The following is a 56711-nucleotide window of genomic DNA, read 5'->3' as shown; positions in this document are numbered from 1 at the left end:
CGGCAGCAAAAACTGGCCAAACCCTCAAATCTGACCCGGGAAATCGCCGAAGCGGCCATCGCACTGTTTGAAAAAAATTATGATTTTAGCTCGGATATCCGCTCCATGGGGGTGCGGGTCACCGATCTGGTGCCGGACTCAACCCCGATTCAGCTCGATCTGTTCGGCAATGAAGAAGTTCGGGTTCGGCAGGCCCGGCTTGATGAGACGGTCGATGACTTGCGCAAGCGTTTTGGTAATCTGGCCCTGCGGCGAGCCGTCACCATCGGCGATTCGATGAGCGGTCTGGACCCCAAAAAAGATCACATCATCCATCCGATTGGTTATTTTTAAAGGAGGTGTTAGAGAATGGCGATAAAAAAATTTGTCCAGGTGATTGCAAAATTTGAAGAAGATGGCAGAATTATTCCCCTCCAGGTGTTATGGGAGGACGGTCGGGTTTTTGACATTGACCGGGTTCTGGATATGCGCCCGGGGGTTTCCTTGAAGGTCGGCGGACAGGGGATTCGTTATACCTGTCGGATCCAGAATAAGGAAGTCTGTCTCTATTATGAAGAACCCAAATGGTTTGTCGAAGGCAAGGAAAGATAGGGAATAAAGCCGGATGCGAAAAATAGATAAAGAAAAAAGAATCCTCATCGTGATGATAAAAATCTATTGCCGAAAAAAACATCGATCACAAGATCTGTGTGAGGAGTGCCGGGCCCTGTTAAACTATGCCTTGAACCGTCTGGATCATTGCCGTTATGGTGCAAACAAGGGTTTTTGCAATCACTGTCCAAGCCCCTGCTATAATCAGGCGAATCAGGCGAAGATTCGAAAAGTGATGGGTTTTAGCGGACCACGGCTGATTTTTTATCATCCTGTCATGGTCATCAGACATCTGCTGTCGTAGTGCGACAGCAGGTGTTTTTTTTGTCAATTTTGCGATTCAGCCATCGCCCAGAAATCCTGCAAAGCTTTTTCCAGCTCGGCCGCATTTCGGATCCGGCGATGGGGAAACCACTCCCGGGGAAACAGCTGGCGATAGCTGGGGCTGCTGAAGCGTTCATCAATCAGGACGATTACGCCGCGGTCGGTTTCGGTCCGGATCACCCGTCCGGCGGCTTGGAGGACCTTGTTCATGCCGGGGTAGAGGTAGGAATATTCATAGCCGGCGTGGTTTTTCTCATTAAAATAATCGCGGATGATGTCGCGCTCAAAACAGATCTGGGGCAGACCCACTCCGACAATAATGGCGCCGATCAGGCCCTCGTGCTTTAAGTCCACGCCTTCGGAAAAGATCCCGCCCAGCACCGCAAAGCCCAGCATCCCGGCCGGGGCAGCACCGGGTGCCAGTCGGAACTGAGCCAGGAACAGCTCCCGGTCCTCCTCATTCATTTCCGGAGCCTGCCGGATGGTGGCGACCTCCGGGTAGCTGGCGCTAAAAATCTCAAACACTGCGTTCATATATTTATAAGAGGGAAAATAGACCAGATAGTTGCCCGGTTGTTGCGCCAATACTGTTTTGATCCGGTCGGCAATGACGGGGTAGGTTTTTTCGCGGTTCCGGAAGGTGGTGGAGATGGTATCGGCGATCAGCAGTTCCCGGTTTTTGACATCAAAGGGCGAGGGCAGGCTGATCTTATAGCTGTCGGGGTCGCCGCCCAGAATTTCCGCAAAATAGTCCAGCGGCGACAGCGTGGCGGAAAAAAAGATCGCCGCCCGCCCCCGTTTGATGGCTTCGTTCAGCAGGTGGGAGGGGTCCAGACAAAAGAGCTTTATTTTGGTATCACCGTTGCCGTTTTCCACATAGGTCAGAAAGCGGTCGTCGTAAAACTCGGCGGTACGCATAAAGGTCAGGGCGTTGAAATACAGTTCTAGCAACTGTTCGTGGGAGTCGTTGCCCTCGTTTTTGACCAGCCATGCTTCAGCCAGATTAATAAACGTAAGCAGTAGCGGTAAAAAATCTTTGGGCGCCTCCGACTGGCGATAATGCTGGCTGGTCTCAGCCAGTTTCCGTAGCCCGATCATATGGGTATTGAGTTTCCCCAACGCCTTGGCGATGCCGGGATCGCTATCCTTAAACAGGCGCTTCAGCTCCAGGAATGGTTTTTTATAAAGCTCCGCCGAAAACATCGAGCGGGCCCGGTCCACCAGATTGTGGGCCTCGTCAATCAGAAAGGTGTAGTCGCCGCCGTTATCGGTAAAAAAGCGCTTGAGATAAACCCGGGGATCAAAGACATAGTTGTAATCACAGATCACGCAGTCACACCAGAGCGTTAAATCCAGGGAAAATTCAAAGGGGCAGACCTGATGCTTGTGGGCATAGTCTTCAATGAGTGGCCGGGTCAGGCGGTTTTCCTGCTCCAGCAGATCAAGAATAGCGCCGTTGACCCGATCGAAATGACCCCGGGCGTACTCGCAGTGATCGGGATCGCAGATGGTTTCGGCCTGAAAACAGATTTTATCCTTGGCGGTGAGGGTGACGCTTTTAAAAGCCAGCCCCTGCTCCGCCATTTTGGCAAAGGCTTCCTCGGCTACCTCCCGGACAATGGTTTTGGCGGTCAGATAAAAAATTTTGGCCGTATGCCCTTCAGCCATTGATTTGATAGCGGGAAATAGGGTCGACATCGTTTTCCCGATTCCGGTAGGAGCCTGAACAAACAGTTTTTGCTGTTCGGCAATGGTTTTATAAACCGCCACCGCCAGTTCCCGTTGGCCCCGGCGATAGCTTGCAAAGGGAAAATCCAGAGCCCTGATGGCAGTATTTCGCTTCGCCACCCAGTCGCTGGTCAGACGGGCCCAGATCAGGTACTGATCGATCAGCTCGTAAAAGAAAGTGGTCAGTTCGGCTTGGTTAAAGACTTTTAGAAACTGCTTGATCTCATCGCTGTCCAACTGAAAATAGGTCAACTGAACGCTGATTTCCGGCAGCTCATTCTGGACGGCGTAAATAAAAGCGTAGCATTTGGCCTGGGCCCAATGGGTTTCGCTGTAATCGGCGTCGATGGATTCCAGGAGCCGGTTAGTAGACTTGATCTCGTCGACAATAATCCCGGTCGCGCTGGCGATGATGCCGTCGGCCCGGCCTTCGATCCGGAAGTTGAAACCTTCATAGGCGAAGCTGTATTTTAGCGATACCTCGGGGGTATAGCCCTTGTCCCGATTGTCCTTCTGAACCTTCTGGTGGGCTCGGGTTCCTTCCAGAGCGCTGGCGTTGCTGATGAATTGGGAGTCGATATTTCCGGAACGGAGCATAAACTCGACCAGATTTCGAACGGATAGTTTTATTTCGGGTTGATTGATCATCGTTTCACCTGTAATTTTTTTTGATAGCGCTTTGATAGTTTCAATTTTATGCTAAAAGGCGGAGAAAGTATAGCAGATTTGCCGCCAGTTTATGATCGGGATGAATCGGTGACTATTGCCGCAGCAATAGGCTGGGCAAATGATCAGAATCAGAGTAGCTCAGCCGATATTGAATTAGAAACAGGCATGCTTTTTTATAAAAATAGCTTAAAGAATGCTTAATTATTAACTTGTTTAGATTCTAAATGTTAAGAAATTTGGGCCTTAAGCACCAGAAAAATTAAATTTTGATCGTAATTTAGGGTCGTTTTAAGGCTGCTTTTTTATTTAAATGCATTTAATCTATTGCCTGTCCAGGGGTTTTATATAGAAAAATTGATTCGTCAATCGTGATTAGAGTCCAGCTGTCAATGTGATGGATAAAAGCGAATATTAAACATCAAGATCATTAAACAGGTGCATTTATTTTTGGGAATAGATAAAAAAATTAAAAAGATCGGCGACCGATATCAGAAGCAGGATAAAAAGCACTCTGTCTTTTAATTGAATTCGTCTACAAAGATATTAAGGTTACCCGAATAATAATCATCAAAATCACGCGATTCATTTTTAAAATGATTTGTTAAATAACGAACAATATATTTCTTGCTTAGTAACTTGTTTGAGAAATAACAAACAAGTAAATGCAATATATTGCCACAGAAAGAAAAAATATTGACATAAATAACGGAAGATGTTAACCTTATGAAAATTATAAAACAAACGTGCACAAATTAGGTTTTAACAAAAAAATGCGTGGCAATGATTAAAGGAGGTCAAGAAAATGGAATTTGGACTAAGAGAATGGAAATTAAGTGATGCGGAAAGCATTGTGCCCCTGGCCAATAATGAGAAGATAGCCGGAAATCTGAGAAACACATTTCCCTATCCCTATACTCTGGACGACGCTCATCTTTTTATTACTAAGAGTATTCACCAAAACAAAAGAAAGCATTTGAACAAAGCGATCACAATCGACGATTCACCAGTCGGAGCAATCAGCCTGCTGATGCAGGAAGATGTTAGTTGCAAAAGCGGAGAACTGGGATTTTGGTTAGGCGAACCCTATTGGGGAAAGGGGATCATGACTCAGGCGATTAAGCAAATCTGCGAAAATGCTTTTAAGGAGTCAGATATGGTGAGAATTTATGCCCGCCCCTTTGCTGAAAATCAGAAGGCCAGAAGAACCATCGAGAAAGCCGGATTTGAGTTGGAAGGTATTTTCCAGAAGAGTATTTATAAAAATGGTAAACTCCAGGATTCCTGCATGTATGCGTTGACAAAATAAAATCATCGCAGCGTACCGTGGCTTGAGGAATTCAGTTGGTTAAACAGATATAAACAGCCGTCGGTGTCATCGAAAGACAAGATAAGTCAAACAAAAAGAACCTCTCAGGAGGTTCTTTTTGTTTGGGAATAAATTAGGTGTCAGGAAAAGCGGGAAAAGAGGTTTAATATATGTTTTTCGGGGAATATTAGATACAGGCAGTAGCTTTTCTTCAGATCAGGGGAGATAGCCATAAGTATGTCCACTCAATTTTTGATTATTGCGCAAAAATTGAGTGGACATATTTTGTAAAAAAATGAAAAAGATAATAATCAGTAATTGATGGATGACGGAACAGCAGGATTAATAACTGGGGGGATAACAAAAAAAACATAAATTATCAAATAAAAATAAAAAGTAAACGAGTACAGAACCATTGCAAATAGATTAAATGTTAAAATTTACTAAAAAAACCATTGACAGTCTTAATGAATACAAGTACAATGATGTTGAAAAAGCAATAGTAATTACAATTTTATTTACGGTTTACGAAAAGCACAAGGAGTCAGAGAATCTTTAGGGCCTCCCTGGGGGTGTTTTAATAATGAAGAAAGGCATTATCGAAAGGATTGCACGCTAAACTGAAAGCACAGTGCAAAATAAATCCCGGGAGTAGGAACGACTGGATAAATTAAACAAGCGTTAATTGTCGGAATATGGGGACTGACTGTTCAGGTATGAACTGCGGACAGTCATTTAAGAAGGAATTGTCATTGTTATCTTGTTATTGTTATTAAGTATTAAACTAAGAAGGAGTAAGAATTATGAACAAGCCATTAAAAAAGTCTGCCATTAATCTTTACGGATTGCCATCATTTGGATTTCAGACTATGGTCAATATCGAAGTTATGTTTTTCGCAGCTTTCCTTACTGATTTTGCCAAAATACCACTGGCATTAGTTAGCACCATCTTGCTGGCAACCAGTATTGCTGATATTTTGGCAGTACCCACCGCCGGGGTCATTTTAGAAAAAAGCAACATGAAATGGGGTAAATACCGTTCATGGCTGCTGGTTGGTCCACCCGTTGCGGCACTCTTTTATATTCTCCAGTTTTCGCAACTTGGCGGAGCTGCAGAGATCAGTGCCGTTATCATTTTTATCGGTTTTGTTGTCAGTCATCTGGTCTGGAATACTTTTTATGCCGCCCATATTTCGATGAACAACGCCCTGACCACGGTCCGGGAAGAACGAATCTCCATGGCCAGTAACCGGGGGATGTTCAATGCTGCTGGGGCGCTGGTATTTTCTTACTTTGGCGTAAAAGCCATTGCCGCCATTGGTGCCGGCGTTGGTAGCCCGGTTTTAGGTTATACTATTATGGCCGCCATCACCGGTGGTATTATGATCACTTGTAATATCATTTATTTTATCCTCACTAAAGACTATGCTCAAAACGGCTGCGAAGCGCAGGCCGGCAAACCAGCCGAAAAGATGTCAGTTGGTGAAATGTTCAAACAGATTATTGTCAATCCGCCACTGATTGGCTTGATGCTGGTGGAACTGGGGCGATATTTAGGGCGCTTCATTATTTTCGGAATGGCGTTTTATTACTTTAAATATGTCATCAATGATTTACCCGGACTGGCACTGTTCATGACTGGATTAACAATTTCCAGCTTCTTTGCCGCCATGATTGCGGCACCAATTGCCAAACGATTGGGTGAAAAAACAACCTACATGTTGGCTCTCAGTCTGTTAGTTGTCGGCTTACTGCTGGTATGGTTCATGCCACTTGAAGCTACTGCTTTCAAAATTATTATGTTCGTTGCTTACATTGGTTATGGTTTGCCAGATTCTCTGGGTGTTGCCATGTACTCTGCAACGGTTGATTATGGTGAGTGGAAAACCGGCAAAAATGCCCGTGGGTTCATTATGTCACTGATCAGTTTTCCAATTAAAATTTCCGTCTTTGTCCGTTCGGTTATCATTGCCGCGGTTCTTGGTTCAGTTGGTTACGTCGCCGATATGGCCGTAACTCCAGAATTAGTTCAGGCGATTAAAAACGGGATCGCTTTATATCCTGCGATCATCATGGTTATCGGACTCGTGTTAATGTTTGGATTGTATACCTTAACACCAAAAAGAATGGCTGAAATGAGTAAAGAAGTCGCTGAACGACGACAGGCACCATTGGAATAAATCTTATTTTGAACCGGAGCGTTGCACACACACCGCTCCGGTATGAAATGCTGAATTCATAAAGATAATAAGGAGAAAATTATGTCAAAAATTGAAGAAGTCAAAGCAAAGGTCGAAGCTGGAAAGTCAAAACTGGTCCCCGGACTGGTCCAGGAGGCCCTGGATGAAGGTAGTGCCCCAGGCGAAATTCTTCAGGCAATGGTCGATTCCATGGGCGTGGTGGGGGAAAAATTCTCATCCGGCGAAATTTTTGTCCCAGAAATGCTGATCGCCGCCAAAGCCATGTCTAAGGGCGTGGAAGTTTTAAAACCACTGATGGCTGGCGACGGCTCTGCCTCACTGGGTACCTGTGTTATCGGTACGGTGGCCGGCGATCTTCATGACATCGGTAAAAATCTGGTTTCGATGATGATCGAAAGTGCCGGTTTTGATATGGTTGACCTCGGTGTGGATGTTCCGGCCGATACCTTTGTTCAGGCCGTTAAAGATAACACCAATGTCAAACTGGTGGCCTGTTCTGGTCTGCTGACCACGACCATGCCAGCCTTAAAAGAAGCCGTTCAAACCATTAAAGCAGCTTATCCGGATATGAAAGTTATTGTTGGCGGCGCTCCGGTAACACCAGAATACGCAGCTGAAGTTGGTGCTGACGGATACGCCCCGGATGCCGGAAGTGCGGCCGTTAAAGCTAAAGAACTGGCAACAGCGTAAAAGGAGAGAAAAATGTTAACAAAAAGACAGAATTTAGTGGAAGTGATGAAGGGTGGTAATCCGGATCGCTTTGTCAAACAATATGAAGCGTTTGCGTTAATGATGAAAACTCCGATTACCCGTTTAAAACCACCAGTGGGTGGGTCGATCGTTAATGAATGGGGAGTTACTCTGAGCTGGCCGGAAGGGCAGTTAGGTTCATTCCCGGTTCATGACAAGGAGCACATTGTCATCAAGGATATTACCAAATGGCGGGATTATGTTAAAGCTCCCAATCTTGATTATCCTGATGAAGCCTGGGCGACGGCCGTTGCTGATGCCAATGCGGTTGATCGGAATGATCAGTACGTTACGGTGTTTGTGGCACCGGGATTGTTCGAACACGTTCATTATCTGATGAGCATGGAAGAGGCGTTAATGGCCTATTATGAAGAACCAGAAGCGATGCATGAACTGATTGACTACCTGGTCGATTTTGAACTGCGTCTGGCCAAAGAGTTTATCAAGCATCTTCATCCCGACGCGGTTTTTCATCATGATGACTGGGGCAGCCAGATTAACTCCTTTATTTCACCAGCTATGTTTGAAGAATTCTTTGAACCGGCCTATAAGAAAATTTATGGCTATTATAAGGAAAACGGTGTCGAACTGATCATCCATCACAGTGACAGTTATGCCGCTAATCTGGTGCCATCGATGATCGAAATGGGCATTGATATCTGGCAGGGAGTTATGAACACCAATAACATTCCGGAACTGATCAAGCAATACGGCGAAAAAATTACCTTTATGGGTGGTATTCACAGCGGCCTGGTGGATTTCCCAACCTGGACCCCGGAAATCGTGGCTGAGTATGTTGAAAAAACCTGTCAGGAAAATGGCAAACTGCATTTTATCCCATCACAGACCTCGGGTTTACCAATTGACTCATTCCCGGGTGTTTATGAAACCATCAATAAAGAAATCGACAAGATGTCAGAGAAATTGTTCTAAATTAAATAATCACCAGTGACGTATCTTCCCAAAGGAAGGAGTCACAGATTCGTCCCCAGAAACAGCGGGAATTATTAATGGATTTTCTGAAAAAAGTTCCAATAAATAATCGCCGCTTTTGGGGACGATTTCTTCAATTTGGAAAGGAATCAAAAATGGCCGATAAGTTAAAGAAAAGTGTTATTTATCTCTATGGTTTGCCTTCGTTTGGCTTTCAGATTTTTATTTATGTCGAATTGATGTTTTTTTCGGCATTCCTGACCGATGCCGTCAAGATGCCGGTGGCGCTGGCGGGGTCAGTTCTGATGATCACCAGTATCTTCGATCTGATCTGGGTGCCGGTGGCCGGGATCATCCTACAAAAAAGCAATCTCAAGTGGGGTAAATTCCGGTCGTGGCTGCTGATTGGCCCGCCGGTGGCCGCCGTGCTCTATGTGGTCCAATTCCTCAAAATCGGCGATCCGATGACCAATGCTATCACCGCCTGTGCTGGCTTTATCGTTGGCCATCTGGTTTTTGATGTTTATTATTCCGCCCATATCGCCATGAACAGCGCCCTGACAGACCGGGTCGACGAACGGGTTAAAATGTCCGCCAACCGCGGGATCTTCAACGCCCTTGGCTCATTGACCTTCTCCTATGTCGGGGTCAGAGCGATCCAGGAGATCAGCAAAGCCCTGAATGATCCGGCGTTGGGTTACACCACAGTAGTTATTATGGTTGCTCTGTTTATGGTCCTGTGTTACTGGATATTCTTCTTTTTAACAAAAGAATATGCGTTCCGGGGAACCGTACCGGTAACCCAGAAAAAAGAAAGTATGTCGATTCCGGAAATTCTCCAGGAGTTATTCCATAACCCACCACTGATCGGATTGCTGTTAATCGATCTGGGCCGCTATGTCGGCAAGTTTGTTGTGCTGGGTCTGGCCTTCTACTATTTTAAATATGTTCTCAATGATCTCCCGGGAATGGCTATTTTCATGACCGGTCTGACCGTCGTCATGCTGGTTTCGGCCACCCTGGCGACCACCGTCTCAAAAATATTCGGACCGCGGAAGGCTTATGTCGGGGCCTTATGCATCTTCATCGCCGGCTTGCTGATTACCTGGCTGGTGCCGATGAGTGCCACCGCTTTCAAAATCGTCATGCTGATATCCTTTATTGGCTACGGCTTGCCAGATGCGCTGGTGGTCGCAATGTATGCCACCTGTGTTGATTACGGGGAATGGCGCACCGGGAAAAATGTCCGTGGTTTTATTATGGCCCTGCTGACTACCCCGATTAAAGTTGGGAACTTCATTAAAAGCGTCATTATTACCACCGCTTTGGCTTCGGCCAGTTACGTGGCCGACATGACCCCGACCCCGGAACTGATCCAAGCCATTAAAAACGGGTTTTGTTTATACCCGGCATTAGTGATGATCTTTGGTCTGGTGGTCTTTGTGATCCTGTCACGAAAACTCAAAGACATGGAGAATGATCTGGCGGCCCAAAAAGCATCGGCAGAAAACTAGAAAAAGCGCTTTAATTTTTACAAAAAAATAAAAAAAGTTTTTGTTTTTTAAATTATAACGAGGTGCTTTTATAAATTGCCGGAGTAAAATAGACAGTTCTAAAAAATACATTAGCGTTTTGCAATATTCTTGTTATAAAAATGACAAAAACAGAATGATAAAAAAATCGATTTTACGAATAGGTTTTAAGGAGCTCTGAACAGTGAAGCTGTTCAGGGCTTTTTTTTATACGTTTACAGAAAATAAGTGTTAAGATTTGTAAAAAAAGAAAAAGTGTAAAAAATGGCCAAAATATACGAGCATAACTAGGATGAACGTTAAAAATATAACAAAATATTTCTAGTATCAAACTTTGTTTGAGAAATAACAAACAAGTAAAGATAATAAATTGTCTCAACATAGAAAAATATTGACATCGAGAATAAAAGATGTTAAGCTATGAAAAATCTGTATATACATGTGCACAGGATGTTCGTGAAAAATTAACCGTAGCGTGTTGGCTCAGATTTAAAAAGGTAACTCAGAGAATAACGAAATTATTTTGAAAAGGAGAAAGACAAGATGAAAACAGATGTACAGATCGCACAGGAAGCTAAATTGCAACCGATTGCACAGGTGGCCGAAAAATTGGGGATTACCGGAGATGAGCTGGAACTTTATGGCAATCATAAAGCCAAGGTGTCCCTATCAGTATTAAAAGACAACCAGGACAAACCAGACGGCAAGCTGATTCTGGTAACCGCCATTAACCCAACCCCGGCCGGTGAAGGAAAAACCACCACCAACGTGGGTCTTTCCATGGCCCTGAATTATATCGGCAAAAAAACCATTACCACCTTGAGAGAACCCTCACTGGGACCATGCTTTGGCGTCAAGGGTGGCGCTGCCGGCGGCGGTTACGCTCAGGTCGTTCCGATGGATGATATCAATCTTCACTTTACCGGTGACTTCCATGCCATTACCTCGGCTCATAGTTTGCTGGCGGCCCTGCTGGATAATCACCTCCACCAGGGAAATCTGTTAAACATTGATTTGGATCGGATTGTCTGGCGCCGGGTTGTTGACATGAATGACCGGGCCCTGCGGATGATCACCGTCGGTCAGGGTAGCCGGGCCAATGGAGTGGAACGGGAAACTGGTTATGACATCACCGTGGCATCAGAAATTATGGCGATTCTCTGTCTGGCCTCCAGTCTTACTGATCTCAAAGAGCGACTGGGCCGGATGATCGTGGCTTATAACACCGAGGGCAAGGCAGTGACTGCCGCTGATCTTGAAGCCACCGGTGCCATGGCTCTGCTACTTAAAGATGCTATCAAACCGAATCTGGTTCAGACCCTGGAAAATACCCCGGCTTTTATTCATGGCGGTCCGTTTGCCAATATCGCCCATGGTTGTAACTCCGTACTGGCCACCAGAACGGCTTTGAAACTGGCCGATTATGTGGTTACCGAAGCTGGTTTTGGTGCCGATCTGGGCGCGGAAAAATTCTTTGATATCAAATGCCGTTATGCCGAGCTTAAACCCAATGCCGTGGTTATTGTGGCTACTGTCCGGGCTTTAAAAATGAACGGCGGGGTGGTTAAAACCGAATTATCAACCGAAAACGTGGCGGCCGTGGAATCAGGCAGCGCCAACCTGATCCAGCATCTGGAAAATCTGCAAAAATTCAAGGTACCCGTAGTCGTCGCCCTGAATAAATTCCCGACAGATACCGAAGCAGAATTTGCTGCTGTTAAAAAGGCCTGCGAAAATAAAAATGTTAAGGTGATCCTTTCAGACGTCTTTTCCCAGGGGGGCAAAGGCGGCGAAGAACTTGCCCGCGAAGTGGTCAAACTATGTGATATGGGTGAATCTCAATATCAACCGCTATACCCGCTGGAACTGCCAATTGAAAAGAAAATCGAAACTATTGCCACCGAAATTTACCGGGCGGATGGCGTCGAATATGAACCGGAAGCAAAAAAACAACTGGACGAGATTGTTGCCCTGGGATTTGATCACCTGCCGGTCTGTATGGCAAAAACCCAATACTCCTTCTCCGATGATCAGACTCTGTTGGGAGCCCCTCAGGATTTCAATATCCATGTCAAAGAAGTACGACTATCGGCCGGAGCTGGATTTGTGGTCGTAATCACCGGTGCCATTATGACCATGCCGGGTCTACCCAAAGTGCCGGCTGCCAATGGAATGGATATTACCGAAGACGGCGAAATCATCGGTTTGTCCTGATCACTCTAAAATAACGATTAAAAACGCAGACTGCTTTATTGTGGGTCTGCGTTTTTTTGTGAAAGGGTCGCGAAAAAATGATTTTAGGTGCGAAATTTGTTTGCTAATCGACTCCAGTGGCGTATAATATAAAGCAGTATTATGTAAAAATCGATTGCAGATAAAGCGTTTGAAGCAACTACGAAATAGTGCCAATTTGACCGCTGATGGCTAAGGCATAAAATCGATAATAAAACCATATTAACCTGGAGGTTGAAAATGAAAAAAAGATTGACAGCGTTTCTGATCGTCTTTGCCATGGTACTGTCTTTGACAGCTTGCTCAGATGATAGTGGCGCAACCAGTACCCACAAAAACAGTGGCCTGGATACATCCCTGGCGCGGAGTACTGACATGAAGGTAAGTTCCAGCGGTGATCTGGAAATTCAGCGGCTGAGCCGAACCGAAACAAAAAAAATGGGCGCATCCGGCACCTGGACCATTTTTGTTTACATGTGCGGTTCGGATCTGGAGAGTGAAAGCGGCCTGGCCACCATGGACTTACAGGAAATGATTGATTCGACCCAATCCGACAAGATTAAATTTGTGGTTCAGACTGGTGGTGCCAATGCCTGGGATAATGATCTGGTCGATGATTCATTGACCCAGCGCTTTGTGATTGAAAATCAGAATATGGAACAGATTGAAGAAGCAGATGTTACCAATATGGGCAGTGCTGAGACGCTGGCCGAGTTTCTGGATTGGGGGGTGTCTGCCTATCCCGCCGAAAAAATGGGACTGGTTTTCTGGAATCACGGTGGCGGTAGTATTACCGGCGTCTGCTTTGACGAGCAAAACGAAAGTGATAGTCTGTCCTTGCTGGAAGTTGAAAATGCCCTGACTTCGGTTTATCCTAAGATGACCGATGCCTTTGAATTTATCGGCTTTGACGCCTGTCTGATGGGTACCGTGGAAACCGGAAATATGCTGGCGCCCCACGCCCGCTATATGGTCGCATCCGAAGAGCTGGAACCTGGCTACGGTTGGGATTACACCGCCATGGGTAACTTTATCGGCAGCAATCCGGGTGCCAGCGGGGCTGAACTGGGCAAGGTCGTGGTGGATTCTTTCTACGACGCCTGTGTGGCCATTGACAGTCAGAACGAAGCAACCCTGTCCTGCATCGACCTGTCTAAAATCGATGAACTGGTTTATGCTTTTAATGATGTAGCCCGGGAAATGTACAGTGCCACCACTAAAACTGAGGTCCTGTCCAATATGGTCAAGGGGATCACATCGGCGGAAAACTATGGTGGTAACAGCAAATCCGAAGGTTATACCAATATGGTCGACCTGGGCTCGGTGCTGAAAAACATGACCGGTAACATAGCCGGTACCGATCAAGCTTTGGCAGCCCTGGCGGACTGCGTCGTCTATATGAAAAACGGCAGCGATAAGGCCGATTCCCACGGCTTGGCGATCTATTACCCCTTAGCCATTCAGGGCTCCGAAGAATTGTCAATTTTCAAAGATATCTGTGTCAGTCCTTACTACATGTCCTTTGTCGATAAAATGGCCTACGGCAGCGATACCAACGGCGATTTTGGAAGCTACAGCGATACCGACTGGTTTGGCGAAAACTCGCTATACTGGAGTGGCAGCTATGATGAAGCAGGCGGATCTGCTTACTGGTCGGAACTGGATCAGGAACCCACCGAAGTATATAATTTCAGTGAAGATGAGAGTTCAGTTTCATTTTCATCAGCGCCAGCCATCAATGCCAATGGGATGTACGGCTTTACGATTTCCGCCGATACGCTGGACTATGTCGATGCCGTTTACTGCGACGTGTTTTTGGATGCCGGGGACGGCGAAACTCTGATTGAATTGGGGCTGGACGATAATATTACCGCTGACTGGAATACCGGAAAGTTCGAAGATAACTTCAGCGGTTATTGGGTGTCCCTGCCTGATGGCCAGCCTCTGGCCACCTATATTGTCGAACAGGGTGAAAACTACAATATCTACACCTCACCGGTGATGCTGAATGGGGTGGAAACCAATTTGCGGATAAAAATTGATTTCGCCAGTGACGGCAATTACGTCATCACCATTATCGGCGCCTGGGATGGTATCGATGAGGTCACCGGTCAATCGGCCAAAGAGATTATCAAGCTAAAAAAGGGCGATCTGATCACCCCGATGTATTACTCCTATAGCATGAAAACCGATGAAGAAGGTATTTACGAAGGTGACGCCTACACCTTTAATAATGACCCGGTGATCTACGAAGAACCGCTGGCGGTGGGAGACTACTACTATTCTTTCCAGATTGATGATATATTTGGCAGCTCCCTTTATACCGATTTCGAAATATTCTCGGTAGATGCCAATGGCGATATTTACTTTAATCAATGATCAGAAAATGATAGTGAATTAGACGAATCAATACCAACAGCCTGAAATCAGAAAAAGGTCTCAGGCTGTTTTTTTTGCAGTGGATTTTATGGATTAATTGCCAACAGATAAAAATCTTTTGTAGGAGTAACAGAAAAGACTTGAAATAAATAACAAAATGAGGTACCTTAGTGTCAACAAGAGAATAATTAATGATAATAAGGGCAGTGTATTATTCGTATTCGAAACATGGGCTGTCTAAAGAGAATGGAGAGCGAGAAATGAAGATTGGTATTATTGTATTTTCTAAAACCAACAATACGTTTTCAGTCGCCGACAGGCTGAGGATGGCCCTGGCAGAAAAGGGTCTGGATGTTGAAATTCAGCGGATTATTCCTGAAAGTGATGATCCCGGGGTTAAGCCTCCGATTGTATTTACCAATCAGCCGGAAGTATCCCCCTATGATGTGATAATTTTTGCCAGTCCGGTTTGGGCCTTCTCATTGGCGGTGGTAATGAAAGAATATCTTGAACAAGTTTCATCCCTTCAGGGTAAACGGGTCTTCAGTTTTGTTACCAAACAGCTGGCATCCAAATTTACCGGCGGAACCAAGGCGAACCGACAGATCAAGTCAGCGGTTGCGTTAAAAGGCGGTACGGTCGAAAAATCCTTCATTGTCAGCTGGAAGAATAAAAAAAGAGATGAAGAGATCGCCAGCTTAGTTGCCGAAATCCTCAAAGCCGTTTAAGAATAGTTCGGATTGGGTTAGCGATCAGAAAAAAAGTAACTTGTTTTAAAAAAGCTCCTGAAGAAAAATCTTCAGGAGCTTTTTTGGGAGTGTCGAGAAGGGCCGATATTCAGAAAACCAGATGGTTCGGAAGCGATGGGACAGACTTAATTTTCAGAACTGAACCGGGCGTATTGCTGAATAATTTTTTCGGCAGTTTTAACCCCGTCTACTGCCGAAGACATAATTCCCCCGGCGTAACCGGCACCTTCACCCATTGGATAGAGTCCGGAAATATTGGCGACATGATCGTTATTGCGGTTAATCCGAATGGGTGAGGAGCTCCGGGTTTCAACGCCGGTCATAATACTGTCAGCCATGGCAAAGCCCTTGATCTTCTGATCAAAATGGAGCAGCGCTTCTTTCATGGTGGCGACCACATAATCTGGCAGGCAGTCTTTTAGCTCGGTCAGGTTAAGACCCGGGGTATAGGTTGGTTTGACGCTGCCCCAGTTAGTACTCGGCCGATCCGCCAGAAAATCGCCTACCAGCTGGGCCGGGGCGTGGTAGTTTCGGCCGCCCAGGGCAAAGGCCCGGGCTTCCCATTGTCGTTGAAAGGCCACACCGGCCAGGGGATGATCGTCACCGAAATCTTCAGGCTGAACTCCAACTAGCAGCGCGGCATTGGCATTTTCGCCATCCCGGCGGTGTTCACTCATACCATTGGTGACGACCCCGTTGGCTTCAGAAGCAGCGGCCACCACATAGCCCCCGGGGCACATACAGAAGGTGTAGGCTGAGCGGCCGTTGGGGGAATGATAGGAAAGCTTATAATCGGCAGCCCCCAGTCCCGTAGTGCCGGCAGCTGATCCGTATTGGGCGCTGTCGATCAGGCTCTGGTGATGTTCGATCCGGACGCCAATGGAAAAGGCTTTTGGAGTCATGGTGACGCCCCGATCATAAAGAGTCGCAAAGGTATCCCGGGCGCTGTGACCGATGCCCAGTAAAGCTACCCGGCAGTCAAGTTTTTCATAGTCATTAATGATCAATCCGGTTAGCTGATTATTTTGAATCAAAAAATCAGTGACTCGGGCCCGGAACCGCACCTCACCGCCATTGTTAATAATTTCTTGGCGTAGCGTCTGTACCGTTTCCCGGAGTAGATCGGTGCCGATATGGGGTTTGCTGAGATAAAGGATTTCCTCAGGGGCTCCAGCTTCAATAAAAGCTTCCAGAATACTCCGGCAGCGGGGATCATTGATCAGGGTGGTCAGCTTACCGTCTGAAAAGGTTCCGGCGCCACCTTCACCGAATTGTACATTGCTCTCCGGATCCAACTCGCCCGTTTGCCAGAAGGTGTCAATTTTAGCGGACCGGATCGTCACCTCATCACCCCGCTCCAGAATAATCGGGGCATAACCATTTCGAGCCAGGATCAGGCCGGCAAAAAGACCGGCGGGTCCCATACCGATAATCACCGGCCTGAGATCGAGGGTGGCGCTTCCTGGTGTCACTGCGTGATAGGATAAATCGGGACTGGGAGTAAGGCCGGATTTGCAGCCTTTTTTGAGAATCGCCGCCTCATTTTTAAGGCTGGCATCCACCGTATAGATATAGACGATGGCATTTTTCTTGCGGGCATCAATGGACTTTTTAAATATGGTAAAGGCAAGCAGATCCTTGGGATTAACTTTAAGCTTTGACAGAATGACGTTCTTCAAGGCCTCTTTTTCAGCAGCACTGCTTTTAGCCTTCTGGATTTCAAGTTTGAGATTGGGAATTCGAATCATCAGATCCTCCTGTGGTGTTATTTGACAGAAATTATTATAACATGGTTTTGTCAAAAGTATAAAAAATTTGGTGCAGCAGTTATAAATCATTTAATCAATGGGAGATCGGTCCCGTCCGGTGAGCAGTGTTCTGTAAAAGATTTGTAAAACGTCATAAAAAAACCTTAAAAAGTCACATAAAAGTTGACAATTAAATTGAAAAGGGTATAATTTTTAAAAAGGAGTAAGTGATCACTCCGGTAGGAGGAACGACGTGCAAAAATCATTGATTAAAAGGCATGAAAGCATCATCGTCTCAACCATTCAAACTATGAATGCCGTGGGGCTTCAAAATTTATCCACCAAAATGATTGCTAATCAGGAAGGTGTTTCCGAAGGAACCCTGTTTCGGCATTTTAAAACTAAAACCGATATTATGCTGGCAGTGGTAGATCATTTTTCGCAGTATGATGATGCCATCATTGAAACCTGTCGAAAAAAGAAATTGTCGCCGTTGGAGGCGATTCGTTATTTTTATAATGCCTACGCCGAATATTATCAGAACTACCCCGAAATAACCGTGGTGGTTCAGGCTTATGACAGCTTGATGTGCGATCCGGAACTGTCGGAAAAAGTCAGTTCAATCATTTATAAACGATCCGATTTTATTATCAAAACCATAAAGGAAGCCATCGATCTGAGAATCGTCCGCCCAAATCTGGATCCGGAGGTGCTGGAAAATATTCTCACCGGCGGTAGCAAGGAAATCTGCCTGAAGTGGCGAATGGCGAGATACAGTTTTTCGATCAAAGAAAAAAGCGCCGAGATGGTTGAAATGTTGCTAAGCGGTTTTATGGAAAATTGAGATAAGGAGGAACGCGATTGGCAGAGCAATTTATAAATGATCCAATGCAGGAAGTTTTTATTTTTGAAACGTCCCAGCAATTGGAACAAATGGAACAGTCAGTGATTAAGACTGAAGCCCTGGGCAGTTATCCCAGTGAAACCATCAATGAAATATTCAGAATTATGCATACTATCAAAAGTTCGGCGGCGATGATGCTGATCAATAATATGTCGGTGGTGGCTCATACCACCGAAGATATGTTTTACTTTATTCGGGAAGAAAAACCGCAGTTTATTGATGTGTCAACCCTTTCAGACCTGGTCTTTGAAGGCATTGACTTTATGAAACTGGAACTGGAAAAAATAAAAAATGGAATGGAAGCTGATGGTAACCCGGAAATACTGATTGACAGGATCAAAGATCATCTGAAAATCCTCAAAGAGAATAATAAGCTGACTGACTCTCAGGCGGTTAATAATGAGCCGTTAACTGAAAAGTACTATATCAGCTCCAGCAAAACGGCAAAAATCAGTGAACCAAAAACCTATCAGGTCATTCTTCAATTTGAAGAAAACTGCGGGATGGAAAATATCCGGGCTTTCACCGTGGTTCATAATCTGAAGGAAATCACAGAAACCTTCAAAAGTACTCCCGAGGATGTTATTAACGACCTGGATTGTGTGGAGATCATCAAGCGGGATGGTTTTATCCTGGAGATAAAAACTTCGGAATCCCCGGAAAAACTGGAAGCCTTTTTCCGCACCATGGCCTTTATTGATCGGATCGAAATAACTGAAACAGAGGATCTTCTGGAAATCCGGGAAGAACTGAGTATCCTCGTATCCGATGAAGCGATCATGGTTCCCCAGCTTAAAAATCCGGCCATCGAAATGGCTTCAGCCAAAGAAACCCCGGTAGCCAATGGCAACCACAGTCAGAGCATGATTTCGGTCAGTGTGGAAAAGCTGGATAAACTGATGAATCTGGTCGGTGAGATGGTTATTTCAGAAGCGATGGTCACCCAGAACCCAGATCTCAAGGGACTGGTGCTGGATAATTTCAGTAAATCCGCCCGGCAGCTGAAAAAAATCACCAATGAACTCCAGGATATGGTCATGTCGATTCGGATGGTTCCTCTGGGACCGACTTTTTTTAAGATGAACCGGATTGTCCGGGATATCAGTAAAAAACTGGGCAAAGAAATTAATTTGAAAATTCTTGGTGAAGAAACCGAGGTCGATAAGAATATCATTGAGCAGATCGGTGATCCGCTGATGCATATTGTCAGGAACTCGGCCGATCATGGGATTGAAGCGGCTGAGACGCGGATTCTTCAGGGTAAACCTCGGGCTGGCACCATAACCCTGGAAGCCAAAAACGCCGGTGGTGAAGTGTTAATCATCATTCGGGATGATGGCAAGGGTTTGAGTCGGACTGGAATCCTGGAGAAAGCCCGGGAAAATGGAGTAGTTGGCGATGAAGCGGCCAATATGACTGACACCGAGGTGTTCAACCTGATTTTTTTGCCCGGCTTTTCGACCAAGGAAGCAGTGACAGAGTTTTCCGGCCGGGGCGTTGGTATGGATGTGGTCGCCAAAAACATTGAAGCAGTGGGTGGCAATATTCTGGTTGAAAGTGTCGAAGGTCGGGGCACCACAATTACCCTGAAAATTCCCCTGACCCTGGCAATCATTGAAGGGATGAATATCCGGGTCGGGGAAAGCTGTTATACGCTGCCGATTATGTCCATCAAAGAATCGTTTATTCCCAAGTCGCAGGAGGTCTTCCGGGATACTGATGAAAATGAGATGATCATGATCAGGGGCCAGTGCTACCCGATCATGCGCCTCAAAGAGCATTACAAAGTTAAAACCGGAGCAACCCAGATTGAGGATGGTATTTTAATTATGCTGGAAGGAGAAACCAAAACCACCTGTCTTTTTGCCGATGAATTATTGGGCGAACAGCAGGTTGTGGTTAAAACCCTGCCGAAATATATTCAGCGGATGAAAAAAATTGATGGGCTGGCCGGTTGCACCCTGCTGGGTGATGGCAACATCAGCCTGATTCTGGATGTCAACGGGCTGATCGCTCAGAAACGATTTAGAAACTAAGGAAAGGGGGCGAAACGATGGTGGATGAGTTTGATGAATTTGATGAATTGGAGTTCGAAGAGGATGATGAAAGCGAAGAAGGAAAGTATTTAACCTTTAATCTGGATAATGAAGCCTATGGACTGGAAATCACTTATGTCACTGAAATAATCGGGATACAGAAAATAACTGAAGTGCCGGAGCTGCCGGTATATGTCAAAGGAATTATGAGCCTCCGGGGACAGATCATTCCGGTGGTGGATGTGCGGCTCAGGTTTGGGAAACCCGGTCGCGACTACGACGAGCGAACCTGTGTGATCGTCGTCGAAATATCAGATATCACTGTCGGACTGATCGTCGATGGAGTGGCCGAGGTCGTGGCCATTCCCGAGGAAGAAATTGTTCCTCATCCGGATCTTGATGAAACCGACAGCCGGCAATTTGTCAGCGGGATCGGGAAAGTCGGAACAGCGGTTAAGTTAATTCTGGACTGCCAGAAACTGCTTGAAGACGATGAAATGGAAAAGAACAGTCAGGAAGCCTGATTTGTATACGCGTAAGAAAATAAAAACTTTGATGGAGGAAACACAAAATGGAATTTTTTAAAAACCTGAAAATAAAACAAAAGCTGGTCACCTGTTTTATCTTGCTGGCAGTGGTCACCGGAGTTGTCGGGGTGTTTGGTATCTATACGATGAATACCATTAACACCCAGTCGGAAAACATGTATTACAATAACCTGGTTCCCTCCCAAAAATTGGCCAGTATTCAATCAGCAATGGAAGATATTCGGGCCAACCAGTTGTTGGCCGTTTATGAACGCAATCCAGGCACCCTGCAAACCCGGCTCGATGCCATTAATGCGGCAGTAGAAAGTGATAATGCGTTATTAAAAGAGTATGAAGCAACAATTCAGGATGACGAAAACAAAGCGATGTATACAACCCTGACCGAAAACCTGGTGACTTACCGAGAATTGCGTAATGCCAATCTGGAACTGGTCAAAGTGCAAAAATATGATGAGGCGCTGGCGGGTCTCACTGCTGTTACTCAGGCGCGAACAACGGTTGATAACGATCTGCAAGCATTAATAGACTACAATACAAAACTTTCGGAAGAGATCTTAGCCCAGAATACTGCCAACTTCAAAACCCAGAGCACGGTGATGATCATTTTCATTGTCGTCGGAATTGCCCTGGCGGTGGGACTGGGATTGACGGTTGCTAATATGATCAGCAAACCCTTGCGACGAATGGTCGATTCAGCTGAGGAAATTGCCAATGGCAATCTCGATGTAACGATTAAAATTGACAGTCGCGATGAAGTTGGTGAGCTGGGTCTGGCCTTTGTCAAAATGACCGATCATATCAATGAAATCATGACCAATATTGATTCGGCAGCTGAACAGGTGGCCGCTGGCTCCAAGCAGATTGCTGATTCCAGTATGGGTCTGTCTCAGGGTGCCACCGAACAGGCCAGCTCAATTGAACAACTGACCGCCTCCATCGAGGAAATTTCATCTCAGACCCGGCTCAATGCCGATAACGCCAGCGAGGCCAATGAACTGGCGGAACTCACCAGAACCAATGCTGTTCAGGGTAATAACGAAATGAAACGGATGCTGGAATCGATGGAAGAAATCAATGAATCATCAGCCAATATTTCTAAAATCATCAAGGTCATCGATGAGATTGCTTTCCAGACCAACATTCTGGCCTTGAACGCAGCTGTGGAAGCGGCTCGGGCCCGACAGCACGGTAAAGGATTTGCGGTGGTCGCTGAAGAAGTCAGAAACCTGGCGGCCCGATCAGCTGATGCGGCGAAAGAAACCACCCGGATGATCGAAGGATCGATAAAAAAAGTTGACGACGGCACCAAAATTGCGACCACCACCGCTACCGCCCTCAATAAGATTGTTGATGATGTGGCTAAGGTCTCAGAAATTGTCGGAAATATTGCTTCAGCTTCCAACGAACAGGCCATTGGCATTTCCCAGATCAATCAGGGTATTATGCAAGTCTCTGAAGTTGTTCAAATGAATTCTGCTACCTCCGAAGAAAGTGCTGCCGCCAGTGAAGAACTGTCCAGTCAGGCGGAACTGTTACGAGAACAGGCAGCCCGGTTTAGTCTCAAAAAAAGCCGTTACACCTACCGGGGAGGCGAAGAATCAGCACCAGAAAACCGCGGTGCCCAGAGAGAAACAGCCAATAATCCGGTGTCAAAGCCGACCCGAATTGCTTTGACTGATAACGAATTTGGAAAATATTAAAGAATAGTTTAAAAATGGGTATACATAAAACAGTGTCCTGCGTGACAAAACATGACTGAAGATTTACGGGCTCTATATCACCGGATAATGGACCGGATATTAGTACCCATTGGCGGAACACGAATGGGCACTAGAGATTTCTCAAGCGGGTAGAAAGGATGAGAAAAAATGCAAAAGAAAAATCAGATCAGCGTTCTCATCGTCGATGACAGCAAGTCTTTTCGGGAAATGATGGCCCGAAAATTGTCCGCTGACCCGCAGATCCAGGTCATTGCCACCGCTGGGGATGCTTTTGAAGCCCGGGACAAAATTCTCAAATACGATCTGGACCTGATTGTCTGTGATCAGGAAATGCCTAAAATGAATGGTGTTGAATTTATTGAACGGCTATTGCCGCAATATTCATTGCCGGTGGTGATGATCGGCGAAACCCAAGCCGGTGCAGCAGCCAGAAAGGCCGGGGCTCTCGATTTTGTAAAAAAACCCCATCTCCGGTCAGTAAAAGCGGTTGAGGATTTTTTAGTTGAGCTGACTCTAAAGATCCGGCTGGCCGTCAAAACCGGGGTTATCCTGTCAGAAAAAAATTCAGGCATCCAGAAGACTGAACACAAGCACGTCCTGCAATCATCAGTCAGTAGGCAGCCAACAACCGACCGACTCATTGCCATTGGTGCGTCAACAGGCGGAACTGAAGCAATTTATCAGATCCTTAAAAATTTGCATCCGGATTGCCCTGGAATCCTGATTGTTCAGCATATTCCGCCGGTGTTTTCAAAAATGTTTGCTGAACGGCTGGATACCCAGACTCCCTTACGTTGTAAAGAAGCCCAATCCGGCGATTATCTGGAGCCGGGCAGGGTATATATTGCCCCCGGCGATCAGCATATGCGGGTAAAACGGATCGGCCACAAGTATCGGGTTGAAGTGTTTGTCGGCGAAAAGGTCAATGGCCATTGTCCTTCGGTGGATATGCTTTTTGATTCAGTGGCTCGGGAAGCCGGCCCGCAGGCGATTGGGGTGCTATTGACAGGAATGGGCAATGACGGGGCCAAAGGCCTTCTGGATATCCGGCGCCACGGCGGTCACACAATTGGCCAGGATGAGGCATCCTCGGTGGTCTATGGGATGAACAAGGTTGCCTATAACATCGGGGCCGTGGCAGTTCAATCCGCTCTGGAAAACATTCATCATTGCATACTTTCAGCACTAAAGGAATAGGTGAAGCTATGACAAAAATCATCGGAATCGGCGAAATGGCCATTTCCAATAATCGTAACGATACTATTAAGACATTTGCCTTAGGCTCATGTCTGGGGATCACGGCCTATTCACCAATCCGAAAAGTTGGGGGTATCATTCATATTGCGCTGCCTCGACCAGCCCGGATGGAAGATGCTGTCGACCGCCATTGCTATTATGCCACTACAGGGTTGCCTTATTTTATTCATCAGTTTTCCAGCGAATTTGGATGTTTGAAAAAAGAACTGGTGATCCGTATTTTTGGTGGGGCTGAATCGATGCGGCAGAACGATACCTTTAACGTCGGTCGGCACAACCTGGAAATCACAAAAAAGATTCTAACAGATATGAATTTAGGCATTCACTATGCTGAAACTGGCGAAAAAGTCAGCCGTACCATTGAGCTGGAAGTAGCCAGCGGCGATATTAACATCTGGCATCAGAATATGATCATCTGACTGCCAATCGATCAGAGCACTTAAAACTACCGGATAAAATGAAAAAAGGGAGGATGAAATGTCAAAGGAGGAGCGATTGGATACGGAAGATAATTTCATTCAGGAGTTTAATGCCATATCAGTAGGTGTGGTAGTGTTGGATGAAGAGGCCAAAGTCACCAAAGTCAATGATCCATTGCTGAATTATTTCAACCGAAAAAGAGCAGATTTTATTGGCAGGCAGTTTGGTGATGCGGTTCAGTGTAAAAGTAGCCGGTTAAACAAACTGGGTTGCGGTTTTGACCCGAGCTGTGAGTTCTGTGAGCTGCGAAACGCTTTTTCAAAGGTCCTGGAATCAGAAGCAGAACCAATTAAAATAGAATTTAAAAAAAGTATTTTTGTTGATGATGAAGAAAGTGATTATTGGTTCAGGGTCAGTATTGCGCCCCTGCTTCGGGAGCATCAAAGAAATGCCGTGGTAACCTTTGTGGATATTACGGAGCGAAAAAACAGAGAGCTCTCCCTGGAACAGTCCCGGGATTATTATTACCGGATGTTCGAAAACTTTCCGACCCTGATCTGGAAGACCGATCTGGAAGGAAACGTTGTTTATTTTAACCGCAGCTGGTCCTTGTTCACTGGCAAACAGAATGAAGATTATTTGGGGATAAAATGGCTGGATCTGATCCATCCTGAAGACCGGAAGTTCTATATGCAAATGAAAAATAAAGCTTTTCACAGCAAAAGATCCTTCAGTATTCAGTATCGAATTCGCCATGCCAGTGGCAATTATCGCTGGATTGAAGGGATCTACAGCCCATCCTTTGAGGTAGACGGAAGTTACGGCGGTTATATCGGTATTGGGATTGATATTACTGATCGCAAAAGTCTGGAAGAAGGATTGATCCGTTATAAAATGCTGGCTGAAAAGGTCCGGGACACGATTGTTTTTGTGGAGATCAGCGGTAAAATAATCGATGCCAATAATGCGGCCGTCCAGCTCTATGGATACAAACGCGGGGAGTTACTGGAGCTTTCAATTTTTGATTTGATCGAGGGTGGAAAATCCGTGGCGATTGAAGAAATGAAACATGGTGATAAGGATGGGGTCTTTTTTGAGACCATCCATAAGCGCAAAGACGGAACCCCGTTTCCTGTTGAGGTTAGTGCGAAAACCACAAAAATCAATGAAAAACGGGTAATTATCTGCATTGTCCGGGATATTTCCGAACGGAAAAATTCTGAAAATGCCCTCATCGACAGTGAAGAAAAGTTTCGTCAGGTCTTTCATAATTCGTCAGATGCTATTTTTGTTCAGGAAACCAATGAGGACGGATGTCATGGGCGATTGATTGAAGTAAATCAAACCGCCGGAGATATGTTTAACTACTCGTATGAGGAATTTTTTGGATTTACGGATCCGGTTTTTAAATTGATTGATTCACCTGAGGTAGGACAGAATTATTGTCATGAGTTGCTGGAAAAAAATCAAGTTGCAATTAAGACCATGGCCAAACGGAAGGATGGATCGACACTGCCCGTTGAAGTTTTATGCAGCCATTGTTATTTGAATGAAAAAAAAGTGGCCATTACCATTGTCCGCGATATCAGTGAGCGGTTGGCCGTGGAACAGGCCTTAAAATTGGCCAAAGAAGAAGCGGAAACAGCTAATCAGGCCAAAAGTGAATTTTTGGCCAATATGAGTCATGAGATCAGAACCCCGCTAAATGGGATTGTGGGGATGGTCAATTTAATGCGTTTATCCAACTTAAATCAGGAACAGCAGGAGAACATCAAAATCATCAAAACCTGCGTCAATGCGCTGCTCAATGTGATCAATGATATCCTTGATTTCTCGAAAATGGAAGCCGGAAAACTGGAAATCAGAAAGAAAAATTGTGATATCAAAGCACTGGTGGAACACACGATTAAAGCCCAGTCCCCAGTGGCGGCTGGCAAGGGAATTGAACTCAACTATGCTTTTTCAGCTGCAGTGCCCCAATATGTCATGGGCGATTTCCATCGGATCCAGCAGATCCTCAACAACCTGATCAGCAACGCGATCAAATTTACCGATATCGGTGAGGTCTGGATCAAGGTTAAAAGCCTGGCCGTAACCGACAAACGGGTTGAGTTGCTCTTTGTTGTTGAAGATACTGGCATTGGCATTGCCGAAGAAAATCGGCAGCGGATTTTTGAAAGCTTTAGTCAGGTAGATGGTTCCTTTACCCGGCGATTTGGCGGCACTGGTTTGGGACTTGCCATTACCAGACAATTGGTGGAACTGATGGGCGGAAAAATATGGGTTGAAAGCATCGAAGGCGTTGGTAGCCGTTTCTATTTCCAGCTCGCCTTTGAGCCGGGGTCGGCCGAAGACGACCAACTGGAAAAACATCCAGACTATTTTAAAATCAATCAGCAGTATAAAGTTTTGTTAACTGAGGATGATAAGGTCAATCAATTGGTTATTTCCCGAATGCTCAACGAATGCGGTTATGGTGTCGATATTGCCGGTAATGGCTATGAGGCTGTGGAAATGGTCCGACAAAATAACTACGATATTATTCTGATGGATATTCAAATGCCGGAAATGGATGGGATTGAAGCGACTAAACGAATCCGCGCAATCAATCAGGATACGCCGGTTCTGGCAATTACAGCCTATGCTCTCCATGGGGACCGGGAAAAATTTATGTCACAGGGAATGGATGGCTACATCTCCAAGCCCATTAAAGTGGAAAAACTGGTCGCTGAGATTGAAAAATGCATCAGTCGTAAAGAAGAGGCAAGAACGTCCGGTGATTTTGAAATGCACATTGACGTCAATGGGGAAATCATTATTAAGGAAAAAAACACATCCGATGGTTTGATCGGAAAGATTTATGATCAGGAAAAGGAAGAACAACTGGCTGAATTGATCAATGCGTTAAACGATCAAGTAGCAGCAGGAAAGCTGGAAGATTTCGAAAAATTGGCGAATCGGATCAAGAAACTTGCGATTGCTCTGGATATTGAAGACTTAAAGGTTGTTGCCTTTAAAATCGAGTTGGACATCAGACGGGGTAATTTTGAAGTAGCGGCCGAAAAGGTTGATCAACTGAATCATATTTACTCGGTGTACAAAAAAACAGTATAATTACAACAAATAAAATGGCCAGAAAAATAGTACAGCAAACGAAAGGTTGGAATGATAATGAAAATATTAATTGTGGAAGATGACATGGTAAGCCGACGTTTTTTAGGGAAATTTTTAGCCCAATATGGAGAGTGTGATATTGTGGTGGATGGAATGGAGGCCCTGGATGCCTACCTCATTGCCATTAAAGAAGAAGACCCCTACGATCTGATCTGCCTGGATATTATGATGCCCAAAGTGGATGGGGTCAAAGTACTCAAAGCGATCCGGGATTTTGAAGTACAACGGGGAATCCTGGCCGAAAATAAGGTGAAAATTATTATCATCACCGCTCTGGCCGATACCGAGTTTGTCAATACTGCCTTTGATCTGGGTTGTGAAGCCTATGCCGCTAAACCGGTGGATACCGATAAACTGGTTGAAGTCATGAATAAATTGGGCGTGATCAAAGTCGATCAGTAAAACTAAAATGGGGTAGAAAAATGGGAGTTTTAGAAGATCACATTAATAATTATACACGGTTTGAACAGCCTGCTGGTCAAACAATGCATCACGATAGTAAACGGGGAAAAACGGGATATTCGCTGTCTCATTATCTGTGTGATCTTAACGAAAGCATGACCGAACAGCTCAACCGCAAGATGTTGGTGGAACTGAAAAACAACCTGAGCAACGTGTTGTTTCAGGAACAGTACACCTATACTCATGTAACCCAGTTTCTGGCCCATATGTATGAAAGCATCGAAGGCAATCCGATCATTCTTAGAGCTCTGGATCAGATCAAAAAAATGGATGAGTACACCTTTACTCATAGTGTCAACACCGCCTTTTATGCGATGTTTATCGCCATGTGGATGGGTTTGGCAGAACAGGACATCATCAATGCCACCCAGGCCGGTTTTTTGCATGATATCGGGAAGATCTATATTCCCGAGGCAATCTTAAATAAGCCCGGGCCCTTAACCGAGCAGGAATATGAAATTATTCAGTTACATCCCCTTTACGGCTATTCGCTACTCAATGAATTCAGTGCCTTCAATCTGGAGGTTAAACGAGCGGTCCTGTTTCATCACGAGCGGATTGACGCCAAAGGTTATCCGCTGTGCGCCACCGATGATTACGTGGGCCTTTTACCAAAAATCATTGCAGTCGCTGATGTCTATGATGCCATGACCACCAATCGGATTTATAAAAAAGGGAAAACTGCTCTGGAAGCCATTGACTATCTCAATCATCAAGGGCGGAGCCAGCTGGATAATCGGGTATTGCTTCATTTTCTGAATAATATCCCGGTTTATGATTTTAAGGCGTCATAAGAACTGGGGCGAAAAATATAAAATTCTATCGGCAGCTATATCTGGGACATTATCCAGAGAAGGCTGCTTTTTTATTGCACTGTATCTTCGCGACTCACCAGGGTGAAGGATTTTTATAAATAGCTTGACAAGAAGGAATAGCAGGTATAATATAATCATATGCTTACATAAGTATATGATTAACGAACAGGTTCTACCTGTAAATGTGAAAGGAGTATCAGATGAAACCACTCATCAATATATTTAAAATCCTGTCAGATGAGACAAGGCTTCGAATTATTGTTCTGCTTGCCCAGACTGAGTTGTGTGTTTGTGAACTCAGTTATATTTTAGATGTTTCTCAGCCCAACATTTCAAAAAACCTGACAAAGTTAAAGGAACTAAATCTTGTTACTTCGCAACGGAGAGAGAAATTTATTTTTTATAAGATAAAGACTGATAATGAGATTTTGAACCATATAGTAAAAGATATAATAGATAATATTGCGGTTTATCCGCAGCTTATTATTGATCAAAACAAAAATATTGATAATCAAAAACTATTGGATCAATGCTGTAACCATCATGCGATCCAATTGTAAATTTAAAAAAGTTAGGAGATGATCTTATGTTTATATTTGAATGGTTAAATAATCAGTTGTTAAAAATGGAGTGGCTCAGCTATTTAGTCGCTCAACTGGTGCAAAATGTATTTGGTCTGAGCACCCAGGATCGACTGGGAGGGAGTATTCATTTTTTCATTTACGATGTCATTAAAATATTTATCCTTTTATCAGTTTTGATTTTTATGATTTCCTATATTCAAAGCTTTTTCCCACCGGAACGAACTCGTAAAATTCTAGGTGGTTTTAACGGTATTACCGCCAATATATTAGGGGCGTTGCTGGGGACCATCACACCATTTTGTTCTTGTTCATCGATCCCGCTTTTTATCGGCTTTACCAGTGCCGGATTACCTATCGGCGTAACCTTTTCATTTTTGATTTCATCGCCCCTGGTGGATCTGGCTTCAGTAATTTTACTAGCCAGCATTTTTAACTGGCAAATTGCCATTGCCTATGTTATTGTCGGTCTGATCCTGGCGGTCCTCGGCGGGACGATCATCGGTAAAGCTAAGCTTGAAGATTACGTGGAGCCCTTTGTTTATAGTAACAAAATCGTTGAAATGGATCAGGAAACCTTGACCACACGCGATCGCATGGGTTTTGCAAAAGACCAGGTTCTAGAAATTGTCAGAAAAGTGTGGCTATATGTCTTAATTGGTGTAGGAATTGGAGCCGTGATTCATAATTGGATACCGGAAGATATTATCTCAGCGGTGCTGGGAGAAGATAAGTGGTACTCGGTGCTGATTGCAACGTTAGTCGGGATTCCGATGTATGCTGATATCTTTGGGACGCTCCCTATCGCTGAAGCGTTGGTTTCAAAAGGCGCTGGCCTTGGCACCGTCTTGGCCTTTATGATGGCAGTTACGGCATTGTCGCTACCATCGATAATTATGCTTAAAAAAGTGGTTAAAACCAAATTGCTGGTTATTTTTGTGGGAATCGTTACGGCCGGAATTTTGATTATCGGTTATAGTTTTAATGCTTTTAGTTATCTATTCTTGTAAGAAATTTTGACATAAATGAAAGATCGGGGACAAAAATGGAAAATAAAAACAAAATGATAGTCATCCTTGGTTTAATGGCCTTTTTAGCCAATGGTGATAATTATGCGGCGGCCCCGCTGATTATTAATATTGCGGCGGATCTCAATTTAACGGTTAGTGTTGCAGCGATGTCGGTAACGGCATACATGCTAGCTTTTGGAGTCTTCACTTTGATATTTGGGCCGCTTTCAGATCGGTTTGGAAAGGTAAAGATTATCAATATTGCGGCAATCGGAACGGCCATCTTCAGTGTCTTGGGCGCCTTTGCCTTTAATCTGCCATCACTGATTTTCTTTCGGGCCACGAATGGTGCCTTTGGAGCCGGAATTTTCCCGGTAACCCTGGCACTGGTAGGACAAAGTTTTGATGATCAGAACCGTCAAAAAGCGATTGCTAAAGTAATGGGGTTGATGTTTCTGGGTGGCGCAACGGCTACCATTATTGGCGGGGCATTGGCCTATTTTGGTTCCTGGCGTTTCGTTTATCTGGTTTACGGGATTACAGAATTCATTATCGCCATGATTATGCTAAAAACCTTAGAACGAGATCAACCGGTGGTTGAGCGTCTTAATATTTTTGAGGCTTACAAGGAACCACTGTCGAATTTTAGTTTCATGAAGTTGGTTATGACAATTTTCTTTGTCGGATTTAGTGTCTTTGGCAGTTTTACCTATACTGGAAAACTGATTCAAACTGCTACGGGGTATAATCTACTCGTGGTTGGTCTAATTCTCTCGCTGTTTGGGGTCGGTACCGTCGTTGGTGGACGGATTGCCCCGGCATTGCGAAAAAAATTGAAAAGCGGGTTTCTTGTTTCGGCAGGTATCATTGGTGGTGCTTCACTGTTAAGTATGGCTGTGATCACAAATGCGTGGCTCTTGTCGCTAGCATTATTTGGTTTTGGAATGGCCTTTATTTTTCTTCAATCCACTCTGATCACAACAGTTCAGGAGAAGCTACCGAAACGACGGGGAACAGCGATGTCACTAGCATCATTTAACATGTTTGTTGGTGGTGCGGTTGGTACCAGTATCAATGCAATGGTGATAGAAACAGGTAGTGTAACAACAATTTATATAAGTTCTGCTGTTATTCTGTTTTTAGTTAGCATTGTTGCAGCCTTATTTATTTCACAATTTGAAGTGTGGAAGCGTCAGCAGTCGTTAGAAGAAAACTAGAAAATTCGAATTGAACCCATGTCGATAAGATATAAGGTAACGCAAAATCAATGTTAGTGAAGAAAGATATAATAGAAGATATACTATTGTCTGAGGTTTGTTTGATAAGTGAAGAAATTGAGCATTTGCTTAAGGTAAAAAATATCTAATCATGTTGCTCATCGATATTCCCGGAATTATTATTGCTTTATCCTATCAGCGGTAATGAAAGAGGATGAAATTAAAGAAATTTATGAAAATGCCGAACATTTTGACGATTAGCAAAAAGGGGGAAAGTGATATTGAATGTGAATAAAAATAAATGGTTAAAAATAATAATACCGGTGGTCATTGTGTGTCTGATTGGTGGGTTATGGTTATTAAAGAATGCTCAAGTTTCAGAAACTAGGCAAGAGTCACAGGTTGGTAGCAGTAATCCGGATTTTGCACTCCATGTAGCCGAGAAGTTGGATCTTGAACAACTCAAATCATATGGATTGCCGATTGTGATCGATTTTGGGGCAGATTCCTGTATCCCCTGCAAACAGATGGCACCGATTCTGGAAGCTATGAATGAAGAATATCAGGGCAAAGTGATTATCAAGTTTGTTGATATCCGGAAATATCAGGAACTTGCCGAGGGTTATCCGATCAGTCTCATTCCAACGCAGATTTTTATTGGTGCTGATGGTAAGCCTTTCAATCCTGAAAATCCCACTGCCTTTTCTTTGAATCAGTATGTCACCAAGGATACCAGCGAACTGGTCTTTACCACCCATGAAGGGGGTCTGACTAAAGAAGATCTTCTAAAAATTTTCGAGGCCATGGGGGTTCAGTAATGGAAGCTGTCATTAACCAGGGGTTAACGGCACTTTCAGAACTGATCGCCGGCAATATCTGGCTGGCCCCGTTGTTTGCTTTAATTGCCGGAGTCCTCACGGCGTTTACCCCTTGTTCGTTATCCAGTGTGCCGCTGGTGATTGGTTATGTCGGGGGAACTGCCCAGAGAGAAACAAAAAAAGCTTTTAAACTCTCACTGGTTTTTTCGCTGGGGATGGCAGTCACCTTTACGGCTTTGGGGGTTTTGGCGTCGCTGCTGGGTCAATTAATGCAGGGTACCGGAACCTGGTGGTATATTCTACTCGGTATTCTGATGGTATTGATGGCACTGCAAACATGGGAAGTTTTTAATTTCATTCCGGCCACTAACGCCTTAAGCAAAAGCACCAAACGGGGTTATATCGGGGCATTTCTGGCTGGTATCTTGGGCGGTCTTTTTTCATCACCCTGCGCAACACCGGTGCTGATTGTATTACTGGCGATGGTTGCCAACCAGGGTAATCTGATCTGGGGCATCCTGCTTTTGCTGCTTTATTCGCTTGGTCACAGTATCCTGGTTTTAGCCGCGGGAACATCCATCGGTTTTGTCCAAAAGCTCTCGGCCAGCGGTCAATATGGAAAGGTCAGCATCGTTTTAAAAATTATTATGGGTACGGCAATACTGCTACTGGCATTTTATATGTTTTATCTGGGCTTTTAGTATAAGTCTCTTTTGATTGCGTAGTACCTAGTTATAATCCCGGCAGATCGGGTAGTTAAAAAGTAATGTATTTACAGATTTACAAAGGAGGAATCATTATGTTCAGTCGAATTGTGATCGCATCAGAAATGTCGTCATCTGCTTTTAATATGCTGCATTGTCTGGAAAGAATGAAAGGCTTGGGAGTCAAAGAGTGTCTGCTGGTACAATGCCTGAGTCCCCATGACCTGGATGCAAAGATCTCATCGTTTTACACGGCTGTTGCTCAAGAAAATCTCAATGAGCAGAAAGCACTACTGGAAAAAATGGGGTATACAGTCAACATCCGGGTGGCGACCGGTTATATTAAAAACGAAATCAATCGTATTGCTGTCGAAGAAGATTATTCGATGATGGTCGTCGGGGCCCCGGAACACTCGATGGTCGGTGAAGTTTTCTTTGGCGGTACCGCCCATGAAGTGATTCTCCATGCGCAGAAACCGGTGCTTTTGATTCGTATTGTCAACGAACCGGAAGCGCGTTTAAAACTGATCGAATCCTGTAATCTGATTGAACACGTTCTGTTTCCCACTGATTTTTCCGAAAACGCCAAAAAAGCCTTTGAAGTCGTCAAAAAAATGGTAGTAGACGGGGTTAAAAAGGTTACCCTGATCCATGTCATTGACAAGGCGGTGGTGGATCCCTATCTCAAAGAAAGTTTGGAGGATTTTATCCGTTTGGATAATACCAGACTTCAGACGATGAAAGCGGAACTGCAAACAATGGGAAATGTGGAAGTGGATGTGCAGCTGCCTATCGGTTTACCCTCAGGAGAGATCATAAATACCGTCAAGGATGAAAATATTTCAATGGTTGTGATGGGCTCACAAGGGCGGGGCTTTTTAAATGAAGTTTTTTTAGGGAGTGTCAGCCACCAGGTGGCCAGACATTCATCAGCATCGATACTGTTAATTCCTGCTAATCGGGAATAGTATAAAATAGTTTGAAGGAGAAATGATATGATTGTAAAAGTGTTAGGACCAGGTTGTAAAAATTGTAAAAAGTTGGAAGCGAACACAAAAGAAGCTTTGCAGGAGCTGGGGATTGAAGCCACGATTGAAAAAGTCGAAAGTATGGAAGAAATTATGGCTTATGGGATTATGTCAACGCCGGCATTAGTGGTTGATGAAAAGGTCAAGTTTTCAGGCAAGATCCCTTCAGTTAAAGAGTTAAAAAAATATCTGCAGTAGACTAAGAACAATATTAGTAAAGAACAAAAGACCGGTTCAAACGGACTTTATTATCCAGCTGGTCTTTTATTTTCAAATTAAAGGGGCAGGAATACTGTAGCCAGGTTAATTATCGTAAAATATTATATCTATTTGCCGGAATTTAGCTCTTGTAATCAAAAATCTAATATGTAAGAATATAATAAAAAAATTATGGAGAAAAGCAGATGAAGGATCATAAACTGAAGTTGATTGATTTACAAAAGGTTAAAAATGGTCAATTTATTAAGAACTACCAATTAACCTACCAAAATAGAAATGGTAATCATAAAAAATATGAAATGATCAGTTACAATGATATTGACCATCCCCATGAATTAGGGCAATCTGAAAACGGCGTTGCAATCATCGCTTTTAACAAAGGAAAACTATTATTGTTGCGTGAATTTCGTATGGCTGTTAATGACTATATTTTTAATCTGGTCGCTGGTAGCATGGATACCAACGAAACGGTTGAAGCCTGTGTTAAGCGTGAAATATTTGAAGAAACAGGGCTAACAGTTGACCGATTTGTTACCATTCTGCCACCAACCTTTGCAGCAGCTTCCATGACAGACCTTAAGATAACCTTTGTTGTAGTTGAAGTTTCCGGTGATCTCGATCATAAAAATGTCAATGAACATGAGGTCATTGAAGGTGGATTTTATACTCCGAACGAAGTCAGAGATCTCTTGTATTCTTCCAAATTTAATGCTAATTGTCAATTGATTGCTTATTTTTACAGTTTGTTAATTGATTTATCAGCGCTGGCGGGAAAAACGATTTAAAAAGATATTAATCAGAAATAAAAAATCCAAGACAAAAGCCGGGAAATTCGACATTTCCCGGCTTTTATCAGTGAAGATCAAGGTCGTTATTTTTGATGGTATCGGCCAGAATTTTTACCTTGGCTTCGATTTGATCGATGATGGCCATAAATTCTTCATCACTTTTGCCGCTGGGATCTTCCAGTCCCCAGTCTTCAACATATTGGCTGGGCAAGTAGGGGCAGACCACGTTGCAGCCCATTTTGATGACAATGTCAATGGGTGGAAGATCCGTTAGTAGCTTTGAGTGCTGAGTAGCTTCCATATCGATGTCGTACCGTTCTTTGATCAAACGGACAGCGTCCTGATTGATTTGTGGTTTGGTCTCGGTTCCGGCGGAATAACTTTCAAAGACATCACTGGCAAATTTTTTGCCAAGGGCTTCAGCCATCTGGCTACGGCAGGAATTGTGGACACAGATAAAGGCAACTTTGGGTTTATTCATTATTTTCTCCTGTTTTAGTAATCAAGTTTTTTATAATCTATAAAGAATCTTTGTAGGTGTTAATCAGATCAATGACGTTTTCACGGATTTTATAGCGTAGATGACGGGCCTGTTCAAGCATTTCTGCTTCGGTACCGGTAAAATCAGCCGGATCTTCAAAGGTCCAGTCAAGTACATTCATAGCCAGCGGAAAAACTGGACAGCGCTGACCATTTTCCAGATCACAAACCTTAACGATAATGGAATACAGGCGCCCCTCTTTAAAATAGTCAAACACCGAATTGGTCTTGTTTTGACTAAGATCATAGCCGACTTCAGCCATCACCTTGACAATCAGGGGATTGATGGTGCCCGGTTCCAGGCCGGCACTTTCGGCGATGAAGTAGTCTTTCCCCAAATCATTTAAAAAAGCTTCAGCCATCTGGCTTCGGGCGGAATTATGAACACAAACAAAAAGAACTTTAATCATATTTCTGACTCCTCGTAAAATAAAGATTTGGCTATAAGCATAACATAATCAAAAAATGCGAACGAGACAAGTTGTGTTAAATTTTTAAATTTGATTAGAAACAATTTCATACAAAAAAATCACCCGGCAGACTTGTGCTATGCCTGCCGGGCGTTCTGATGAATTCTTTAGTTTAATCATTAATATCATGAGCAAAATAATTCGCTCATCCAATTATTCAGTTACGGGCTAATATTTTATCAAGGGCTTTCTGGACATGTTCGATTTCTTCATCAATATCTTCCAGATTGGTATATTTTTCATTGTGCTTAATATCATAATCTGGGGTCATCACAATTTCATCGTAAAGTTCGTAGCCCATGTCTTCATAAGCCATGGAGGCACAGGTCGAGGGGCAGCCATTCAGCGAAATATATTTTTCACTATCACCGGCCGCTTCAACTTCCTGGAGAATGTTCATGTTGACATGGGGAAGGATGGTGATATTCTCCTCATTAATGATTCCAAAATACTGGGCAACAGTTTTGGTCATCATACTGACATTGCAATGCCCGGGACAGGGATAAATTTTAAGTTTCATAATGGTTACCTTCTTTCATTTGGTTTATTAAAAATCCAGTGTTTCGAAATATTCTGCCACGGTTTGATCCATGGTATTTAGCAGTCTTGAGATACCTTTTAGCTTCACACGATAATGCATTTCAACACCGATTTTTTTACTTTCCAATATTCCCGCTTCGCGGAGAATTTTTAAATGCTGGGATAAGTTTGCCTGGCTGAAATCAAAAGAAAGGTTAAGATCGCACACACAAAGTGACTCGATCAGTAGTGATTTTACTATTTGTAAACGAATGGGATGGCCCAGCGCTTTGAATATTTTAACAGATACATCTTCAGAATTCATGAACGACCTCTTTTCTTTTGATAGTGTATTTAAGACGATCAGAATCGGTTTATTCAATAACATTATAAGCAATTGCTTATAAAAAAGCAATCTTTATCTTTTGCGCTTGACACCCATAAATGAGAGGCGTATAATGATTATATCCATAAGGAAATAATTATATTACATAAGAGGTGGAAGATATGAGTCAAGAATTACCAGGTTTTATTATGTGTGTCTGTACCGGAAAATGTCCTGGATTTCAGGCCATGGATATTTGGGATTTTATCAATCAGGTTCGGGTTGAGTTACCGGTTGAATACGCCTTTATTCATCCGCAGCTATGTGAGGAAGATGGGGATCGTTTTTTAGCCGATTTTTTAAAGTCCCATCGAAAAGTGATCATTGGTGCCTGTGCGCCTAATATGCAGCGTAAGATGTTTAAGGATGCCTTTAAAGAAGCGGGACTTAATATTGAAGAAGATGCTGTGATGCTGGACATCCGTGATATGACCAACGAAAAAGCCTTTGAAGTGGTAGAAAAGAAACTGGAAGAAATGGGATACGAGGTATAGTCATGAGCGAATCAACTTTTATGGGTGTCGAACGGGATCGGATTGATTGGTCGCCCCGAATTGATTTTACAAAATGTAACGATTGTATGGACTGTGTGGAATTTTGCCCCCATCAGGTATTTGAAGTGGATGAAAATGCCAAACCAAAACTAAAAGTTAAAAACCCCAATAACTGCGTTGTTTTTTGCCGCGCCTGTAGTAAAACATGTGGACCAGATGCGATTACCTTTCCCGATAAACCAGAAACCACCAAGATGATTAAAGCCATCCGTAAGGCAGAAAAAGAGGCCGCAACTGATGAATGAGTCTATTTGTGTATTACCTTGTAATGGTTTGGATAAATGCGCCGGTGACCTGTCGCGACGGGTGGCCCTGGAGCTGACGCAGTCGGAAGAAGTTGAGCTTATCTGTCCGGTTTTATTAAATCAGAACAAAACCCGCTACGAAAAAGCTCTGGCGGCCGGCGATTTAACCGTAATTGATGGTTGCAATACCCGCTGTGCCAGTAAATTGGCCGGGGATTTGGATCTTGCCATCAAAGAAAAAGTCAATGTCAGCGATGTTGCCAAGGCTCTGGATATCAAGTTGGGGGTCGAAATTCGGGATGATCAGGACACCCAGGCTGTCGTTCGGGAAGTACTGGAAAAAATCAACAGTTCCGCCGCAGAACAGACCGAATCTGAATTTATTGAACCGGATTCAATTGAATATAATACCTTTTCTCATGGCAAATTTATTTTCAAGGTGCCACAAAGCAATTACTTTTTCAATGAAAATGACTGTTGGGTGACGATATCTGGGAATATGGCTCGGGTAGGGGTCAGCGATTATGTGCAACAGAATCTGTCTGATATTCTCTATGTGGATCCGCCGGAAATCGGCGATAAATTCGAACAGTTTGACGATTTAGGCAGCATCGAATCCAGCAAAGCAGTTTTTGAAATTATTTCTCCGGTCTCTGGTACCGTGGTTGCTGTTAATGTCAGTTTAAATGATGCCCCGGAACAGGTCAACGAAAGCCCCTATGAAAAGGGCTGGCTGGTGGAAGTGCACCTAAGTGATTTTGAAGAAGATCAGGATCTGCTCCATGATTGCCCGGCTTATTTTGAATTTTTACAACGAAAGGTAGCAGAAATCGATGTCTAAAATAAAAGTAATTCCCTGTAGTGGGATTGGAAAAGTATTTGGGCTATTGGCCCGGGAGTCCGTCTTAATGGTAACTGAGGAGAAATGTCCCAGTGATACTGAAACACTCTGCCTGGCCCATGTGGTTACTGGCGATGACGAAGTGGTGGCAAAAATAAAAGGTGAAACCTGTATTACTATGGATGGCTGTGCCAAATACTGTGCCCGGAAGAGTGTCGAAGAAACCGGTGGGATCGTCGTAAAAAGTCACAAGGTCCCAGATTTCATGAAAGCCCATCGTGGTGAAGAACACGGAACCGGAACCGCTCTCACTGACGATGGCTGGAAATATGCGGAAGAACTGGCCGAAATTTTGGCCGAAGACGTCAAAGAAATAAAGGCAGGGGTGAATTGATATGATAACAAATAAAATTGGTGTTATTTCATGTAGTGGTGAAGAATGTCTGGGTGGGACAATTTCCCGGTTGGCGGTGCGTAAAATGATGGAAGAACTGAAACCCGGGATGGTATCCACCTTATGTCTGCCCTTATTTATTGCCGGTGACGGCGGCGAACGGGAATTTGCCGAAAAATATCCGACTATTGCGGTAGATGGGTGCTCAAAATGCTGTGCTAAACGGGCCATTGAAAAATACAGCAATAAAGTAGCTGGTAGTGTGGATGTAGCAGAAATCATTGGTGAAGTTAAGGCTCTTGAAAAACCCTTGTCAACACGTAATGTCACCGATGAACATATGGAGTATGTCAACAAAACGGCAGCTAAAACCTGTGAAATCTTTGATGACATTCTAATAAAGTCAATTTAGAATTTTACAAAGAAAAAAGCCAGATCAACGATAGCGAAGATCTGGCTTTTGCGTTGCAGAGGATTTTTTTAAGATCAGATAATCAGTCGGTTTCATAACCAAGTAGCTGTAAATGTGCTTCCAGGCTCAGATAATTGGGAGCATATTCTTTCTCTTTCATCAGGGTACACTGGCTCAGGCGACTGGTTCCTAATATCAATTTGGAAGCAAAGCCCATGCAGGAACCCTGACCACAGACCTTGCAGCCAATTTTCTTAGGCAACAATTTATAAAGCTGTATCGCGCTGGGGCGTTCCCGGGTTTCTTCGTTGGGCACAATGGAATCTTTGTTATCCCAGGTCTCATTGATCAGATCATAGATATGATCAATCATTTCATAACACTCCGCTTCATTGGTTAACTGTGTGCAGGTCAGATTTCGTTCATGAATATTAATGATATGACTACCGACCTTATAGGTGAAAGTATGTGCTGATGGAATATAAAGACCGGTTTTAATCACGGTATTGAGATAGGGCATCACCTCAGGAACCGGATTACTGAGTTTTGCCTTAAATTTAATCCGACCACCACCGGTGGTACAGGGTTTGATGTAAATAAGACTGATTGTTGAGAGGTACATTAGTTATTCTCCTTTAGATAAGATTTTAGTCCATTAACAAGGGCATCAATATGAGCCTTTTCATTAAAATAGCCGATGCCAATGCGACAGGTTCCCCGGGTAACCGTACCAATCAGCCGATGGGCACTGGGGGCACAATGTAAACCGGAACGGATCATGACGTGGCACTCCTGATCCAGATAAAAGGCGATTTCTTCCGGGACGTGACCTTCGAGGTTAAATGGAATCACGCCAACGCTTTTGGAAGAATCCCGAGGGCCGTAAATTTCAACCCCTGGAACAGTGCTTAATGCGTTTAGCGCGTAATCCATCAGGGTATCCTCTTTATCGCGGATTGTTTTCAGGCCTTCGGCTTCGAGAAACTGAAGAGCCGCACCCAGACCAATAATACCGCTGACATTCATGGTACCGGCTTCCAGATGGTTAGGATAATAGTCTGGTTGGTATTCATAGGCTGAGTCACCGCCGGTGCCACCGGAGATAAGGGGATGGATTTCAGTATCGCAATTCACGATCAGGCCGCCGGTACCCATCGGACCTAACAGGCTTTTATGTCCGGTAAAAGCCAACAGATCAATGTTCTGTGCCTGGACATCAATGGGAATAACCCCGGCAGTCTGAGCGGCATCAACCAGAAAAAGAATGTTCTTTTCGCGGGCTAAGGCGCCGATCTCGCCAATCGGTTGGAGAGTTCCCAGTACGTTGGAGGCATGAGTAAAAACAATGATTTTTGTATACGGAGTGATAACCGCTTCCACATCTCGGACATCTGTTTCGCCTTGCTCGGTAGCTGGTACCACTGAAATAGTAATTCCCTGATCCCGCTCCAGGGTTTTTAAGCATCGCCAGACGGCGTTATGTTCAAGAGCACTGGTCACCACGTGATCGCCAGGCTTTAAGATCCCCTGAAGCGCCAGATTTATAGATTCAGTAACTGATGAAGTGAACACCACTGTTTTGGGATCATTATGGTTAAAGAGTTTTGCGAGACTTTTCCTGGTCTGATAAACTAAACCATCAGCCAAAATGGCTTTTTCATAGGAGCCACGACCAGAAGTTCCGCCATTGTTGACAATATAATCAAAAATCGCTTCCGGTACTGCCAGCGGTTTGGGAAAGGTGGTTGCGGCATTATCTAAATAAATATCCATAATACACTCCTTCTATAATCAAATAATAATATGCTTAGTTATACCTTTTATCATAGACGCTAAAAGTAAATACGTCAATAAAATTAACAGGTAGAATTTGGGTTGATTTAGAATAGAATCACCGCAGTTTGAGTTAAATTAAGGTAAAAAATAACAGTTGACATATTCATATGAAAGCTATATCATATGAATATTGAGTTATGTGAAACGTTTTTTCGGAAAAATGAATTAACAGGGGGAAGCAAATGAAAAACAAGCCAATAATTGGGGTGTTGCCTCAATACAATGCAATCGAAAAGAGGATTTATATTGCCCCACCCTATATGAATGGGATTATTGAAGGTGGCGGTTTACCAGTGTTGCTACCTTTTGTAAAAACCAAAAAAGATATCAAGTCATTAGTAAAAGAGTTCGATGGTTTTCTTTTTACCGGGGGGCAGGACATTAATCCCAGTTTATATGGTCAGCCTTTGTGTAATTGTTCTGATGAAATTTCGCCCCAGCGCGATGAGCTGGAGTTAAATATCTTTAAAGCGATTATCAAAGAAAACAAGCCGGTTTTAGGAATTTGCCGGGGAATGCAATTGATCAATGTAGCTTTAGGGGGGACTTTAAAACAGGACATTTTGGGAGTTAAAGAAATTGGGATGACCCTTCAACATTTTCAAAAAACACCCTTTGATATCCCCGTGCATGAAATTAGTATTCAAAAGAATACATTACTCCATCAAATATTAGAAAAAGATAAAATACTGGCAAATAGCGTTCATCATCAGGGAATTGGAAATCTGGCAAATGGACTTTTGTCCATGGCAACCAGTGTAGATGATCTGATTGAGGCGGTCGAGATAAAAGCTCTTGATTTTGGTATTGCAGTTCAGTGGCATCCCGAACAGCTGTTAAAAACCGATCATAACGCGCGCAAATTATTTGCCGCCTTTGTCAGTGCAGCACAAAAGCCAGGTTGATCAGAAATGGAGACAGATTAGATGAAAACATGGAAATATTAGAGGTAATGAAAAAAGGTCTGGTTGTAGCAACCGGTTGTACAGAGCCAATTGCCATCGCTTATGCTGGAGCAGTGGCCAGAAGTTATGCAATCGGTATCATTAGTTGTTAAAGTAAATTAAAAGAAAATTATTGAAAGCGATTTAAAATACATTAAAAAAGGAGAAATCATGAAAATTACGATTATTGGTGCTGGCCCAGGAGGTTATGAAGCCGCCATTATGGCAGCTAAATTAGGTGCAGATGTGACAGTTGTTGAAAAAAAAGAGGTTGGCGGTACCTGTCTCAATATAGGTTGTATTCCTACTAAGGCATTGCTGGCATCATCTGATGTTTTAACGACCTCATTGGAAGCCGAAAAGTTTGGGGTTTTTAATGATCATACGACCGTTGAACTAAAACAAATTATTGAACGAAAAGATAAGCTGGTATTCGGTTTAGTCAAGGGGATCGAATTTCTTTTCGAATCAAACGGTGTTAAGCTGGTTCGCGGAGTGGGCAAACTGATCGACTCAAAAACGGTAGAAGTGAAGCGTAATGATGGCGGGGTTGAAACACTGGTAAGTGATGAAATTTTATTAGCAACTGGTTCAATTCCCGTCTGTCCAGAAATGTTTCATTATGATGGTGAGAAAGTAATTACCAGTACTGAGGCGTTAGCGTTAAAAACGCCACCAAAATCGATGATTGTTATTGGCGGCGGCGTGATCGGGTGTGAACTGGGACAATTTTTTAGTCGGATGGGGACTCAAATAACGATTGTGGAAATGGCTGATCAGATTTTGAGTTATGAGGACGAAAGCGTAACGAAACAATTGCTTCGCCAGTTTAAGCGAGAGAAAATAAAGGTATTGACTGCCAGTAGCGTTACGGATGTGAAGGTTCAGGACTCCGGGATTTCAGTAACACTGTCAAGTGGCAAAACTTTAGAAGCGGAAATGCTGTTGCTTTCAATCGGGCGAGCCAGCTTTTCAAAAGGACTTAACCTGGAAGCATTAGGAATTAAAGTGGATTCTAAGGGTCAGATCGAAGTCGATGAGTCACTGGAAACCAGTGTTAAAGGGATTTATGCCGTTGGGGATCTTATTAATACTCCTTATTTGGCCCATGTCGCCTCGAAGGAAGGTATTATAGCAGTAGAAAACATGCTGGGAAAAAATAAAACGGCTGTTCATAAAGCGATCCCCCGATGCGTGTATACGGATCCCCAGATTGCAGCGGTGGGGTTAACCGAAAAAGAGGCACTGCAAAGGGGGATTCCTTATAAAACCGGCAGTTTTGATTTCAGATCCCTTGGAAAAGCCCAGATCATCGGGAAAATACAGGGACAGGTTAAAATCATTGTCGATGAACAAGATGTGATCATCGGAGCTTCGATTATTGGGCCTGAGGCAACTGACCTTTTGGCAGAGTTAACCATGGCAGTCCACCTTGGATTAACGGCAGAAGTGCTTGGGGATGTGATTCACCCTCATCCAACGCTGTCCGAAGCGATCATGGAAGCCCTTCATGATATTCATGGGATATCAATTAATAAAGTAAAGATGCGTTTGTGAAAATTTATAAGTAGTTAAGAAATAAAAAACTCTTGACAAAGTCGCATGAAAGAGTTATCATATGAACATAAAGACATATGAAAATGCAATCATATAAGAAAGAAGGACTATTATGTACAAGAATTTTACACCCGATAATGTTAATTTAACCAAGTATTTATTTTATACCGGCAAAGGTGGTGTCGGTAAAACCTCCACTGCCTGTGCAACGGCAGTGAGTCTTGCCGATAAAGGAAAGAAAGTATTTCTGGTCAGTACCGACCCGGCTTCAAATTTGCAGGATGTATTTGAAACAGAATTAACTGGCCAAGGCGTGCCGATCAAAGCTGTTCCTAACCTGATTGTGGCAAATCTGGATCCTATCGAGGCAGCAGAAGAATATAAGGAATCTGTAGTCGGACCTTATCGAGGAAAATTGCCAGATGTTGCGATTGCCAGCATGGAAGAACAGCTGGCGGGTTCCTGTACGGTTGAGATTGCTGCGTTCAATGAATTTTCCCGCTTCATCACCGATGAAAAAATGAACAAAGAGTTTGATTATATCATCTTTGACACGGCTCCTACTGGCCATACCCTCAGAATGCTGCAATTACCTTCAGCTTGGGATAGCTTTATTGATGACAGCACCCATGGTGCTTCTTGTTTGGGACAGTTGTCCGGTTTAACCGAACAAAAGAAAATGTATGAAAAAGCCGTGCAAACTCTTTCTGATGGTGATAAGACGACATTGATTCTAGTTTCGCGACCAGAACCATCGCCACTGGCAGAAGCAGCCAGAGCGTCGAAGGAATTAAAAGAAATCGGGGTTGAAAATCAAATTCTGATTATCAATGGTGCCCTTGAGAACTTTGACAAAACCGATGAAATAGCAACGGCATTCTACAGCAAACAAAAAGATGCTGTCAGTAAAATCCCTAACAGCTTAAAGACGCTGGACATTTATACCCTGCCACTGCGAGCTTATAATGTTGCCGGAGTAGATAATATTCGCCGTCTATTTACCGAAGATGATGTGATTGAAGTGGAAAAAGTCAAGGAAATCAGCGATTTACCCGGTTTGGAAAAACTGGTTAAAGACATGTATGATTCAAATAAAAAAGTAATCTTCACCATGGGTAAAGGCGGCGTTGGTAAAACAACTATTGCAGCCGCGATAGCGCTGGGCCTTTCGAAAATGGGAAAGAAGGTTTACCTGACCACCACCGATCCAGCCGGCCATATGAGTGCAGCAACCATGGGTGGTGAAAATATCACCGTCAGTAATATTGATGAAGCAGTAGAACTACAAAAATATCGGGATGAGGTTATCGGAAAAGCAAAAGCTGCTAACATGAGTCAAGATGACATTGACTATATTGTTGAAGATCTGGAATCCCCTTGTACTCAGGAAATTGCTGTATTTAGAGCCTTTGCAGAACAAGTGGAAAAAGCTGAAGATGGGGTAGTCGTAATAGATACTGCACCAACCGGACATACCTTGCTTCTGCTTAACTCCACGGAAAGCTACCATAAAGAAATGGAACGTTCCAATGCAGATATTCCCGATTCAGTCGTCAATCTATTACCACGTCTGCAAAATCAGGCCGAAACTGAAGTGGTCATTGTGGCATTGCCAGAAGCAACCCCGGTCTTTGAAGCCCTTCGCTTAGAAGCAGACTTAAAACGTGCCGGTATTATGAATAAGTGGTGGGTCATGAACGCCAGCCTTTTGGCGACTGACACTAAGGATGCCTTCTTACGGGCAAGAGCGAATAATGAAGAAAAATGGATTAAACGAATCGCCGAAGATACTAAAGGAAACTATGTGGTTATTCCCTGGAAAAAATAAATAAGTCTGTTTCGGCAGTCAAGAAGAACCAGGATAATAAATTTAAAAATAAAAACGATGAGGAGAAACAAAATGATTATTACAGATGAAGCAAAAGTGGTATTGGAAGAAATGTTGAAAGAAAATGGTCAAGACTCACTCCAGGCATCTCTACAGCAGGGCTGCTGTGGAACCTCCCTTTACTTTACATTTACAAATAAAAAAGCGGACGATCAACCAGTTATTGTCAATGGTATCAATGTGCTAATGGAGGGCGAAGCGGTACTCAAAACAAATACAGTTACGTTAAAAACCGATGATGAAGGAAAGTTAATAGTAGTAGATTCAGCTCAGGCTTCAGGTTGTTGTTAATTCAACGGATTTAACCGAATGATCTGATTAAAATTAAAAGGCTTGTCCTTTTAGAAGGAGAACCAAATGAGTAAAGTAGAAATATATGATCCAGCTATGTGCTGTTCAACAGGTGTCTGTGGACCAGGCGTCGATCCGGAGTTGCTGAGAGTTTCAGCGATGTTAAATGTGCTGGAAGGCGAGGGCAGAAAAATTCTGAGATATGGTTTATCTGAAGATCCAATGGCTTTTGTGGCGAGCAAAACAGTGAATGATCTCATTCTTAATGAAGGGGTTGAAGTACTTCCGGTTACCCTTGTAGATGGAGAAGTAAAAAAGAAAAAAGGTTATCCATCCAACACGGAACTGGCAACCTGGGCAGGACTGTCGGAAGAAGAACTACTGAAGCTGGTTCTCAAAGCCCAAATGGCAACAGTAACCGTAAACAATTAATATCGTTATTTTCATTTAGAAGCCGATAAAAATTGGTGAAAATAACAGAGGAAAATAAAAAGTCAGAAATAGTATCAGTGTAAGGGTTGTTTGGATATTGTCTACAGGCAATTTTACCAGCAACCCTTTGATTTGATTTCCAGGAGAACATAATTGAAGGTGTTGGTGTAAGCGAACTGGCTACAATTATAGAAGGGGAGATAAAATGTCAATTATTGAAGTACTAAAAGTTATATCAGATAATAATCGCTTAAGGATTCTTAACCTACTACATGCTCAGGAGTTATGTGTGTGTGAGTTGGAGTATCTATTGGGTATTTCTCAATCCAACTTATCGAAGCATCTCAGACTGATGAGTGATTCAGGTTTTTTGGAGAATCGTCGGCAGAATAAATTTGCTTATTATAAAATAAAAGAGTCCGTTTTTCTCGACCATCCCTTTTTAATTACTATTTTTGAAACGGAATTAAAAAAAGAAGAATTTTTAATGGCTGAATTAGATAAATTAAGTAATTATCAGAAGAGCGACCTAACCTGCCATAATATTACCGCGTTGATTGTTTAACCCCTAAATGATAAGGAACTAACCGAACATAGTAAGGTGGTGTTGCTGGCGATGGTTGTATTAAATAGAAAAGCGAGGTAAACATGGAACTTAAACGGCTATATATCGAGCTCACAAATCGATGCAATCTGAATTGTGAGATGTGTTTTCGGCATACCTGGGATACCATTGAGGGTGACATGGATTTGGAATTACTAAAGTCCATCAAAGAACAGGTGAAAGAGTTCTCGTCACTTGAAGAAGTTTTTTTTGGCGGGATCGGGGAACCGACGGTGTACCCGCATTTTAAAGAGGCAGTTGAGTTATTTGAAGGCTATAAGCTTTTAATGACCAGTAATGGGATTATGACAGAAGAAAATGCGAAGTTGATCTGTGAAAAATTTACAGAAGTTTATTTTTCTGCTGATCAATATCATGAAGATACTCAGGGTGTGAAGGATCAGCTGATTAAAACTTTTGAAGCAATTTCAAAATATCATAAGCAAACGCATTCGTCGACGCCAAAGGTTGGTGTGGCCTATGTACTGACAAAAAGTAATAAAGAAGCCTTGTTTGATATCATGGATATGATGAGGCACTATGGTTTTCATCGGCTGTCTTTATCGCATCTGTTGCCGATCAATGAAAAAGATACCGATGATATTTTTTATAACCGCTATGAAAATGCTGAAGGTAAAGCTTATTTAGAAAAAATATTTACCTATCGTGACATTAAAATAAATATTCCGGATATGGAATTAAAAACCGAACGACGTTGTACTTTCATTGATAAAGGATATGTTTATATTGATGCCAGAGGTGAAGTCATATCTTGTTATCGCCTGGCAAACAGTTATGATGAATATGTCTTTGGGGATAAAAAAAGGGTGATTAAACATTCCTTTGGTAATGTCAAGGAAAAATCGCTAAAAGAGATTATTGAAGGTAAAGAATACCAGAATTTCTGGAACACCGTCTACAACAATCAGTATCCATCCTGTATCGATTGTGATCTCCGGGGTGGTTGCAGTCTCGTGGAAGACACTAAATACGACTGTTATTTCAACACACCATCCTGTGCCGATTGTTTGTGGGTGCGAAATTTTGTCCGCTGTCCGTAGGTAATAAAAATTAAATTGTATACTAAAAAAAGTACGATGAAGCGAGGTGTGCCTCATATCACAGCGCTTTTTTAGTTTATTAGTTGACATTATGTAATGGATGTTTTAATATTAATTAAGCAATTAATTATTTAATGATTGGAGAGGCGAGAATGAACGAAGTAATAATAATGGTAATTGGCTTATTTCTACTTTCAATTATTTCAGGAATGTTGGGTTTAGGGGTTGCTTTTGCGGCGATCCCATTTTTAGGGTTGTTTTTACCTGATCTCGTTAATCAGGTTCAACCGTTGAGTTTGCTGCTAAACGGTGTGACAGCATTGTTTGCGGTTTTCGGTTTTGCCAAAAGTGGTTATGTGGATTGGAAAAAAGCGATTTATCTGACTATTGTTGCCACTCTGGCAGCACCGGTTGGAGCCTGGCTTGTCCACTATGTACCTCAGATTTATGTCTGGTTTTTGTATTTTGGCGCCGTCTTTTTTCTGGCCTACCGATTATTTAAGCCTGTTAAGCATACCGAAGGACAGCAAGAAAATTTTAAACTGGCTTTAATTCTGGCAATTCCAATTTCTGTTTTGGCAGGTTTCATGGGAGTAGGACCAGGATTTATTTTAATGCCGACTTTAATACTGGTAGGATTTGAACCCAAAAAAGCCGCCGGGATCACCGCTTTTGCGGTAATTGCGCCGTCATTTTCTTCATTAATTCCCCATCTGGCAACGGCTCAATGGGATTTAATATTGATGATACCGTTACTGATCGCCGGCGCAATCGGCTCATTCGCCGGAGCGCGAATTACCAGCCTGTTTATGCCCAGTGGTCGAATGAAACAGATGTTTGCTGTGATGATATTGATTGTTACCTTTTATAAAATATTTACTTTAATTGCCTGATTGAGCAGTGAAAAGATGTTTGTTTAAATAAATTTGTGCCAAATGTTAATAGTCACTAAATATTAAAGGTATAGAAACATCGGGAATTGTGATTATACCCATTGATTTAGGCCTGCCAAAAATGGCAGGCCTTTTAAAATCATGCCTATTTAAACTTAATCGCTTTCATCTGGGTGACAAAAAAATAATCACCAGCTGACGAAACCATCTCCGACCAGGTTTTAAATTTACTGTTTTTCATAACCAGGGAATCAAGCTCAGCTTCTGGTATGGATTTGAATTCGTCTTCTGAAGCCGCTGAAAAACCACCGGAATTCAGGAATAATTCGAAATCATCAAAACGCGTATGTTTTTTAATAAAGGAACGGGTAAGATAGTTTTTAATAATGTTGAATTCACCTTTCGATGAATTTACTAAGCTTTCACCAGATGAATGTTCGATTTTTTCAAGATCATTTTCTTCTAATATCATAACAAGTACCTCCTTAGAAATTTCAGCGGTTAGCTGTTACTTGCATTATGGCAAATTAAGCAAAGTAAAGCAAGTTAATTCTTTATAATAGCAAAGAAAGAACTATGATGTTTAGTTGTCATGATTAAGATATAATGCAGAAACTTGACAAGCTTGCAGATATGGTTTATCATATGAATAAATGGATATATGAATATATGAATAGCTGTTCTTGATAGTTCAGTTCTATAAAATTCAGAAAAAATGAAATGGAGAATAAGATATGAGTAAAGTAGAAATTTATGAGCCAGCCATGTGCTGTTCCACCGGGGTCTGCGGACCAGGTGTCGATCAGGAACTGTTAAGAGTTTCAACCTTTTTAAATGAACTGGAAGGAGAAGGGCGAAAGATCATTCGTTACAATCTTTCCAGTGATCCGATGGTATTTGTTACAAATAAAGAGGTCAATGATACCATTGCTAACGAAGGAACGGAAGCCCTGCCAATCACAGTTGTAGATGGCGAAATCAGACAAAAGGGGTCTTATCCATCCAATGCAAATTTTGCCGAATGGGCTGGAATGACAAGAGAAGATATTCTCAAGATGGTTCTTAAAACTCAAAAAGCATCTTCAAGTGGCGGTTGTTCCTGTGGCAGCGGCAGTGGTTGTTGCTAAGTTTTATTAAAATTAAGCGGAACTGAAAAGTGGTGATGAAGTGATTGGGTGTATATGGGACGAATTCAGCGGTCCTCTTAGACGGTATATTATCAAACGTGTTGCCAGTGCGGAGGACGCTGAAGATATATTGCAGGAAGTCTTTCTCAAAATCCATAACAACCTGAAGAATCTGGAAGATGAAAAAAAGATTCATGCCTGGATCTATACCATCACTCGAAATACCATTACAGATTACTATCGAAAAAAAAGCAGAATGCCAGAACTTATTGAGCTTGACGAAAATATTTCGGAGAATCGTTCATTGGAATTGACGGCCAACCTGGAAATTGCTGCATGTCTCCAAGGGATGATCAAAGTTTTACCTGAGAAGTATCAAGAGGTAATTCTTCTTTCCGAGTTTGAAAAGCTGTCCCACAAAGAAATAGGAGAAAAGCTGGGGATTTCTGTCTCCGGTGTGAAGTCCCGGGTTCAACGGGGCAGAAAAATGCTCAAAGAAATGTTACTGGGTTGTTGTCAGCTTGAATTTGATAGTCTCGGTCATGTGATTGACTACGAACATAAAGAAAAAAATTGCAAATTTTGCAATAAAAAGGACGCTTAAATGCGTCCTTTTTATTTTTTTGCGTCTTTATAAGTGAAGAAATAAAATTCAAAAGGAGGTTTGTGAAATGAATCATAAAGAAGAAGCAAGGGCATATATCAGAGAAAACTATGCTCAGGTGGCGCAAAGCGGAGCTGCAGGAGACTGCTGTGGTGGTAGCTGTAGTTGTAGCGGCGGTGATCCCATCGATATTATTAAGGCGACCATGGCCATCGGCTATGATGCTGCTGATCTGCTTAATGTACCGGCAGAATCCAATATGGGTTTGGGCTGCGGTAATCCCGTTGCCATTGCCAGCCTGAAAGAAGGGGAAGTTGTCTTGGACCTTGGAAGTGGCGGCGGTTTTGACTGCTTTCTGGCAAGAGCTCAGGTTGGGGCAGCAGGTTATGTCATTGGAGTGGATATGACACCGGAAATGATCAAACTGGCTCGGAATAATGCTGCCAAAAGCGGTTACACCAATATGGAATTCCGGTTGGGTGAAATTGAACATTTGCCGGTAGCCGATGCTGCGATTGATGTAATAATTTCGAATTGTGTTATTAATCTTTCTTTGGAAAAGGAAAAGGTGTTTAAAGATGCCTATCGTGTCCTTAAAAATGGCGGTCGGCTGGCGTTGTCCGATGTGGTTGCCACGGCAGAACTGCCGGAAGAAATAAAGAATGATCTGGCCATGGTGGCTGGGTGTATTGCCGGTGCTGAATATGTGGGAAAAATTAGAGCGATGATGGAAGAAGTCGGCTTTCAGAATATCAAGCTGATACCAAAGGATAACAGCAAAGAAATTCTGGGCACCTGGCTGCCAGGTAAAAAAATTGAAGATTATGTTGCGTCGTTTATCATTGAAGGCGTAAAAATATAAAGAGGATTTTTAAAAAGCTTCGCAAAGAATTTTGTTGACTTATTAAAAAATAGATACAATTGCATTGCGAATCGATCCTTTTTCGAGTACACTTAAGAGAATCAATCGTCTGGAGCGCTGACAATATTAGGACGAAGTATGCATCAATAGGTTTGAGTCCGATTGAAATGGATATAAAACAACTTAAAAGGAAAGAGATAATGCTCTTAAGGCATGATCAGGTGGATTGAATTGGAAAAGAAAAACAGCGCTGAGAGCAAAACGATATGTTAGAATTTGCAATCCTTGGTTTTTTATTGGACCGGGATATGACCGGTTATGATATCAAGCAAATGATGGTAATGCGAACCTCTAATTTTATTGATGCCAGTTTCGGCAGTATCTATCCAATGCTGAAAAGGCTGGAAAAGGCGGGATTGATTACTTTTGCCGAAATTGTCGAAGGTAACCGGTTCAAAAAAATGTATACCATTACCTCCAAAGGCCGGGATCATTTTATCGAATGGCTGCAAACGCCCTGCACATTTTCCCCTTTTAATCTGGAATTTCTGGCAAAACTTTTTTTTTACAAGCATTTAAAGAAAAATGATGCGATTCTCAATATCGAATTGTTTCGCGGGACGGTTCAGGATGCCATGGAAAAGTTATCAGAAATCGAAAGAACTATCGGCGATGGGATGGATCCCTTTGAATATGCCAGTCTTCAGTTTGGCAGGACCTATTACGAGATGGTTTTAAACTGGCATGAAAAATTGATTGATGACCTGAAACATACATCTCTAGAATAAATGGATAAAAAATTAACCGTGCAGCTATTACGGATGCACGGTTTTTTAGAGTTCATTATTATTTTCTGACATAATCCGTAAAAAAACATCAGCAATTTCTGGGTCGAACTGGGTAAGTTTACCATCAATTATTTCCTGAATGGCCGCTTCTGGGGTCAAGGGTTCTTTATAAGGGCGGCCATAGGTCATGGCATCATAGGCGTCGGCAATGGCGATAATCCGGGCCGGTAGGGGGATTTGTTCGCCCACTAAGCCTTTGGGATAACCTTGGCCGTCATACCGTTCGTGATGGACAAGAATGATATTGGCAAGTGGGGCATAATCATTGAGGGAACTTAAGATGCTGAAACTGATTTCCGGGTGTCGGCGGATTTCCAGCCATTCAAAATCACTGAGGTCGTCTACCTTATCGAGAATCTCGTTGCCAATGGCTATTTTTCCAATATCATGTAAGGCCCCGGCAGTCTTTAGTTCGTTTATTTCTTCTTTGGTCATTCCCATTGAGGCACCGATCAGGCCACTGATCTTACCCACCCGTTCCGAGTGTTCCTGCTCCCGGGGAAGTTTTTCATAAAGCGTCTTCATAATAAACTGAATAGCTTCGTTGCGGGTGCTGTTGCGTTCAGAAATTTTGTACTGATACATTTTATTCTCAGCAGCTTTGAATACTTCGGCAATTTCTTCGTCCGCAACGGTCTTTACACTCCAGCCGCTGGAAATAGAGACCTGACCGGCTTCCAGATGCTCGTGGCTGAGAGCCGTATTGATCCGCTTTGCCAATTCCTTAGCCTTCTGGAGCTCGGTCTGGGGGAGCAGAATCACAAATTCGTCACCACCGATGCGGGCGATAATATCATCGCTTCGGCTGATCTCCTGCATCGTCTGGGCAACTCTTCTTAACAATCGATCTCCGGCCATGTGACCGAAGGCGTCATTGGTCAGTTTTAATCCGTTAACATCAAAGATAAGTAGGGATAAGGGGAGGTTTCTTGGAGTGTTTAATCGTTTCAGTTCCTCATCAAAGTAGCGGCGGTTATATAGACCGGTGAGGTGATCATGAAAACTCAGGTATTCAATTTGCTCCTGTTTTTCTTTTTTATCAGTAAAATCCCGGAAGACAATTACAACCCCGGTGATATGACCATCAGGATCTCGGATCGGGGCAGCGCTGTCCTCAACGGGAATCGCCCGGCCGTCTTTTGAAAGCAGAATGGTGTGATTATTCAGCTCGATGATTGCACCTGTTTCCAGTACCCGGCGGGCTGGATTTTCGCAGCTTTCCCGGGTGTACTCGTCAACCAGCGTGAGAACCTGTTCCAGTGGTAAGCCATAAGCCTCCTGCTGGCACCATCCGGTCAAGTTTTCGGCAACCTTGTTGATAAGGGTGACACAGCCCCGGGCATCGGTTGAAATGACGCCGTCACCAATCGATAACAGGGTCGTTCGAAAACGTTCTTTTTCGATAAAGAGCGATTTTTCAATGGTCTTACGTTGGGTAATATCGTGGATGCTGACCACAAATCGGGGCGATTCATTTTCCTTGAGATAAAAAATTTCAGCCAAAAACCATCGTTCATCGCCAGGCAGCGGAGACTTATACTCAAAATCCTGTTTTTTTCCGGTCGCATAAGCGGTCTGATAAATTAAAAGCATTTCGTCAACGAGTTCTTTTGAGAAGATATCGGCAACATGACTTCCAATGATCATATCTTTCGGCATAAAAAGAGTGGACTCATCGTGTACAATAACATTGGTGAAATGATAATCGGTACTGACTTCAAAAACGATATCGTGGAGGGTTGTAAGCAGTAGATTTTTTTCGGCCAGATCCTGTTTCTCTCTGGTTATATCATGAAACAAGGTAATAAAATAATTGATTGCGGGCGAATAGACCTGGACCCGATACCAGCGGTTTAAAACCGGTGAATACTGTTCCGTTTCACCAGTGGTATTATTAAGGGCAATTTCACCGTAGAAATTGATCCAGTCAAAACTTGAATCTCCAATTCCCGGTAAAACCTCAGTAACCGTCTTTCCGACTATTTCATCGCCGATTAGACCGGTTGCAGTTTCAAAGGCGTGATTAACCTCGATAAATTCATAATCCACGGGAGCGCCCTGTGAATTACAAATAATTCGGTGATAAGCATAGCCGACATGTAGATTTTTGATGATTTCATGATAAAAATTATTTGACATACTCCCTGGCCTCCTTTACAAAAGTTAATGGTTTCTTTAATTATTCAACATAAAAGTATTTGTCGGATTCGTTGTTTCAACGAATAAAATGTGATCTATTTTATATTCCTATTATGCATAATTTTAATAAAGAATACAATAATTTATTTGTAAATCGGGAACAAATTCACAAGTTATGTCGGCAACTTAAAAGCGTTTTGCAAAGCTGAGATTCGGGCATTGAGGGCAGCCTGAACAATACTTTTTTTCAGATTAATATCAAAACCATGAAAAGTCCCCTTCAGGTAATTTAGAGTAACCTCATTGCCACAATTTTCAAGTTTTTTTGCATAAGCAATGCCTTCATCTCTCAGGCAATCCCATTCTTCCACTTCAATGTAGGAGGCCGGCAGGTTTTCGAGGGATGGATTGCTGATGGGGGAAATATATTTTATCATTTCCGTATCAGCTTTTTCCAGACAATAATGCCACATCTGTTTGTTGAGGTTGGCGTTCCAGCCGGGAGTATTGACGAAGTTACGGGCGGATTCAGTTTCCTGTGAAGCATCCGTCACCGGATAAATCAACATTTGAAAACAGAGACTTGGTCCCCTTCGATCTCGGGATAACTGGGTGACGGCAGCGGCCAAAGCACCGCCGGCACTGTCACCGCCAACTGCGATTCGGTTTGGATCAATTCCTAATTCGAGGGAATGATCTTTGACCCATTCCAGGCTGGTGTAGCAGTCCTCAAGAATGATCGTTGCGGTATGATCTGGCGCAAGGCGATAGTGGACAAAGACAATTTTACAACCGGATCGCAAAGCATATTCACAGGTTTTCTTATGCATGTAGCCGAAATCCCGCAGGACAAAGGCACCACCATGATAATAGACAAGACAGGGCAATTGTTCCTGGTCCGGGTTATTGGGCTCATAGATGGTCAGTTGGATAGTGCCACCGTCTATGGCTGAGATGGATTTTTTTCGTTTGACCAACCCTTTTTTAAGTCGTGACAGGGCAACGCTCATACTGGCGATGGAATTGATCGTTTTAATGAGAAACGGTGATAATTTTAAATTTGGCATGGCAGTTTTCTCATATCCGGTGAGGTCTTTATGCAGGACAATTTCTAAGTCGCTCATAGTTGTGTTGGACCTGAAAGTTATGATAACTTGCAGGCACTCTCCTTTTCACTTTGTTTATAAACAACAGGTCGATCGAATTGATTCAAGTGTTTTTCCATCGTTTTAAGGTGGGGAAAAAGGCTTCCATCTCTTTTCGGGCTTCAGTTTCGTTTATTCCAGGTTTTTCTTTTAAGAGATAGGGAACACTTACCTCAATCATCCGCTCTTTGGTGATGTTAGTTGTAAATTCACCATTCTTATAACAATCATCACAATAGTCGCTGCTTTTAGTGCCGTTTTTTTCAGTTCCATAGAGTTCATCGGTTTGTCCCATCGGTTTGCCGCAGCTTTGACACAGTTTTTCGTTCATAATTTGATCTCCTATTCATTATTTCAAAATAAAGGTTTGTATTATTACCGTGAATTCATTCCAGATAATTAATCATAAGAGGAATATCTGTGTGTCCATACTAGATGAACCTATTATACCCGGGGTTTCTGCAACAAAACAAGTGATGAATCCGGTGACCGGTTAAAAGTTGTAAAATAATTTGAGTAACTGGGAGGATAAAGGTAAAATCAGCAAATCTGTACAAATGATAATGTAGTTAAAAAGGATAATTTTGCTGTCCAGATAACTACTAAATAAAATTATAAAATAGAAAAGTATTATAATATAATGGGCGTCGCGTTAATGCAGAATTAAAACAATAAAAAAGTTAAAAAGAATAAAAATGGGTAATAATAAAATAAATAGCTTAATATTAACGATTACAACAAGGAAAAAACAGTATAATTAATAAAATATACTAAAAAATGATTGACAGACACAATGAATACGAGTACAATAATATTGAAAATAGAACTATAATTACAATATGTTATAGTTTCAACTAAAATCTGCAGGCCCTTGGAGTGATTTCAGGTTCAGATTAGAAATGAGTAATTCAAAACTGATCGTTAAGCTCACCGCATTTTGCAATTACTTAAGATTATAAATTTAAGGAGATTAATAAACATGATTATTATTGGAGAAAAAATTAACGGTGCGATTCCTTCCACCGCAAAAGCAATCGCCGCCAAAGATGGTGAATTTATTAAAAACCTCGCTAAAATTCAAACTGAAGCCGGCGTGGATTACATTGATGTCTGTGCTTCCGTCGATGACGACATTGAACTGGAAACCATGAAATGGTTGATTGATCTGGTTCAGGAAGTCACCGACACCCCGATTGCGGTGGACAGCCCCAATGTCTATACCTGTATCGAATCGATGAAATACTGTAACAAACCGGGTTTGTTTAACTCCGTATCG

60 protein-coding genes (1 of these 60 running past the window's edge) are annotated in these 56711 nt (G+C 43.1%); 48 read left to right on the top strand and 12 right to left on the bottom strand.

Annotated features, from left to right (window positions below; translation table 11 throughout):
* The 3 genes in view from dinB to A3KS_RS0107185 are tightly spaced (at most 15 nt apart) and all read left to right on the top strand, a layout consistent with a single transcriptional unit that may run on beyond the window.
* Window positions 1-333, top strand: partial view of a DNA polymerase IV gene (gene dinB / locus A3KS_RS0107195; RefSeq protein WP_026394340.1) — the final stretch only. It extends 921 nt beyond the left edge of the window; the window shows 333 of its 1254 coding nt (coding positions 922-1254); its start codon lies beyond the left edge, outside the window; the stop codon is at window positions 331-333.
* A 15-nt stretch (window positions 334-348) separates the two neighbouring features.
* Window positions 349-591 (top strand): hypothetical protein, encoded by a 243-nt coding sequence (locus A3KS_RS0107190; RefSeq protein WP_026394339.1) that lies wholly within the window; start codon window positions 349-351, stop codon window positions 589-591.
* 13 nt (window positions 592-604) lie between these two features.
* Window positions 605-895 (top strand): nitrous oxide-stimulated promoter family protein, encoded by a 291-nt coding sequence (locus A3KS_RS0107185; protein WP_026394338.1) that lies wholly within the window; start codon window positions 605-607, stop codon window positions 893-895.
* A 23-nt stretch (window positions 896-918) separates the two neighbouring features.
* Here A3KS_RS0107185 and A3KS_RS0107180 read toward each other — a convergent pair whose 3' ends face one another.
* A complete protein-coding gene (locus A3KS_RS0107180) occupies window positions 919-3291 on the bottom strand; it encodes an ATP-dependent DNA helicase (RefSeq protein WP_242834747.1) in 2373 nt (790 codons plus the stop codon).
* 48 nt (window positions 3292-3339) lie between these two features.
* On the opposite strand from A3KS_RS0107180, the gene A3KS_RS23450 reads away from it, so the two are divergent.
* The 9 genes from A3KS_RS23450 to A3KS_RS0107135 all read left to right on the top strand — a co-directional run bounded on the left by A3KS_RS23450 (window position 3340) and on the right by A3KS_RS0107135 (window position 15373).
* Window positions 3340-3513 (top strand): hypothetical protein, encoded by a 174-nt coding sequence (locus A3KS_RS23450; RefSeq protein WP_156913220.1) that lies wholly within the window; start codon window positions 3340-3342, stop codon window positions 3511-3513.
* 601 nt (window positions 3514-4114) lie between these two features.
* On the top strand, window positions 4115-4618 hold the full coding sequence (locus A3KS_RS0107170; RefSeq protein ID WP_026394336.1) for a GNAT family N-acetyltransferase: 504 nt from the start codon (window positions 4115-4117) through the stop codon (window positions 4616-4618).
* A gap of 803 nt (window positions 4619-5421) precedes the next feature.
* Complete coding sequence (locus tag A3KS_RS0107165) at window positions 5422-6798, top strand: MFS transporter (RefSeq protein WP_026394335.1); 1377 nt, start codon at window positions 5422-5424, stop codon at window positions 6796-6798.
* An 81-nt stretch (window positions 6799-6879) separates the two neighbouring features.
* Window positions 6880-7509 (top strand): corrinoid protein, encoded by a 630-nt coding sequence (locus A3KS_RS0107160; protein WP_026394334.1) that lies wholly within the window; start codon window positions 6880-6882, stop codon window positions 7507-7509.
* Between the two features lie 12 nt (window positions 7510-7521).
* Window positions 7522-8502 carry a uroporphyrinogen decarboxylase family protein gene (locus A3KS_RS0107155; protein WP_026394333.1) on the top strand — a complete coding sequence of 327 codons (981 nt, stop codon included), beginning with the start codon at window positions 7522-7524 and terminating at the stop codon, window positions 8500-8502.
* Window positions 8503-8657: 155 nt separating this feature from the next.
* Window positions 8658-10016 (top strand): MFS transporter, encoded by a 1359-nt coding sequence (locus A3KS_RS0107150; protein ID WP_026394332.1) that lies wholly within the window; start codon window positions 8658-8660, stop codon window positions 10014-10016.
* A gap of 561 nt (window positions 10017-10577) precedes the next feature.
* Window positions 10578-12248, top strand: coding sequence for a formate--tetrahydrofolate ligase (locus tag A3KS_RS0107145; RefSeq protein ID WP_026394331.1), 1671 nt, complete (start codon window positions 10578-10580; stop codon window positions 12246-12248).
* A 258-nt stretch (window positions 12249-12506) separates the two neighbouring features.
* Window positions 12507-14645: a clostripain-related cysteine peptidase gene (locus A3KS_RS20475; protein WP_051355730.1), complete on the top strand. Its 2139-nt coding sequence runs from the start codon at window positions 12507-12509 to the stop codon at window positions 14643-14645.
* 260 nt (window positions 14646-14905) lie between these two features.
* Window positions 14906-15373 carry a flavodoxin family protein gene (locus A3KS_RS0107135; protein ID WP_026394330.1) on the top strand — a complete coding sequence of 156 codons (468 nt, stop codon included), beginning with the start codon at window positions 14906-14908 and terminating at the stop codon, window positions 15371-15373.
* Between the two features lie 146 nt (window positions 15374-15519).
* On the opposite strand, the gene A3KS_RS0107130 is transcribed toward A3KS_RS0107135, so the two are convergent.
* Window positions 15520-17142 carry an NAD(P)/FAD-dependent oxidoreductase gene (locus A3KS_RS0107130; RefSeq protein ID WP_026394329.1) on the bottom strand — a complete coding sequence of 541 codons (1623 nt, stop codon included), beginning with the start codon at window positions 17140-17142 and terminating at the stop codon, window positions 15520-15522.
* 253 nt (window positions 17143-17395) lie between these two features.
* Between A3KS_RS0107130 and A3KS_RS0107125 the strand changes: the two genes are divergently transcribed.
* The 17 genes from A3KS_RS0107125 to A3KS_RS20465 all read left to right on the top strand — a co-directional run bounded on the left by A3KS_RS0107125 (window position 17396) and on the right by A3KS_RS20465 (window position 34841).
* Complete coding sequence (locus A3KS_RS0107125) at window positions 17396-17986, top strand: TetR/AcrR family transcriptional regulator (protein ID WP_026394328.1); 591 nt, start codon at window positions 17396-17398, stop codon at window positions 17984-17986.
* A 17-nt stretch (window positions 17987-18003) separates the two neighbouring features.
* On the top strand, window positions 18004-20082 hold the full coding sequence (locus tag A3KS_RS0107120; protein WP_026394327.1) for a chemotaxis protein CheA: 2079 nt from the start codon (window positions 18004-18006) through the stop codon (window positions 20080-20082).
* Window positions 20083-20099: 17 nt separating this feature from the next.
* On the top strand, window positions 20100-20606 hold the full coding sequence (locus A3KS_RS0107115) for a chemotaxis protein CheW (RefSeq protein WP_051355729.1): 507 nt from the start codon (window positions 20100-20102) through the stop codon (window positions 20604-20606).
* A gap of 47 nt (window positions 20607-20653) precedes the next feature.
* On the top strand, window positions 20654-22330 hold the full coding sequence (locus A3KS_RS0107110; protein ID WP_026394325.1) for a methyl-accepting chemotaxis protein: 1677 nt from the start codon (window positions 20654-20656) through the stop codon (window positions 22328-22330).
* 168 nt (window positions 22331-22498) lie between these two features.
* On the top strand, window positions 22499-23548 hold the full coding sequence (gene cheB / locus A3KS_RS0107105; RefSeq protein ID WP_026394324.1) for a chemotaxis-specific protein-glutamate methyltransferase CheB: 1050 nt from the start codon (window positions 22499-22501) through the stop codon (window positions 23546-23548).
* Window positions 23549-23556: 8 nt separating this feature from the next.
* The gene (locus A3KS_RS0107100) at window positions 23557-24027 is read left to right on the top strand and encodes a chemotaxis protein CheD (protein ID WP_026394323.1); all 471 of its coding nucleotides are present in this window, start codon (window positions 23557-23559) and stop codon (window positions 24025-24027) included.
* 58 nt (window positions 24028-24085) lie between these two features.
* Entirely contained in the window at window positions 24086-27142 is a 3057-nt protein-coding gene (locus A3KS_RS0107095; protein WP_051355728.1) for a PAS domain-containing hybrid sensor histidine kinase/response regulator, read from the top strand.
* Between the two features lie 57 nt (window positions 27143-27199).
* Window positions 27200-27604, top strand: coding sequence for a response regulator (locus A3KS_RS0107090; protein ID WP_026394321.1), 405 nt, complete (start codon window positions 27200-27202; stop codon window positions 27602-27604).
* A 20-nt stretch (window positions 27605-27624) separates the two neighbouring features.
* Window positions 27625-28458, top strand: coding sequence for an HD-GYP domain-containing protein (locus A3KS_RS22490; protein WP_051355727.1), 834 nt, complete (start codon window positions 27625-27627; stop codon window positions 28456-28458).
* A gap of 221 nt (window positions 28459-28679) precedes the next feature.
* Window positions 28680-29039: an ArsR/SmtB family transcription factor gene (locus A3KS_RS0107080; RefSeq protein ID WP_026394320.1), complete on the top strand. Its 360-nt coding sequence runs from the start codon at window positions 28680-28682 to the stop codon at window positions 29037-29039.
* A 26-nt stretch (window positions 29040-29065) separates the two neighbouring features.
* Window positions 29066-30070, top strand: coding sequence for a permease (locus A3KS_RS0107075; RefSeq protein WP_026394319.1), 1005 nt, complete (start codon window positions 29066-29068; stop codon window positions 30068-30070).
* A gap of 35 nt (window positions 30071-30105) precedes the next feature.
* Window positions 30106-31287 carry an MFS transporter gene (locus tag A3KS_RS0107070; RefSeq protein WP_026394318.1) on the top strand — a complete coding sequence of 394 codons (1182 nt, stop codon included), beginning with the start codon at window positions 30106-30108 and terminating at the stop codon, window positions 31285-31287.
* A gap of 287 nt (window positions 31288-31574) precedes the next feature.
* Window positions 31575-32105, top strand: coding sequence for a thioredoxin family protein (locus A3KS_RS0107060; protein ID WP_026394317.1), 531 nt, complete (start codon window positions 31575-31577; stop codon window positions 32103-32105).
* Window positions 32105-32806 carry a cytochrome c biogenesis CcdA family protein gene (locus A3KS_RS0107055; protein ID WP_026394316.1) on the top strand — a complete coding sequence of 234 codons (702 nt, stop codon included), beginning with the start codon at window positions 32105-32107 and terminating at the stop codon, window positions 32804-32806. Before A3KS_RS0107060 ends, A3KS_RS0107055 begins: the two co-directional genes overlap by 1 nt.
* 98 nt (window positions 32807-32904) lie before the next feature.
* A complete protein-coding gene (locus tag A3KS_RS0107050; RefSeq protein WP_026394315.1) occupies window positions 32905-33777 on the top strand; it encodes a universal stress protein in 873 nt (290 codons plus the stop codon).
* A gap of 27 nt (window positions 33778-33804) precedes the next feature.
* Window positions 33805-34035, top strand: a complete 231-nt coding sequence (locus A3KS_RS0107045) for a thioredoxin family protein (protein ID WP_026394314.1) — start codon at window positions 33805-33807, stop codon at window positions 34033-34035.
* 206 nt (window positions 34036-34241) lie between these two features.
* Complete coding sequence (locus tag A3KS_RS20465) at window positions 34242-34841, top strand: NUDIX hydrolase (protein WP_051355726.1); 600 nt, start codon at window positions 34242-34244, stop codon at window positions 34839-34841.
* A 67-nt stretch (window positions 34842-34908) separates the two neighbouring features.
* Here A3KS_RS20465 and A3KS_RS0107035 read toward each other — a convergent pair whose 3' ends face one another.
* The 4 genes from A3KS_RS0107035 to A3KS_RS0107015 all read right to left on the bottom strand — a co-directional run bounded on the left by A3KS_RS0107035 (window position 34909) and on the right by A3KS_RS0107015 (window position 36698).
* On the bottom strand, window positions 34909-35325 hold the full coding sequence (locus A3KS_RS0107035) for an arsenate reductase ArsC (protein ID WP_035355598.1): 417 nt from the start codon (window positions 35323-35325) through the stop codon (window positions 34909-34911).
* Window positions 35326-35362: 37 nt separating this feature from the next.
* Window positions 35363-35794, bottom strand: a complete 432-nt coding sequence (locus tag A3KS_RS0107030) for an arsenate reductase ArsC (protein ID WP_026394312.1) — start codon at window positions 35792-35794, stop codon at window positions 35363-35365.
* 217 nt (window positions 35795-36011) lie between these two features.
* Window positions 36012-36374 carry a putative zinc-binding protein gene (locus A3KS_RS0107020; protein ID WP_026394311.1) on the bottom strand — a complete coding sequence of 121 codons (363 nt, stop codon included), beginning with the start codon at window positions 36372-36374 and terminating at the stop codon, window positions 36012-36014.
* Window positions 36375-36401: 27 nt separating this feature from the next.
* Window positions 36402-36698: an ArsR/SmtB family transcription factor gene (locus A3KS_RS0107015; protein ID WP_026394310.1), complete on the bottom strand. Its 297-nt coding sequence runs from the start codon at window positions 36696-36698 to the stop codon at window positions 36402-36404.
* A gap of 182 nt (window positions 36699-36880) precedes the next feature.
* Between A3KS_RS0107015 and A3KS_RS0107010 the strand changes: the two genes are divergently transcribed.
* The 5 genes from A3KS_RS0107010 to A3KS_RS0106990 are packed head-to-tail and all read left to right on the top strand — an operon-like array spanning window position 36881 to window position 39204.
* A complete protein-coding gene (locus A3KS_RS0107010; protein ID WP_026394309.1) occupies window positions 36881-37252 on the top strand; it encodes a hypothetical protein in 372 nt (123 codons plus the stop codon).
* A gap of 2 nt (window positions 37253-37254) precedes the next feature.
* Complete coding sequence (locus A3KS_RS0107005; protein WP_026394308.1) at window positions 37255-37557, top strand: 4Fe-4S dicluster domain-containing protein; 303 nt, start codon at window positions 37255-37257, stop codon at window positions 37555-37557.
* Window positions 37550-38398, top strand: a complete 849-nt coding sequence (gene gcvH / locus A3KS_RS22485) for a glycine cleavage system protein GcvH (protein ID WP_026394307.1) — start codon at window positions 37550-37552, stop codon at window positions 38396-38398. Before A3KS_RS0107005 ends, gcvH begins: the two co-directional genes overlap by 8 nt.
* Window positions 38391-38792, top strand: a complete 402-nt coding sequence (locus A3KS_RS0106995; protein WP_026394306.1) for a putative zinc-binding protein — start codon at window positions 38391-38393, stop codon at window positions 38790-38792. The genes gcvH and A3KS_RS0106995 overlap by 8 nt, the downstream gene beginning before the upstream one ends.
* A 1-nt stretch (window position 38793) precedes the next feature.
* A complete protein-coding gene (locus A3KS_RS0106990; RefSeq protein ID WP_026394305.1) occupies window positions 38794-39204 on the top strand; it encodes a putative zinc-binding protein in 411 nt (136 codons plus the stop codon).
* 82 nt (window positions 39205-39286) lie between these two features.
* On the opposite strand, the gene A3KS_RS0106985 is transcribed toward A3KS_RS0106990, so the two are convergent.
* Both A3KS_RS0106985 and A3KS_RS0106980 read right to left on the bottom strand, forming a co-directional pair.
* A complete protein-coding gene (locus A3KS_RS0106985) occupies window positions 39287-39826 on the bottom strand; it encodes a (Fe-S)-binding protein (RefSeq protein ID WP_026394304.1) in 540 nt (179 codons plus the stop codon).
* Window positions 39826-40977 carry an aminotransferase class V-fold PLP-dependent enzyme gene (locus A3KS_RS0106980; RefSeq protein ID WP_026394303.1) on the bottom strand — a complete coding sequence of 384 codons (1152 nt, stop codon included), beginning with the start codon at window positions 40975-40977 and terminating at the stop codon, window positions 39826-39828. Before A3KS_RS0106980 ends, A3KS_RS0106985 begins: the two co-directional genes overlap by 1 nt.
* Before the next feature lie 245 nt (window positions 40978-41222).
* Here A3KS_RS0106980 and A3KS_RS0106975 point away from each other — a divergent pair, with 245 nt between their 5' ends.
* The 9 genes from A3KS_RS0106975 (at window position 41223) to A3KS_RS0106935 (ending at window position 48710) form a co-directional block, all read left to right on the top strand.
* Window positions 41223-41945, top strand: a complete 723-nt coding sequence (locus tag A3KS_RS0106975) for a gamma-glutamyl-gamma-aminobutyrate hydrolase family protein (protein WP_026394302.1) — start codon at window positions 41223-41225, stop codon at window positions 41943-41945.
* 29 nt (window positions 41946-41974) lie between these two features.
* Window positions 41975-42097 carry a hypothetical protein gene (locus A3KS_RS24140; protein ID WP_278247305.1) on the top strand — a complete coding sequence of 41 codons (123 nt, stop codon included), beginning with the start codon at window positions 41975-41977 and terminating at the stop codon, window positions 42095-42097.
* Window positions 42098-42155: 58 nt separating this feature from the next.
* A complete protein-coding gene (lpdA, locus tag A3KS_RS0106965) occupies window positions 42156-43541 on the top strand; it encodes a dihydrolipoyl dehydrogenase (RefSeq protein ID WP_026394301.1) in 1386 nt (461 codons plus the stop codon).
* Between the two features lie 112 nt (window positions 43542-43653).
* Window positions 43654-45369, top strand: a complete 1716-nt coding sequence (arsA, locus tag A3KS_RS0106960) for an arsenical pump-driving ATPase (protein ID WP_026394300.1) — start codon at window positions 43654-43656, stop codon at window positions 45367-45369.
* A gap of 72 nt (window positions 45370-45441) precedes the next feature.
* The gene (locus A3KS_RS0106955) at window positions 45442-45720 is read left to right on the top strand and encodes a hypothetical protein (RefSeq protein ID WP_026394299.1); all 279 of its coding nucleotides are present in this window, start codon (window positions 45442-45444) and stop codon (window positions 45718-45720) included.
* A 66-nt stretch (window positions 45721-45786) separates the two neighbouring features.
* A complete protein-coding gene (arsD, locus tag A3KS_RS0106950; protein WP_026394298.1) occupies window positions 45787-46152 on the top strand; it encodes an arsenite efflux transporter metallochaperone ArsD in 366 nt (121 codons plus the stop codon).
* A gap of 205 nt (window positions 46153-46357) precedes the next feature.
* On the top strand, window positions 46358-46717 hold the full coding sequence (locus A3KS_RS0106945) for an ArsR/SmtB family transcription factor (RefSeq protein ID WP_026394297.1): 360 nt from the start codon (window positions 46358-46360) through the stop codon (window positions 46715-46717).
* 83 nt (window positions 46718-46800) lie between these two features.
* Window positions 46801-47817, top strand: coding sequence for a radical SAM protein (locus A3KS_RS0106940; RefSeq protein WP_026394296.1), 1017 nt, complete (start codon window positions 46801-46803; stop codon window positions 47815-47817).
* Between the two features lie 152 nt (window positions 47818-47969).
* A complete protein-coding gene (locus tag A3KS_RS0106935; protein ID WP_026394295.1) occupies window positions 47970-48710 on the top strand; it encodes a sulfite exporter TauE/SafE family protein in 741 nt (246 codons plus the stop codon).
* Window positions 48711-48855: 145 nt separating this feature from the next.
* Here the strand turns inward: A3KS_RS0106935 and A3KS_RS20455 are convergent, their stop codons facing one another.
* A complete protein-coding gene (locus tag A3KS_RS20455; RefSeq protein WP_051355724.1) occupies window positions 48856-49182 on the bottom strand; it encodes a hypothetical protein in 327 nt (108 codons plus the stop codon).
* A gap of 262 nt (window positions 49183-49444) precedes the next feature.
* Between A3KS_RS20455 and arsD (A3KS_RS0106925) the strand changes: the two genes are divergently transcribed.
* The 4 genes from arsD (A3KS_RS0106925) (at window position 49445) to A3KS_RS0106910 (ending at window position 52091) form a co-directional block, all read left to right on the top strand.
* Window positions 49445-49837 carry an arsenite efflux transporter metallochaperone ArsD gene (gene arsD / locus A3KS_RS0106925; protein WP_026394294.1) on the top strand — a complete coding sequence of 131 codons (393 nt, stop codon included), beginning with the start codon at window positions 49445-49447 and terminating at the stop codon, window positions 49835-49837.
* A gap of 40 nt (window positions 49838-49877) precedes the next feature.
* Window positions 49878-50441, top strand: a complete 564-nt coding sequence (gene sigZ / locus A3KS_RS0106920; RefSeq protein ID WP_035355593.1) for an RNA polymerase sigma factor SigZ — start codon at window positions 49878-49880, stop codon at window positions 50439-50441.
* A 67-nt stretch (window positions 50442-50508) separates the two neighbouring features.
* Window positions 50509-51303 carry an arsenite methyltransferase gene (gene arsM / locus A3KS_RS0106915; RefSeq protein WP_026394292.1) on the top strand — a complete coding sequence of 265 codons (795 nt, stop codon included), beginning with the start codon at window positions 50509-50511 and terminating at the stop codon, window positions 51301-51303.
* 266 nt (window positions 51304-51569) lie between these two features.
* Entirely contained in the window at window positions 51570-52091 is a 522-nt protein-coding gene (locus A3KS_RS0106910) for a PadR family transcriptional regulator (RefSeq protein ID WP_026394291.1), read from the top strand.
* A gap of 45 nt (window positions 52092-52136) precedes the next feature.
* On the opposite strand, the gene A3KS_RS0106905 is transcribed toward A3KS_RS0106910, so the two are convergent.
* The 3 genes from A3KS_RS0106905 to A3KS_RS0106895 all read right to left on the bottom strand — a co-directional run bounded on the left by A3KS_RS0106905 (window position 52137) and on the right by A3KS_RS0106895 (window position 55766).
* A complete protein-coding gene (locus A3KS_RS0106905; RefSeq protein WP_051355723.1) occupies window positions 52137-54290 on the bottom strand; it encodes a diguanylate cyclase domain-containing protein in 2154 nt (717 codons plus the stop codon).
* A 173-nt stretch (window positions 54291-54463) separates the two neighbouring features.
* Window positions 54464-55357, bottom strand: coding sequence for an alpha/beta hydrolase (locus tag A3KS_RS0106900; RefSeq protein ID WP_051355722.1), 894 nt, complete (start codon window positions 55355-55357; stop codon window positions 54464-54466).
* A gap of 142 nt (window positions 55358-55499) precedes the next feature.
* Entirely contained in the window at window positions 55500-55766 is a 267-nt protein-coding gene (locus A3KS_RS0106895; RefSeq protein ID WP_026394288.1) for a zinc ribbon domain-containing protein, read from the bottom strand.
* Window positions 55767-56414: 648 nt separating this feature from the next.
* Between A3KS_RS0106895 and A3KS_RS0106890 the strand changes: the two genes are divergently transcribed.
* Window positions 56415-56711 (top strand): hypothetical protein (locus A3KS_RS0106890; RefSeq protein WP_026394287.1); only part of this gene is annotated, 297 nt, incomplete at its 3' end.

The organism is Acetobacterium malicum subsp. dehalogenans DSM 11527 (assembly GCF_000472665.1).
GTDB classification, from domain to species: Bacteria; Bacillota; Clostridia; order Eubacteriales; family Eubacteriaceae; genus Acetobacterium; species Acetobacterium malicum.
The sequence above is the reverse complement of the archived record's forward strand: the minus strand, read 5'-3'. Positions and strand labels throughout refer to the sequence as shown.

Excerpts from the sequence above, each read along its gene's own strand:
- A3KS_RS0107180 (WP_242834747.1), bottom strand. The coding sequence starts at position 3,291 with ATGATCAATCAACCCGAAATAAAACTATCCGTTCGAAATCTGGTCGAG.
- A3KS_RS0106940 (WP_026394296.1), top strand. The coding sequence starts at position 46,801 with ATGGAACTTAAACGGCTATATATCGAGCTCACAAATCGATGCAATCTG.
- A3KS_RS0106985 (WP_026394304.1), bottom strand. The coding sequence starts at position 39,826 with ATGTACCTCTCAACAATCAGTCTTATTTACATCAAACCCTGTACCACC.
- A3KS_RS0107130 (WP_026394329.1), bottom strand. The coding sequence starts at position 17,142 with ATGATTCGAATTCCCAATCTCAAACTTGAAATCCAGAAGGCTAAAAGC.
- A3KS_RS0106895 (WP_026394288.1), bottom strand. The coding sequence starts at position 55,766 with ATGAACGAAAAACTGTGTCAAAGCTGCGGCAAACCGATGGGACAAACC.
- A3KS_RS0107095 (WP_051355728.1), top strand. The coding sequence starts at position 24,086 with ATGTCAAAGGAGGAGCGATTGGATACGGAAGATAATTTCATTCAGGAG.
- A3KS_RS0107190 (WP_026394339.1), top strand. The coding sequence starts at position 349 with ATGGCGATAAAAAAATTTGTCCAGGTGATTGCAAAATTTGAAGAAGAT.
- A3KS_RS0106980 (WP_026394303.1), bottom strand. The coding sequence starts at position 40,977 with ATGGATATTTATTTAGATAATGCCGCAACCACCTTTCCCAAACCGCTG.
- A3KS_RS22490 (WP_051355727.1), top strand. The coding sequence starts at position 27,625 with ATGGGAGTTTTAGAAGATCACATTAATAATTATACACGGTTTGAACAG.
- A3KS_RS0106910 (WP_026394291.1), top strand. The coding sequence starts at position 51,570 with ATGTTAGAATTTGCAATCCTTGGTTTTTTATTGGACCGGGATATGACC.
- A3KS_RS0107090 (WP_026394321.1), top strand. The coding sequence starts at position 27,200 with ATGAAAATATTAATTGTGGAAGATGACATGGTAAGCCGACGTTTTTTA.
- A3KS_RS24140 (WP_278247305.1), top strand. The coding sequence starts at position 41,975 with ATGGAAATATTAGAGGTAATGAAAAAAGGTCTGGTTGTAGCAACCGGT.
- A3KS_RS0106990 (WP_026394305.1), top strand. The coding sequence starts at position 38,794 with ATGATAACAAATAAAATTGGTGTTATTTCATGTAGTGGTGAAGAATGT.
- A3KS_RS0106900 (WP_051355722.1), bottom strand. The coding sequence starts at position 55,357 with ATGCCAAATTTAAAATTATCACCGTTTCTCATTAAAACGATCAATTCC.
- A3KS_RS20475 (WP_051355730.1), top strand. The coding sequence starts at position 12,507 with ATGAAAAAAAGATTGACAGCGTTTCTGATCGTCTTTGCCATGGTACTG.
- A3KS_RS0107055 (WP_026394316.1), top strand. The coding sequence starts at position 32,105 with ATGGAAGCTGTCATTAACCAGGGGTTAACGGCACTTTCAGAACTGATC.
- A3KS_RS0107045 (WP_026394314.1), top strand. The coding sequence starts at position 33,805 with ATGATTGTAAAAGTGTTAGGACCAGGTTGTAAAAATTGTAAAAAGTTG.
- A3KS_RS0107150 (WP_026394332.1), top strand. The coding sequence starts at position 8,658 with ATGGCCGATAAGTTAAAGAAAAGTGTTATTTATCTCTATGGTTTGCCT.
- arsM (WP_026394292.1), top strand. The coding sequence starts at position 50,509 with ATGAATCATAAAGAAGAAGCAAGGGCATATATCAGAGAAAACTATGCT.
- A3KS_RS0107005 (WP_026394308.1), top strand. The coding sequence starts at position 37,255 with ATGAGCGAATCAACTTTTATGGGTGTCGAACGGGATCGGATTGATTGG.
- A3KS_RS0107100 (WP_026394323.1), top strand. The coding sequence starts at position 23,557 with ATGACAAAAATCATCGGAATCGGCGAAATGGCCATTTCCAATAATCGT.
- arsA (WP_026394300.1), top strand. The coding sequence starts at position 43,654 with ATGTACAAGAATTTTACACCCGATAATGTTAATTTAACCAAGTATTTA.
- A3KS_RS0107135 (WP_026394330.1), top strand. The coding sequence starts at position 14,906 with ATGAAGATTGGTATTATTGTATTTTCTAAAACCAACAATACGTTTTCA.
- A3KS_RS0106955 (WP_026394299.1), top strand. The coding sequence starts at position 45,442 with ATGATTATTACAGATGAAGCAAAAGTGGTATTGGAAGAAATGTTGAAA.
- A3KS_RS0107170 (WP_026394336.1), top strand. The coding sequence starts at position 4,115 with ATGGAATTTGGACTAAGAGAATGGAAATTAAGTGATGCGGAAAGCATT.
- A3KS_RS0107115 (WP_051355729.1), top strand. The coding sequence starts at position 20,100 with ATGGTGGATGAGTTTGATGAATTTGATGAATTGGAGTTCGAAGAGGAT.
- A3KS_RS0107075 (WP_026394319.1), top strand. The coding sequence starts at position 29,066 with ATGTTTATATTTGAATGGTTAAATAATCAGTTGTTAAAAATGGAGTGG.
- A3KS_RS0107110 (WP_026394325.1), top strand. The coding sequence starts at position 20,654 with ATGGAATTTTTTAAAAACCTGAAAATAAAACAAAAGCTGGTCACCTGT.
- lpdA (WP_026394301.1), top strand. The coding sequence starts at position 42,156 with ATGAAAATTACGATTATTGGTGCTGGCCCAGGAGGTTATGAAGCCGCC.
- gcvH (WP_026394307.1), top strand. The coding sequence starts at position 37,550 with ATGAATGAGTCTATTTGTGTATTACCTTGTAATGGTTTGGATAAATGC.
- A3KS_RS0107030 (WP_026394312.1), bottom strand. The coding sequence starts at position 35,794 with ATGATTAAAGTTCTTTTTGTTTGTGTTCATAATTCCGCCCGAAGCCAG.
- A3KS_RS0107070 (WP_026394318.1), top strand. The coding sequence starts at position 30,106 with ATGGAAAATAAAAACAAAATGATAGTCATCCTTGGTTTAATGGCCTTT.
- arsD (WP_026394294.1), top strand. The coding sequence starts at position 49,445 with ATGAGTAAAGTAGAAATTTATGAGCCAGCCATGTGCTGTTCCACCGGG.
- A3KS_RS23450 (WP_156913220.1), top strand. The coding sequence starts at position 3,340 with ATGCTAAAAGGCGGAGAAAGTATAGCAGATTTGCCGCCAGTTTATGAT.
- A3KS_RS0106975 (WP_026394302.1), top strand. The coding sequence starts at position 41,223 with ATGAAAAACAAGCCAATAATTGGGGTGTTGCCTCAATACAATGCAATC.
- A3KS_RS0107010 (WP_026394309.1), top strand. The coding sequence starts at position 36,881 with ATGAGTCAAGAATTACCAGGTTTTATTATGTGTGTCTGTACCGGAAAA.
- A3KS_RS0107080 (WP_026394320.1), top strand. The coding sequence starts at position 28,680 with ATGAAACCACTCATCAATATATTTAAAATCCTGTCAGATGAGACAAGG.
- A3KS_RS0107165 (WP_026394335.1), top strand. The coding sequence starts at position 5,422 with ATGAACAAGCCATTAAAAAAGTCTGCCATTAATCTTTACGGATTGCCA.
- A3KS_RS0107155 (WP_026394333.1), top strand. The coding sequence starts at position 7,522 with ATGTTAACAAAAAGACAGAATTTAGTGGAAGTGATGAAGGGTGGTAAT.
- A3KS_RS20465 (WP_051355726.1), top strand. The coding sequence starts at position 34,242 with ATGAAGGATCATAAACTGAAGTTGATTGATTTACAAAAGGTTAAAAAT.
- A3KS_RS0107035 (WP_035355598.1), bottom strand. The coding sequence starts at position 35,325 with ATGAATAAACCCAAAGTTGCCTTTATCTGTGTCCACAATTCCTGCCGT.
- A3KS_RS0106995 (WP_026394306.1), top strand. The coding sequence starts at position 38,391 with ATGTCTAAAATAAAAGTAATTCCCTGTAGTGGGATTGGAAAAGTATTT.
- A3KS_RS0106935 (WP_026394295.1), top strand. The coding sequence starts at position 47,970 with ATGAACGAAGTAATAATAATGGTAATTGGCTTATTTCTACTTTCAATT.
- arsD (WP_026394298.1), top strand. The coding sequence starts at position 45,787 with ATGAGTAAAGTAGAAATATATGATCCAGCTATGTGCTGTTCAACAGGT.
- A3KS_RS0107050 (WP_026394315.1), top strand. The coding sequence starts at position 32,905 with ATGTTCAGTCGAATTGTGATCGCATCAGAAATGTCGTCATCTGCTTTT.
- A3KS_RS0107020 (WP_026394311.1), bottom strand. The coding sequence starts at position 36,374 with ATGAAACTTAAAATTTATCCCTGTCCCGGGCATTGCAATGTCAGTATG.
- A3KS_RS0107145 (WP_026394331.1), top strand. The coding sequence starts at position 10,578 with ATGAAAACAGATGTACAGATCGCACAGGAAGCTAAATTGCAACCGATT.
- A3KS_RS0107160 (WP_026394334.1), top strand. The coding sequence starts at position 6,880 with ATGTCAAAAATTGAAGAAGTCAAAGCAAAGGTCGAAGCTGGAAAGTCA.
- A3KS_RS20455 (WP_051355724.1), bottom strand. The coding sequence starts at position 49,182 with ATGATATTAGAAGAAAATGATCTTGAAAAAATCGAACATTCATCTGGT.
- A3KS_RS0106905 (WP_051355723.1), bottom strand. The coding sequence starts at position 54,290 with ATGTCAAATAATTTTTATCATGAAATCATCAAAAATCTACATGTCGGC.
- A3KS_RS0107185 (WP_026394338.1), top strand. The coding sequence starts at position 605 with ATGCGAAAAATAGATAAAGAAAAAAGAATCCTCATCGTGATGATAAAA.
- A3KS_RS0107015 (WP_026394310.1), bottom strand. The coding sequence starts at position 36,698 with ATGAATTCTGAAGATGTATCTGTTAAAATATTCAAAGCGCTGGGCCAT.
- A3KS_RS0106945 (WP_026394297.1), top strand. The coding sequence starts at position 46,358 with ATGTCAATTATTGAAGTACTAAAAGTTATATCAGATAATAATCGCTTA.
- cheB (WP_026394324.1), top strand. The coding sequence starts at position 22,499 with ATGCAAAAGAAAAATCAGATCAGCGTTCTCATCGTCGATGACAGCAAG.